The 56,331-nt window shown below is 61.7% G+C and carries 57 protein-coding genes (2 of these 57 running past the window's edge); 27 read left to right on the top strand and 30 right to left on the bottom strand.

Features of this window, described 5'->3' with window-relative positions:
* Positions 1–492, top strand: the 3' portion of a protein-coding gene (locus M0639_RS07840; protein WP_064074210.1) for a DUF2231 domain-containing protein. The gene continues 78 nt to the left of window position 1, outside the view; the window shows 492 of its 570 coding nt (coding positions 79–570); its start codon lies off the left edge, out of view; its stop codon occupies positions 490–492.
* Between the two features lie 22 nt (positions 493–514).
* Here the strand turns inward: M0639_RS07840 and M0639_RS07835 are convergent, their stop codons facing one another.
* Positions 515–928 (bottom strand): DUF6292 family protein, encoded by a 414-nt coding sequence (locus tag M0639_RS07835; protein ID WP_003941464.1) that lies wholly within the window; start codon positions 926–928, stop codon positions 515–517.
* A 120-nt stretch (positions 929–1,048) separates the two neighbouring features.
* Here M0639_RS07835 and M0639_RS07830 point away from each other — a divergent pair, with 120 nt between their 5' ends.
* Positions 1,049–2,317: a glycosyltransferase gene (locus M0639_RS07830; RefSeq protein WP_003941555.1), complete on the top strand. Its 1,269-nt coding sequence runs from the start codon at positions 1,049–1,051 to the stop codon at positions 2,315–2,317.
* A gap of 68 nt (positions 2,318–2,385) precedes the next feature.
* Here M0639_RS07830 and M0639_RS07825 read toward each other — a convergent pair whose 3' ends face one another.
* Entirely contained in the window at positions 2,386–2,829 is a 444-nt protein-coding gene (locus tag M0639_RS07825; protein ID WP_007735372.1) for an STAS domain-containing protein, read from the bottom strand.
* Between the two features lie 391 nt (positions 2,830–3,220).
* On the opposite strand from M0639_RS07825, the gene M0639_RS07820 reads away from it, so the two are divergent.
* The gene (locus tag M0639_RS07820) at positions 3,221–3,652 is read left to right on the top strand and encodes an ATP-binding protein (RefSeq protein WP_064074211.1); all 432 of its coding nucleotides are present in this window, start codon (positions 3,221–3,223) and stop codon (positions 3,650–3,652) included.
* Positions 3,649–4,443 (top strand): RNA polymerase sigma factor SigF, encoded by a 795-nt coding sequence (locus tag M0639_RS07815; RefSeq protein ID WP_003941515.1) that lies wholly within the window; start codon positions 3,649–3,651, stop codon positions 4,441–4,443. The genes M0639_RS07820 and M0639_RS07815 overlap by 4 nt, the downstream gene beginning before the upstream one ends.
* Before the next feature lie 37 nt (positions 4,444–4,480).
* On the opposite strand, the gene M0639_RS07810 is transcribed toward M0639_RS07815, so the two are convergent.
* From M0639_RS07810 to aceA, 4 genes are all read right to left on the bottom strand, one after another.
* Complete coding sequence (locus M0639_RS07810) at positions 4,481–5,521, bottom strand: NAD(P)-dependent alcohol dehydrogenase (RefSeq protein WP_003941488.1); 1,041 nt, start codon at positions 5,519–5,521, stop codon at positions 4,481–4,483.
* A 72-nt stretch (positions 5,522–5,593) separates the two neighbouring features.
* Positions 5,594–7,900 carry a 5-methyltetrahydropteroyltriglutamate--homocysteine S-methyltransferase gene (gene metE / locus M0639_RS07805; protein WP_003941510.1) on the bottom strand — a complete coding sequence of 769 codons (2,307 nt, stop codon included), beginning with the start codon at positions 7,898–7,900 and terminating at the stop codon, positions 5,594–5,596.
* 92 nt (positions 7,901–7,992) lie between these two features.
* Positions 7,993–8,889 (bottom strand): 3-hydroxybutyryl-CoA dehydrogenase, encoded by an 897-nt coding sequence (locus tag M0639_RS07800; protein WP_003941541.1) that lies wholly within the window; start codon positions 8,887–8,889, stop codon positions 7,993–7,995.
* Positions 8,890–9,073: 184 nt separating this feature from the next.
* Positions 9,074–10,363: an isocitrate lyase gene (gene aceA, locus M0639_RS07795; protein ID WP_003941533.1), complete on the bottom strand. Its 1,290-nt coding sequence runs from the start codon at positions 10,361–10,363 to the stop codon at positions 9,074–9,076.
* A gap of 504 nt (positions 10,364–10,867) precedes the next feature.
* On the opposite strand from aceA, the gene M0639_RS07790 reads away from it, so the two are divergent.
* From M0639_RS07790 to ramB, 4 genes are all read left to right on the top strand, one after another.
* Positions 10,868–11,491: a serine/threonine protein kinase gene (locus M0639_RS07790; RefSeq protein ID WP_223304378.1), complete on the top strand. Its 624-nt coding sequence runs from the start codon at positions 10,868–10,870 to the stop codon at positions 11,489–11,491.
* A 79-nt stretch (positions 11,492–11,570) separates the two neighbouring features.
* On the top strand, positions 11,571–11,858 hold the full coding sequence (locus tag M0639_RS07785) for an FmdB family zinc ribbon protein (RefSeq protein ID WP_082893160.1): 288 nt from the start codon (positions 11,571–11,573) through the stop codon (positions 11,856–11,858).
* A 94-nt stretch (positions 11,859–11,952) separates the two neighbouring features.
* Complete coding sequence (gene fmdA / locus M0639_RS07780) at positions 11,953–13,212, top strand: formamidase (RefSeq protein ID WP_064074212.1); 1,260 nt, start codon at positions 11,953–11,955, stop codon at positions 13,210–13,212.
* A gap of 121 nt (positions 13,213–13,333) precedes the next feature.
* Positions 13,334–14,746 carry an acetate metabolism transcriptional regulator RamB gene (gene ramB, locus M0639_RS07775; protein ID WP_019744436.1) on the top strand — a complete coding sequence of 471 codons (1,413 nt, stop codon included), beginning with the start codon at positions 13,334–13,336 and terminating at the stop codon, positions 14,744–14,746.
* A 5-nt stretch (positions 14,747–14,751) separates the two neighbouring features.
* Here ramB and M0639_RS07770 read toward each other — a convergent pair whose 3' ends face one another.
* The 9 genes from M0639_RS07770 to M0639_RS07730 all read right to left on the bottom strand — a co-directional run bounded on the left by M0639_RS07770 (position 14,752) and on the right by M0639_RS07730 (position 24,090).
* Positions 14,752–15,774 carry an alpha/beta hydrolase gene (locus M0639_RS07770; RefSeq protein ID WP_064074213.1) on the bottom strand — a complete coding sequence of 341 codons (1,023 nt, stop codon included), beginning with the start codon at positions 15,772–15,774 and terminating at the stop codon, positions 14,752–14,754.
* Between the two features lie 131 nt (positions 15,775–15,905).
* Entirely contained in the window at positions 15,906–16,925 is a 1,020-nt protein-coding gene (locus M0639_RS07765; RefSeq protein WP_064074214.1) for an alpha/beta hydrolase, read from the bottom strand.
* 68 nt (positions 16,926–16,993) lie between these two features.
* The gene (locus M0639_RS07760) at positions 16,994–18,634 is read right to left on the bottom strand and encodes a class I adenylate-forming enzyme family protein (protein ID WP_003941478.1); all 1,641 of its coding nucleotides are present in this window, start codon (positions 18,632–18,634) and stop codon (positions 16,994–16,996) included.
* A 9-nt stretch (positions 18,635–18,643) separates the two neighbouring features.
* The gene (locus M0639_RS07755; RefSeq protein ID WP_007735382.1) at positions 18,644–19,348 is read right to left on the bottom strand and encodes an ABC transporter ATP-binding protein; all 705 of its coding nucleotides are present in this window, start codon (positions 19,346–19,348) and stop codon (positions 18,644–18,646) included.
* Position 19,349: 1 nt separating this feature from the next.
* The gene (locus M0639_RS07750; RefSeq protein WP_007735383.1) at positions 19,350–20,123 is read right to left on the bottom strand and encodes an ABC transporter ATP-binding protein; all 774 of its coding nucleotides are present in this window, start codon (positions 20,121–20,123) and stop codon (positions 19,350–19,352) included.
* Complete coding sequence (locus M0639_RS07745) at positions 20,120–21,148, bottom strand: branched-chain amino acid ABC transporter permease (protein ID WP_064074215.1); 1,029 nt, start codon at positions 21,146–21,148, stop codon at positions 20,120–20,122. Before M0639_RS07745 ends, M0639_RS07750 begins: the two co-directional genes overlap by 4 nt.
* Complete coding sequence (locus tag M0639_RS07740) at positions 21,148–22,023, bottom strand: branched-chain amino acid ABC transporter permease (RefSeq protein ID WP_020906730.1); 876 nt, start codon at positions 22,021–22,023, stop codon at positions 21,148–21,150. Before M0639_RS07740 ends, M0639_RS07745 begins: the two co-directional genes overlap by 1 nt.
* Positions 22,024–22,038: 15 nt before the next feature.
* Entirely contained in the window at positions 22,039–23,223 is a 1,185-nt protein-coding gene (locus tag M0639_RS07735) for an ABC transporter substrate-binding protein (protein WP_064074216.1), read from the bottom strand.
* 126 nt (positions 23,224–23,349) lie between these two features.
* Positions 23,350–24,090, bottom strand: coding sequence for a TetR/AcrR family transcriptional regulator (locus M0639_RS07730; protein WP_003941474.1), 741 nt, complete (start codon positions 24,088–24,090; stop codon positions 23,350–23,352).
* Between the two features lie 267 nt (positions 24,091–24,357).
* Here M0639_RS07730 and urtA point away from each other — a divergent pair, with 267 nt between their 5' ends.
* From urtA to atzF, 12 genes are all read left to right on the top strand, one after another.
* Positions 24,358–25,614, top strand: a complete 1,257-nt coding sequence (urtA, locus tag M0639_RS07725; RefSeq protein ID WP_007735391.1) for an urea ABC transporter substrate-binding protein — start codon at positions 24,358–24,360, stop codon at positions 25,612–25,614.
* Between the two features lie 54 nt (positions 25,615–25,668).
* Positions 25,669–26,553 (top strand): urea ABC transporter permease subunit UrtB, encoded by an 885-nt coding sequence (urtB, locus tag M0639_RS07720; protein WP_003941514.1) that lies wholly within the window; start codon positions 25,669–25,671, stop codon positions 26,551–26,553.
* Complete coding sequence (gene urtC / locus M0639_RS07715) at positions 26,550–27,656, top strand: urea ABC transporter permease subunit UrtC (protein WP_007735392.1); 1,107 nt, start codon at positions 26,550–26,552, stop codon at positions 27,654–27,656. The genes urtB and urtC overlap by 4 nt, the downstream gene beginning before the upstream one ends.
* Entirely contained in the window at positions 27,653–28,489 is an 837-nt protein-coding gene (gene urtD / locus M0639_RS07710) for an urea ABC transporter ATP-binding protein UrtD (protein ID WP_003941545.1), read from the top strand. Before urtC ends, urtD begins: the two co-directional genes overlap by 4 nt.
* A 3-nt stretch (positions 28,490–28,492) precedes the next feature.
* A complete protein-coding gene (gene urtE / locus M0639_RS07705) occupies positions 28,493–29,185 on the top strand; it encodes an urea ABC transporter ATP-binding subunit UrtE (protein WP_003941544.1) in 693 nt (230 codons plus the stop codon).
* Between the two features lies 1 nt (position 29,186).
* Positions 29,187–29,876 carry a GntR family transcriptional regulator gene (locus tag M0639_RS07700; RefSeq protein WP_063314792.1) on the top strand — a complete coding sequence of 230 codons (690 nt, stop codon included), beginning with the start codon at positions 29,187–29,189 and terminating at the stop codon, positions 29,874–29,876.
* A 136-nt stretch (positions 29,877–30,012) separates the two neighbouring features.
* A complete protein-coding gene (locus M0639_RS07695; protein ID WP_039973481.1) occupies positions 30,013–31,002 on the top strand; it encodes an LLM class flavin-dependent oxidoreductase in 990 nt (329 codons plus the stop codon).
* A 9-nt stretch (positions 31,003–31,011) separates the two neighbouring features.
* Positions 31,012–32,265, top strand: a complete 1,254-nt coding sequence (locus M0639_RS07690) for an MFS transporter (RefSeq protein ID WP_208722024.1) — start codon at positions 31,012–31,014, stop codon at positions 32,263–32,265.
* Between the two features lie 96 nt (positions 32,266–32,361).
* On the top strand, positions 32,362–33,168 hold the full coding sequence (locus tag M0639_RS07685; RefSeq protein WP_042923321.1) for an SDR family NAD(P)-dependent oxidoreductase: 807 nt from the start codon (positions 32,362–32,364) through the stop codon (positions 33,166–33,168).
* Entirely contained in the window at positions 33,165–33,698 is a 534-nt protein-coding gene (locus tag M0639_RS07680; RefSeq protein ID WP_003941526.1) for a carboxymuconolactone decarboxylase family protein, read from the top strand. The genes M0639_RS07685 and M0639_RS07680 overlap by 4 nt, the downstream gene beginning before the upstream one ends.
* Before the next feature lie 76 nt (positions 33,699–33,774).
* The gene (locus M0639_RS07675) at positions 33,775–34,476 is read left to right on the top strand and encodes a GntR family transcriptional regulator (RefSeq protein WP_019744458.1); all 702 of its coding nucleotides are present in this window, start codon (positions 33,775–33,777) and stop codon (positions 34,474–34,476) included.
* 17 nt (positions 34,477–34,493) lie between these two features.
* Positions 34,494–36,203, top strand: coding sequence for an allophanate hydrolase (gene atzF, locus M0639_RS07670; RefSeq protein ID WP_064074218.1), 1,710 nt, complete (start codon positions 34,494–34,496; stop codon positions 36,201–36,203).
* Between the two features lie 3 nt (positions 36,204–36,206).
* Here atzF and M0639_RS07665 read toward each other — a convergent pair whose 3' ends face one another.
* On the bottom strand, positions 36,207–36,782 hold the full coding sequence (locus M0639_RS07665) for a TetR family transcriptional regulator (RefSeq protein WP_003941498.1): 576 nt from the start codon (positions 36,780–36,782) through the stop codon (positions 36,207–36,209).
* 68 nt (positions 36,783–36,850) lie between these two features.
* On the opposite strand from M0639_RS07665, the gene M0639_RS07660 reads away from it, so the two are divergent.
* The gene (locus tag M0639_RS07660) at positions 36,851–38,452 is read left to right on the top strand and encodes an MFS transporter (RefSeq protein WP_064074219.1); all 1,602 of its coding nucleotides are present in this window, start codon (positions 36,851–36,853) and stop codon (positions 38,450–38,452) included.
* A gap of 51 nt (positions 38,453–38,503) precedes the next feature.
* Here M0639_RS07660 and M0639_RS07655 read toward each other — a convergent pair whose 3' ends face one another.
* Complete coding sequence (locus tag M0639_RS07655) at positions 38,504–39,355, bottom strand: SDR family oxidoreductase (protein WP_064074220.1); 852 nt, start codon at positions 39,353–39,355, stop codon at positions 38,504–38,506.
* A gap of 118 nt (positions 39,356–39,473) precedes the next feature.
* Between M0639_RS07655 and M0639_RS07650 the strand changes: the two genes are divergently transcribed.
* Positions 39,474–39,923, top strand: a complete 450-nt coding sequence (locus tag M0639_RS07650; RefSeq protein ID WP_082893161.1) for a winged helix-turn-helix transcriptional regulator — start codon at positions 39,474–39,476, stop codon at positions 39,921–39,923.
* Here M0639_RS07650 and M0639_RS07645 read toward each other — a convergent pair.
* The 3 genes from M0639_RS07645 to M0639_RS07635 all read right to left on the bottom strand — a co-directional run bounded on the left by M0639_RS07645 (position 39,899) and on the right by M0639_RS07635 (position 43,514).
* On the bottom strand, positions 39,899–40,891 hold the full coding sequence (locus M0639_RS07645) for an iron-siderophore ABC transporter substrate-binding protein (RefSeq protein WP_064074221.1): 993 nt from the start codon (positions 40,889–40,891) through the stop codon (positions 39,899–39,901). The two genes, M0639_RS07650 and M0639_RS07645, sit on opposite strands and share 25 nt — an antisense overlap.
* A gap of 183 nt (positions 40,892–41,074) precedes the next feature.
* Positions 41,075–42,478 (bottom strand): dihydrolipoyl dehydrogenase, encoded by a 1,404-nt coding sequence (gene lpdA, locus M0639_RS07640; RefSeq protein WP_003941477.1) that lies wholly within the window; start codon positions 42,476–42,478, stop codon positions 41,075–41,077.
* A 49-nt stretch (positions 42,479–42,527) separates the two neighbouring features.
* Positions 42,528–43,514 carry a dipeptidase gene (locus M0639_RS07635; protein WP_058038501.1) on the bottom strand — a complete coding sequence of 329 codons (987 nt, stop codon included), beginning with the start codon at positions 43,512–43,514 and terminating at the stop codon, positions 42,528–42,530.
* Between the two features lie 233 nt (positions 43,515–43,747).
* On the opposite strand from M0639_RS07635, the gene M0639_RS07630 reads away from it, so the two are divergent.
* The 3 genes from M0639_RS07630 (at position 43,748) to M0639_RS07620 (ending at position 48,205) form a co-directional block, all read left to right on the top strand.
* Complete coding sequence (locus M0639_RS07630) at positions 43,748–44,797, top strand: alpha/beta hydrolase (protein ID WP_064074222.1); 1,050 nt, start codon at positions 43,748–43,750, stop codon at positions 44,795–44,797.
* A gap of 255 nt (positions 44,798–45,052) precedes the next feature.
* The gene (locus M0639_RS07625) at positions 45,053–46,069 is read left to right on the top strand and encodes an alpha/beta hydrolase (RefSeq protein WP_003941485.1); all 1,017 of its coding nucleotides are present in this window, start codon (positions 45,053–45,055) and stop codon (positions 46,067–46,069) included.
* An 84-nt stretch (positions 46,070–46,153) separates the two neighbouring features.
* The gene (locus M0639_RS07620; RefSeq protein WP_064074223.1) at positions 46,154–48,205 is read left to right on the top strand and encodes a prolyl oligopeptidase family serine peptidase; all 2,052 of its coding nucleotides are present in this window, start codon (positions 46,154–46,156) and stop codon (positions 48,203–48,205) included.
* A 4-nt stretch (positions 48,206–48,209) separates the two neighbouring features.
* Here the strand turns inward: M0639_RS07620 and M0639_RS07615 are convergent, their stop codons facing one another.
* The gene (locus M0639_RS07615; protein ID WP_020906717.1) at positions 48,210–49,043 is read right to left on the bottom strand and encodes an alpha/beta hydrolase family protein; all 834 of its coding nucleotides are present in this window, start codon (positions 49,041–49,043) and stop codon (positions 48,210–48,212) included.
* 51 nt (positions 49,044–49,094) lie between these two features.
* Positions 49,095–50,009, bottom strand: coding sequence for a polyphosphate kinase 2 (ppk2, locus tag M0639_RS07610; protein WP_024487730.1), 915 nt, complete (start codon positions 50,007–50,009; stop codon positions 49,095–49,097).
* Between the two features lie 145 nt (positions 50,010–50,154).
* On the opposite strand from ppk2, the gene M0639_RS07605 reads away from it, so the two are divergent.
* A complete protein-coding gene (locus M0639_RS07605) occupies positions 50,155–50,358 on the top strand; it encodes a PspC domain-containing protein (RefSeq protein WP_003941534.1) in 204 nt (67 codons plus the stop codon).
* Between the two features lie 93 nt (positions 50,359–50,451).
* Here the strand turns inward: M0639_RS07605 and M0639_RS07600 are convergent, their stop codons facing one another.
* The 8 genes from M0639_RS07600 to M0639_RS07570 form a co-directional block, all read right to left on the bottom strand.
* Positions 50,452–50,595, bottom strand: coding sequence for a hypothetical protein (locus M0639_RS07600; RefSeq protein ID WP_003941503.1), 144 nt, complete (start codon positions 50,593–50,595; stop codon positions 50,452–50,454).
* Positions 50,596–50,658: 63 nt separating this feature from the next.
* Positions 50,659–50,844, bottom strand: a complete 186-nt coding sequence (locus M0639_RS07595) for a hypothetical protein (protein WP_223304379.1) — start codon at positions 50,842–50,844, stop codon at positions 50,659–50,661.
* Positions 50,845–51,056: 212 nt separating this feature from the next.
* Positions 51,057–52,502, bottom strand: a complete 1,446-nt coding sequence (locus tag M0639_RS07590; RefSeq protein WP_054781531.1) for a wax ester/triacylglycerol synthase domain-containing protein — start codon at positions 52,500–52,502, stop codon at positions 51,057–51,059.
* Between the two features lie 136 nt (positions 52,503–52,638).
* A complete protein-coding gene (locus tag M0639_RS07585) occupies positions 52,639–52,917 on the bottom strand; it encodes a WS/DGAT domain-containing protein (protein ID WP_231915218.1) in 279 nt (92 codons plus the stop codon).
* An 18-nt stretch (positions 52,918–52,935) separates the two neighbouring features.
* Complete coding sequence (locus tag M0639_RS07580; RefSeq protein ID WP_231915217.1) at positions 52,936–54,099, bottom strand: wax ester/triacylglycerol synthase domain-containing protein; 1,164 nt, start codon at positions 54,097–54,099, stop codon at positions 52,936–52,938.
* Between the two features lie 467 nt (positions 54,100–54,566).
* Positions 54,567–54,761: a hypothetical protein gene (locus M0639_RS07575; protein ID WP_031331808.1), complete on the bottom strand. Its 195-nt coding sequence runs from the start codon at positions 54,759–54,761 to the stop codon at positions 54,567–54,569.
* Between the two features lie 55 nt (positions 54,762–54,816).
* Positions 54,817–54,948 (bottom strand): hypothetical protein, encoded by a 132-nt coding sequence (locus M0639_RS34935; RefSeq protein WP_003941467.1) that lies wholly within the window; start codon positions 54,946–54,948, stop codon positions 54,817–54,819.
* A gap of 49 nt (positions 54,949–54,997) precedes the next feature.
* Positions 54,998–55,141 carry a hypothetical protein gene (locus tag M0639_RS07570; protein WP_153212751.1) on the bottom strand — a complete coding sequence of 48 codons (144 nt, stop codon included), beginning with the start codon at positions 55,139–55,141 and terminating at the stop codon, positions 54,998–55,000.
* A 565-nt stretch (positions 55,142–55,706) separates the two neighbouring features.
* Between M0639_RS07570 and M0639_RS07565 the strand changes: the two genes are divergently transcribed.
* On the top strand, positions 55,707–56,331 hold the 5' portion of the coding sequence (locus M0639_RS07565) for a DUF559 domain-containing protein (RefSeq protein ID WP_054781533.1). It continues 212 nt past the right edge of the window; the window shows 625 of its 837 coding nt (coding positions 1–625); the start codon lies at positions 55,707–55,709; its stop codon lies beyond the right edge, outside the window.

Genomic DNA, 56,331 nt, shown 5'->3' with positions numbered 1-56,331 from the left:
ATCCTCGAGATCACGGAGCGATCCGACCGATCGCGCACTGTCGCCGCACTTCTGCGCGGCGCCGCCGTCGGGCATCCCATCCATCCTGCCCTCGTGACCATTCCCGCGGGCGCGTGGACGGCTTCGTTGGTCTTCGATGTTCTAGGCGATCCGCAGACTGCACGACGGCTGATCGGGCTCGGATTGGTTTCGACTCCGCCGGCTTTGCTGACGGGATGGCTGGACTGGTCCGAACGTGGCGACGTCGCACGCCGAGTGGGGCTGGTGCACGCGGCGTCGAATGCAGTGGGGATCTGGTCTTTTGCGGCGTCGTACAGGCTACGCGGAAAGGACTCACTCGCGCTGGCGCGAGTGCTGTCGGTGCTGGGGCTCACCGCGGTCGGTGTCGGTGGCGCGCTCGGTGGTCACATCGTTTTCAAGCTCATCGACGATCCGGCCGTGGAGGCTGCAGCGACTCCGGTTCTCGATCCCATCCTGGATGTAGTCAACTGAGCCGATCGGACCTCGATACTGTTCAGGCGTAAGCACTTCCGGAGTAGCTCCGCAGTTCTCGCGCGGTCTCGTCCGAATCCGCCAATGGTCTGTTCATCACCCAGTGTGGGCTGCGCGTGCCCAGTGTCGCGGCAAAATCGGCGACGGCGTCCGGGGTCGGCACTGCGTGTTCGCCCAGATATCCGAGAACGATGAGGTCCTCCCCTGATCTGGTCTCCACGGCCAGGGCCCAACCGCACGTCTCCTCCCACAGCAAAGCCACCTCGCGCCCGGGGAAACGCGGCACAGTTCGGTCCAATGCGATGTAAGCCTCCAGAGGGTGCTCGCGCCTGCAACACCACTGCTCGATGCCGGCCCCCACACCGACCGCCACCCGTTGTACGTACCGCTCGAACCCGAGTCCGACGGTTGCGTCGACCAGCATTTGTTCTGTCATCGAACCTCACTCCTCGCCATCGTGTTTGGAATGTGCCCAGCGCTGACCGCGTCGAAACCCGGTTCAGATCACGGACTCCGGGTATCCCCAGACGAACCGATCAAGTGGAGAGGGGACCCGATGAAGTACTCGCCCGCTATGGCTCCCGGACGAATGCTGAAGATCTCCATGGTGTCGGTGAACGCCGATCCACTCGCACCGGTGGGCTGCTCGGCAGCCGGTGCACAGAACCTGCACGTCGACGAACTGTCTGCCGCCTTGGTTCGTGCCGGACACGACGTCACCGTCTTCACCAGGCGTGCCCACGTCGGTGGGCCGGACCGCGTTCGCGCCCGCGCCGGGTACTCCGTCGACTATCTCGAGGCCGGCCCGACGCAGGCTCTTCCGGATGCCGACATCCTCCCTCACCTGGGAACCTTTGCCAGCATTCTGCGCGCTCAGTGGAGTACCGACCGACCCGATGTGGTGCACTCGCACTTCTGGATGTCCGGTGTGGCAACGGAACTCGCGACCCGATCGCTCGGCATCCCCGTACTTCAGACATTCCATTCCCTGGGATCTGCGGCGCACCGCCACCTCGGAGCAGCCGACGACAGCCCCTCGGAGCGGACTCACCTGGAACCGTTGATCGCCAGGGGCGCAACCCATGTCATCGCGACCAGTTCGGACGAAATCTTCGATCTGGTCCGGCAGGGATCACCACGATCACGGACCACGATGGTGCCCTCGGGCGTGGACACCGAAGCATTCACCCCGGAGGGACCCGCCGCGAAGAAAACCGCACCGCATCGATTGATCTGCGTCGGAAGACTGGTGGAGCAGAAGGGCTTCGATGTTGCCGTCGCCGCGCTGGCTTCGCTGCCGGATACGGAGTTGGTGGTGATCGGCGGGCCACCCGTCGCGCAACTGAGCACCGACGAAGTGGCGATCCGCTTGGTCAAGCTCGCCGAGCGCCTCGGCGTCGCAGATCGCGTCCAATTGTTGGGACGGGTTCCGCACCGCCAACTACCGAAACTGATGCGATCGGCCGACGCCCTCGTGTGCACCCCTCGATACGAACCGTTCGGAATCGCGGCGCTGGAAGCAATGGCGTGCGGAGTTCCCGTAGTCGCGACTCCTGTTGGCGGACTGCGGGATACGGTGATCGACGGACTCACCGGGCGTCGGGTCCCGGTCAACAACCCGGTGGAAACCGCGCGCGCAGTCCGCCATCTTCTCGACGACGAGGACGAAGGCGCGGCGTTTGCACGGCAGAGCCGGGCCCGAGCGTGCGAATCGTATTCGTGGGATCACGTCGCCACCGAAGTGGTCCGCACCTACGGCCGCTGCGTCACAGCACCGCCGAGAGCCCGCCAACACAAGGGCACTCACCGAAGTGAAGTGCACTGACGCTGACGGGCTCTACGAAACTGAATTCACGAAGGTGATTTCACGAAGCTTGGACTGAAACTGCGTGATCAAGCGGGGAAACGTCGGGTCTCTTCGAGTCCGATTGCATGATCGAGCGACTCGTAGCAGGCAAACATCGACTCCTGACCAGCTGCTTTGAGCAACCTTTGCACCGGGCGGGCGCAGACGAGCGCGAGTGTGCCGCCCACGTCGCGTGATCGCGTCGACAGGACCGACAGTACGGACAAGCCGCACGTCCCCATGAATTCGAGTTCGGATAGATCGACGACCAGCGTCCGGTCCGCGGCCACGTGGTACGTCAAGAAGTCACGAAAAGCATTGGCGCTCATCAGATCGATCTCACCACGAACTTTGATCACAGCGGTGTGTGCACTGATGCGGTGCGCGTGAAACGATGCGGTCGCTGTCCCGGTCGCGGGAGGTCCGTAGTCTACCGATCCCTTCGCCGCGTTCGTAAAGCCTGAAATAGATGATCCTGGAACAACAGTCATGGTTCTCCCATCCCGCAACGGTTTACACTCTGCAAAAGAGAAGGGACCTCCGAAGGAGACGCACGATGAACGGGTCTCCAGAAATACGGATAAATCCCTCATCGGCTGTGTGCTCAACCTCGGTTTGAAACAGTACGCCAGCATGACGGACGTCACAAGTGCGTTGCGACCATTCGTTTCGGTGTTCCGAACAAAAATGTGGTTTGGTCTGCGGTTCCGCGAGGTAATCCGATGTTGCGATCGCCAACGGTCGTGAGCAGAATCGTGTCGTTTACCCCGGCACCACCATCGACCAAATTTCGTGTTCGGGGGTCACTGTGAAGGTCGGGATGGGTATCGTTCTCGGCACCAGACTTCACCGCGACCCCTGGTACGACGATCCGGAGAACTTATGGCACACCTCAGCGCACTCGAGCCCGATCAGGATCAGACTCAGCCAGTTGTGGAGTTGAGGATTCAAGCGACTCTCGATCAGCTGTCGATTTTGCGTGCACTGGCCGCCACCGTTGCCATTCAGGAAAACTTCGACCTCGACGCCATCGCCGACATCAAACTGGCCATGGACGAAATCTGTACGCATCTGATCGTTCGCGCTGCGCCTGATTCGGTTCTGGTGTGTCGGTTCGTCTTCACGCCCCCGCAATTGCACGTGTCCGTGTCCACGACGACCACGGAGTACGAGGACAGCAGTCAGCGTTCGTTCGGGTGGCACATCCTCACCGAACTCACCGATTCGATTTCGCTCGACCAGGAAGAGAACCTCAGCGGCGTCGGCTACATCACCACCATGAAGTTCACCAAGGCCCTCAGCGGGCGCCTGTGACCGCTTCCGCAGACGGCCCGTCACGCCCGCGTCGGCGGTCCACCGACGAATATCGGGACGTAATACCAGTTTTCGAGGAACTGCGGACCCTCGAGCCCCACAGCCCGGAGTACGAACGAGTGCGCACTGCACTCATCACCAGATGCCTACCGTTGGCCGAGCACATCGCCAGACGATTCGACGGTCGTGGCGAGGCACACGACGATCTGGTTCAGGTGGCGCGTCTCGGTCTGGTCAACGCCGTCGACCGTTTCGATTCCACGCGCGGATCCGATTTCGTCTCCTTCGCAGTTCCCACCGTGATGGGCGAGGTTCGACGACACTTCCGCGACACCGGTTGGGCATTGCGGGTTCCCCGCCGGATGAAGGAGTTGCACTTCCAACTCGGGCAGGCCATCAGCGAGCTGTCACAACAGCTCGGGCACGCGCCGACCGTCGACGAGTTGGCCGAGACGTTGGGGATCGAACGCGAAGAAGTTGCCCAGGCCTTGATCGCCGGCAACGCGTATCAGACGGTCTCGGTCGACGGTGCCGCGTCCAATCACACCGACGATCTCCCGCTCGTGGAAACACTCGGTGACTACGACGCAGCACTCGAGAACGTCGAGAATCACGAGGCGTTGCGTCCGCTTCTCGACAAGCTTCCCGAGCGAGAGCGGACGGTGTTGATGCTCAGATTCTTCGGAAACCTGACGCAGACACAGATCGCCGAGAAAGTCGGTGTGTCCCAGATGCACGTGTCGAGGTTGCTCGCGAAGACATTGAGTAATCTTCGCGAGCAACTCGACTGAGCTCCGCGAACAATTCGACTGAGCAGGACCGGGCGGGTCAGATCGTTGCGGTGTCGATCACGAATCGGTATCGGACGTCGCTCTTGATCACGCGCTCGTAAGCGTCGTTGATGTCGCTCGCCGGAATCAGTTCGATTTCTGCGCCGATGCCGTGCTCGGCGCAGAAGTCGAGCATCTCCTGTGTCTGCGGGATACCTCCGACCATGGAACCGGCGAGGCTACGACGGTTTGCGGCGAGCGAGAATGCTCGAACTTCGATCGGCTTCTCGGGCAGGCCGAGTTCGACGAGAGTGCCGTTGATGGCAAGCAAGGACATGTAGGCGTCGATGTCGAGGTTGACCGAGACCGTGTTGAGGATCAGGTCGAACTCGCCGCGAAGAGCCTTGAACGTCTCACGGTCGTTGGTCGCGTAGTAGTGATCGGCGCCGAGGCGAAGCCCGTCGTCTTTCTTGCCGAGCGTCTGGCTCAGGACGGTGACTTCCGCTCCGAGCGCCTTGGCGATCTTCACGCCGACGTGCCCGAGGCCGCCGAAACCGATGATGGCGACCTTCTTGCCGGGGCCGGCGTTCCAGTGCCGCAGCGGTGAGTACAAGGTGATGCCCGCGCACAGGAGCGGCGCTGCAACGTCGAGTTCGATGCCCTCCGGGATCGAGAGCACGAAGTGCTCGGTGACGACGATGTGCGTCGAGTAGCCACCCTGAGTGCGCTCGCCGTCGCGGCCGGTGGCGTTGTACGTACCCGTCACACCCTTGCGGCAGTACTGCTCTTCACCGGCGGTGCAGGCGTCGCACTCCCCGCACGAGTCGACGAAGCAGCCGACGCCCACTCGGTCGCCGACCTTGTGCTTGGTGACATCGGACCCCACGGCGGCGACGACGCCGGCGATTTCGTGTCCGGGGACGATCGGGTACTTCGCTCCGCCCCACTCGTTGCGAGCGGTGTGGATGTCGGAATGGCAGATGCCGGCAAATTTGATGTCGATGAGAATGTCCAGTGGACCGAGCTCGCGGCGTTCGACAGTGGTCTTCTCGAGGGGACCGTCAGCGGACGTCGCGGCATAAGCAGCAGCAGTAACCATGCACACATGCCTACCCGTGCATGGAGGGACCTGCAACTCGCAGGCCCCTCCATGACTTGTTCTTTACGTGACTTACCCGGCGTCGCGCTCGGCTTGCTCGGCCCGACGACGCAGGCGCCTCGCGGCCGCAACCATATTGCGCAGCGAAGGCTCGAGTTGCCACGGATGGCGGGTCTTGAGGCCGCCGTCCGGATTTGCCCACAAGCGATCGAGAGAGATCGATTCGCTTGCCTCGGTGAGCAATTCGTCGAGTTCGTCGATGTCGGGAATCCGAGCTGAGCGAGATTCGTAGACACCGGGGCCGACGCCGTGCGTGAGCGCGCCTTCCTTGAGTGCTTCGAGAACCCACGTGATGGAGCGGGTCGCGACGATAGCCGTCACATCGGCGTCCAACCGTTCGATGGCGTCGACCACCGACGACCGAGCGGAGTACGTCAGATGTGTGTGGATCTGTGTTTCCGGCTTCGCTCCACCTGTTGCCAGACGGAACGCGTCGACGGCCCACTCCAGGTAGGCCTCCCGGCCGTCCTCACGCAGTGGCAGCAGTTCACGAATTGCCGGTTCGTCCACCTGGATGATGGCGATTCCGGCAGCTTCGAGATCCGCGATTTCGTCTCGAATGACAAGTGCCAGTTGCTCTGCCGTTTCGTAGAGCGGCTGATCCTGGCGAACGAACGAACGGGCGATCATGGTGACCGGACCCGTCAGCATGCCCTTGACCGGCTTGTCGGTCAGCGACTGCGCGTACGCAATCCACTCGACCGTCATCGGCTTCGGACGTGCGATGTCGCCGTAGAGAATCGGCGGACGCGTGCACCGAGATCCGTAGGCCTGAACCCAACCGTTGTGCGTGAAGGCATAGCCCTCGAGCAGTTCGGCGAAGTACTGGACCATGTCGTTGCGCTCGTGCTCGCCGTGCACGAAAACATCGAGACCGATGTCCTCTTGCAGACGGATTGTGCGCTCGATCTCTTCCTGGATGCGCTTGTAGTAGTCGTCCCATTCCAAACGCCCCTGGCCGAGTTCGTAACGAGCCTGGCGAATCGCGTCGGTCTGCGGGAACGAACCCAGTGTCTGGGCCGGCACCAACGGCAGATTCAACCGTTCCTGCTGAGCTTTACGACGCTCCTCGTACGGTGCACGCACACGATCTTCGGGCTTGATCGCGTTCACCCGAGCACGGACAGCGTGCTTGAGCTTGAAGTGCACCTTCGTCGGACGCTTACGCCACTTGTCCGAAGGACCTTCGGTGAGCGCCTTCGCCAGTGAGACGACTTCGCCGACCTTCTGCTTCGCAAAAGCCAGACGGTCTGCGACGTCTCCCGGAATGTCGTACTCGGAGAGCACGTCGTACGGCACGTGCAGCAGCGACGACGACGTGGAGACGACGAGGTCAGGCACAACGTCTTTGAGTTCGTTCAGGTACGTCAAGGTGTTGAACCGGTCGACGCGCCAGACGTTGCGACCGTCGACGACGCCCGCGTAGATGCGCTTGCGCTTGATGTTCGGCACCGCGGCCAGTTCCTCGGCCGTGATCTTGCCGTGCACCAAGTCCAGACCGAAGGCTTCGATCTTGGTGGGCGCCAAGATGTTGAGGGCTTCGCCGAACTTGCCGTACGGACCCGTCACCAACAGGCGCGGGCGCAGCGGGGCCGTCGAAAGCTTCTCGTACGCACGTCCCAGAGCGGCTAGCTCCTCGGGGGTGCGATCCTCGGTGACCGAAGGCTCGTCCAACTGAACACATGTCGCACCGGCCTTGGCGAGCTGCTCGAAGAGCTTCTCGTACTCGGGCAGGAGCGCGTCCAACAGGTCGAGCGGGGTGAAGTTCGGATCGGACTTCTCGGTGGCAGGTCCGACCTTCGAAAGCAGAAGCAGCGAGACGGGCCCCATGATGACGGGGCGCAATTCGATGCCGCGCGCCTTCGCACGTTCGAACTCGTCGAGAAGTGCATCCGAGTTGAGCGAGAACACTGTGTTCGCGTCGATCTCGGGCTGACGGTAGTAGTAGTTCGTACCGAAGAAGCGCACCAGCTCGAGAGGCGGGAAGTCCGGGCGGCCGCGGGCCATCGTGAAGTAGAAATCGAGCGGCTCGAGGGCGCCCTCGAGCGGCTTGAACCGCTCCGGCACTGCGCCGAAGAGCAGCGCATTGTCGAGCACGTGATCGTAGAAGGAGAAGGTGTTGCCGGGAACCTGGCTCAATCCCGTCGCAGCCAATTCGCTCCAGGTCGATTCCTGGAGTTCCTTGGCGACCGCGAGAAGTGCGTCCTTGTCCGAAGTGCCGTGCCAGTAGGACTCGAGGGCGCGCTTGAGCTCACGGCGCGGCCCGATGCGCGGATACCCCAGGACGCTGGAGCCGAATGCTGCAGTGCTGCTGGACATGCGGTCGACCTTTCTAACCGAGGGGGCGCGAGCGCCCTGTGCGCCTTTGTGGTAGCCGGAACTACCAGAAAGGCGCACAGGGGCTTTGGGCCTTAGCTTGCCTGCTTGGTGGAGCGACCGTTGTCGGCGTATTCGTAGAAGCCCGCGCCGGACTTCTTGCCGGTCAATCCGGCTTCGACCATACGCAGGAGCAGCGGCGGAGCGGAGTACAGCGGCTCCTTGAACTCTTCGTACATGGAGTCGGCGATGGACTTGACGGTGTCGAGTCCGACCAGGTCCGTCAGAGCCAGCGGACCCATGGGGTGCGCGAGGCCGAGAACCGTTGCCTTGTCGATGTCTTCCTTGGTCGCGAAGCCCGACTCGACCATGCGGATCGCCGAGAGCAGGTACGGCACCAGGAGTGCGTTGACGACGAAGCCGGAGCGGTCGGCACTGCGGACGACCTGCTTGCCGAGGATGTCGCTGGCAAAAGCCTCGGCGCGCTGCGAGACGGAGGCACTGGTCTTGAGCGTCGTCACCAATTCGACGAGCGGCAGAACCGGAACCGGGTTGAAGAAGTGCATGCCGATGACTCGCTCGGGACGCTTGGTCGAGATGCCGAGCTTCATGATCGGGATCGACGACGTGTTGGACGCGAGAACCGCATCCGGGTCCGTCACGACCGCGTCGAGCTCGGCGAAGATTTCGCTCTTGATCTTCTCGTCTTCGACGACGGCCTCCACGACGAGCTGGCGGTCCGCGAAATCTCCCAGATCGGAGGTGAAACGCAGGCGCCATGCGGCCTGCTCACGCTCACGTTCTGTGATCTTTCCGCTGCTCACGCCGCGGTCGAGCGAACGCAGGATGCGTGAACGCCCGGCTGCTGCAAGCTCGCGAGTCTGCTCGAAGACCAGAACATCGACATGTGCGCGGGCGCACACCTCGGCGATTCCGGCACCCATGATTCCGGCGCCGATAACGCCGACGCGCTGAATTTTTTCGCTGGTCACGTCAGCTCCTTGTTTGTCTCGTGGAGTTTGTCTGGTGAAGGTGTTGCAAAACAAGCACTTCGAACTGCGTCGACGCTGGTGGCCGACGCAATCGGAACTGCCTTGAAGACGAGAGAAAGTAGTGCGGTGATACAAGCAGGGGAGAGACCCGAAGCCGAGCCTCTCCCCCACCCGAAGTCAGTTCTTAGTGGAACTGTCCCTCTTCGGTGGAGCCCTTGAGAGCTGCCGTCGAGGTGTTGGGGTCAACGGTGGTGGCGATGGTGTCGAAGTAGCCGGCGCCAACCTCACGCTGGTGCTTGATGGCGGTGAAGCCACGCTCTTCGGCAGCCTTGAACTCGCGCTCCTGCAGGTCGACGAATGCCGTCATGCCTTCGCGGGCGTAGCCGTAGGCAAGGTCGAACATGCCGTAGTTGAGCGAGTGGAAGCCGGCCAGCGTGATGAACTGGAACTTGAAGCCCATTGCGCCGAGCTCCTTCTGGAACTTCGCGATGGTCGCGTCGTCCAGGTGCGCCTTCCAGTTGAAGGAAGGGGAGCAGTTGTAGGCCAGGAGCTGGTCCGGGAATTCGCTGCGAACGGACTCGGCGAACTTCTTTGCAACCTCGAGATCCGGCACGCCGGTCTCCATCCAGATGAGGTCTGCGTACGGTGCGTAAGCCTTGGCGCGAGCGATGCAGGGCTCGATGCCGTTCTTGACGCCGTAGAAGCCTTCAGCCGTGCGGGTTCCGTCGAGGAACGGGCGGTCACGCTCGTCTACGTCGGAGGTGATGAGGGTTGCGGCCTCAGCGTCGGTGCGGGCGATGATGACGGACGGAACGTCCGCGACGTCGGAAGCCAGGCGAGCCGAGGTCAGGGTGCGGATGTGCTGCTGCGTGGGGATGAGCACCTTGCCGCCGAGGTGGCCGCACTTCTTCTCCGAAGCGAGCTGATCCTCCCAGTGGACACCGGCAGCGCCGGCGCCGATCATGGCCTTCTGCAGCTCGTAAGCGTTGAGAGCGCCACCGAAGCCGGCTTCGGCGTCGGCAACGATCGGAGCGAGCCAGTTGCTGACGGAGGTGTCACCCTCGGTCTTGGCGATCTCGTCGGCGCGCAGCAGTGCGTTGTTGATGCGACGGACGACGGTCGGAACCGAGTTGGCCGGGTAGAGGCTCTGGTCCGGGTACGTGTGGCCCGAGAGGTTCGCATCGCCGGCAACCTGCCAACCGGAGAGGTAGATGGCCTTCAGGCCGGCGCGAACCTGCTGCACAGCCATGTTGCCGGTAAGTGCACCGAGGGAGTTGATGTAGTCCTCGTTGTTCACGAGATCCCACAGGATCTCGGATCCGCGACGAGCGAGGGTCTGCTCCTCGACGACGGTGCCCTGGAGCTTGACGACCTGATCGGCCGTGTAGTTACGAGTAACGCCCTTCCAGCGAGGGTTGGTGTCCCAATCCTGCTGGAGCTCAGCTGCGGTCTTCGGGGTGCCGGTGGTCGACATCAAGACTCCATCTCTTTGATCTGCTGGTCCGGCCTGTTATGAGCAGTACGTGCGTACTACTTCACATACTTGCCAGGCCCTTCTTGTGTACTTACCGAGAATGGCACATCGAAAAAGTGCCGTCTACCTGTTGCTAATGCCAATCTTCGCTACCTTTTCAACACACTTTGCTAAGTCTGTGAAGATTCCTACGCGGCTGGTACTACCCAATCGGACAGGTTCCGTACTGGCGAGTAGGAAAGAAACCGCAGGCTGTGAACGAAATGCACTCAACTCTGCCGCTTGCGAATTCCGGCAGTTCGCACGCCACTCGGAACAGGCCTGTCCGCTACTTCGGAGCCAACTTCACTACCCGCGAGTGACCGCAATCACTCCTCGGCAACAGCCTTCGCTCGGGCGATTCCAGGGATCTACCCGTCAGAAAGCCACAGACAACCCATTCGCCGGCCATATGCTGTCGAACCATGACTTGTCGTTCGACGCCCCCGACCGGGCGATAAAGCGGTGCCGGACAACTATCAGCGGCCACCGAACAACCAGGCATGGTCGCAATCCGGTCCACAGCCGCCGCAGTTGGGCTACCGAGCCGCGCCGCAGTCGTATCCCCCGCCCCAGGGATTCCCGCCTGCACCGCCACGTGGAAATCCGCCGCCGCGTCGGCCCGGCTGGGTGATTCCGGTATCCGTAATCGGAGTCATCACTGTGTTGGCTCTCTTCGGCGGGCTTGCCTGGGTCCTCTGGCCGAAGGACGTCCCCAACTCGGCCGCCGGTGGCGCCGCCCACACCACCATCAGCGCCGCGAACACACCCGGCACCACGACAACCGCTCCCAGCACGACATCCCCGACGACCACACGCGCCGCGAACTTCCCGGCCGGTGCGTCCGCCTGCCCCGGCGGGCAGCCGGCCGGAAGTTACAAGGAGTCCGCGACAAGTGGGGGCAAAACTTCATGTGAGTTTGCCGAGGCGGTTCGGATCGCCTACGGGAACTCCGGTGCAACCGGTGCATCCAGCACCGTGTCCGCACGTAGTCCGGTGACCGGCAAGGAGTACACGATGGCATGCAAGGTGACCTCCGGCATCGTCACCTGTACCGGCGGAGACAACGCGGTTGTGTACTTGCGCTGACGGGCGCAATTGCGGCATCGGCAACCCGGTGCGTGTCGTTCCAGTGTCGCACTTACGGATCCTCCGATAGCGTGACCGCATGCCTCTGTACGAGTTTCGCTGTACCGGCTGCGGCCCGCTCGAGCGGTCGTTCGCGATGGCCGAAGTGCCCCAGTCGATTACTTGCCCCCAGTGCAGTCTCGAGTCCAAGCGGGTGGTCTCGTCTCCCCGGTTGAGTCACGCGTCGTCGGCCGCGATGGGTCTACTGGACAGCACTGCTCGATCGGCTCACGAGCCTGCCGTGGTCAGTGGGTCGCTACCCGGCCGCGGCCGGCAATCTCCGCCGACGACATCCAATCCGTTGCACCGCAAGCTACCTCGCCCCTGAGCGTCTTCACCGCGCGTCCTCGCCGTGAGTCCCGATCCGACACGAAAGTCCTGCCGCCACGAGTTTTCCGTTTCTTCGAGAATGAGGAGTGCATATGCCTGAACTGCTGTTTCCACTCGATTCCGCCAAGAAATTCACCGACCAGGCAATCGTCGGCCACAATCGGTGGCACCCGGACATCCCAGCGGCGGTGACGGTGAAACCCGGTGATGCGTTTCGTGTCCATTGCCGCGAATGGTTCGACGGCGCAATACACAACGACGACTCGGCCGACGACATTCTCAATGCGCCACTGACCACGGTCCACACGCTGTCCGGCCCCTTTGCCGTCGAAGGCGCGAAGCCCGGCGACCTCTTGATCGTCGACATCTTGGATATCGGGCCTATCCCCCAAGAAGATTCGGGTCCGTTGGCCGGCCAAGGCTGGGGGTACACCGGCATCTTCCCTCGGAACAACGGCGGTGGCTTCCTCACCGATCAGTTCCCCGACGCGTACAAAGCCGTCTGGGATTTCTCCGGCCAAACGGCGACGTCGCGTCACATTCCGCACGTCTCGTTCACGGGCATCGTCCACCCGGGACTCATGGGCACGGCTCCGTCGGCAGCCCTGCTCGCCAAGTGGAATGCCCGCGAGGGTGCCCTCATTGCCACCGATCCCAATCGGGTTCCCCCGCTTGCGCTTCCGCCCGAGCCCCGCGATGCAGTACTGGGAACCTTGACCGGTGACGAGTACACACGCGTGGCCGGCGAGGCGGCTCGCACCGCTCCCCCGCGTGAGAACGGCGGAAACCAGGACATCAAGAACCTCACCAAGGGCAGCCGAATCTTCTATCCGGTGTTCGTGGACGGTGCGAATCTGTCGGTCGGCGATCTCCACTTCTCCCAGGGCGACGGTGAGATCACTTTCTGCGGTGCCATCGAGATGGGCGGCTTCATCGATCTTCGTGTGGACATCATCAAGGGCGGAATGGATACCTACGGTGTTTCCGAGAACGCCATCTTCATGCCGGGCAACACGGATCCGCAGTATTCCGAGTGGCTTGCGTTCTCGGGCACTTCCGTCACGTTGGACGGCGAACAGAAGTACCTGGATTCACATCTGTCCTACCAGCGTGCGTGCTTGCATGCGATCGAGTATCTGACCAAGTTCGGGTACGCGCCAGAGCAGGCGTACCTGCTACTCGGTGCGGCGCCGATCGAGGGTCGCCTGTCGGGTGTCGTGGATATCCCCAACTCGTGTTCGACGGTCTATCTCCCGACTGCGATCTTCGACTTCCCCCTTGCACCCTCGTCGAGCGGGCCGTTCCAGATCGATCCCGGAATCGGAGCTCCGCGTTCGGAGAACAGGGTCTAGGCCTCCGGCCCCGTGAGTGGTTGAGGAGTGTGAGGACTCCTTAACCACTCACAGGGGGTACCGGTGCGAATTCTGCGAACCCACCTTTGCGAAGCCGGACTGTCACTCGTATCCTGGGAAAATGTCGAAAACCTTTGTCGGTGTCCGGCTCCGCCAACTGCGGACCGAGCGCGGGTTGAGTCAGGCTTCGCTGGCCAAGACGCTGGAGATCTCGGCAAGCTATCTCAATCAGATCGAGCACGACGTCCGGCCACTCACCGTGCCGGTCCTCCTGCGAATCAGTGAAGTCTTCGGCGTCGACACCACCTTCTTCTCCCCGCAGGACGACACGCGCCTGATCGCGGAAATGCGTGAAGTTGCCCTCGATCAGGAGATGGGCATCGACGCCGACGCCCACGAAATCGCGGAGATGGTCTCCACGCACCCGGGCCTGGCCAAGGCGATGGTCAACATGCATCGCCGCTTCCGCAACACGACGGCGCAGCTCGCCGCAGCCACGGAAGACCGTTTCTCGGACGGCAGCGGCAGCGGTTCGATCACCATGCCGCACGAGGAAGTGCGCGACTACTTCTATCAGCGGCAGAACTACATTCACGATCTCGACACCGCGGCCGAAGAACTCACTGCCCGGATGCGCTTTCATCGCGGCGACGTCGCCGGCGAGATCGCCAGACGCCTCGAAACCGTCCACGGCGTGCAGATCGTTCGACGAGTCGACCTGGGCGAGAACATACTTCATCGTTACGACCCGGATACCAGGGTCCTGGAAATCTCCGCACGGCTCTCCGGCGGGCAACAGGTCTTCAAGTTCGCGACAGAACTCGCGTACCTCGAGCACGGCGATCTGCTCGACTCGTTGGTGGCCGAAGGCAACTTCACCAGCGAAGCTTCGGTCTCTTTGGCGCGACTTGGATTGGCCAACTACTTCGCGGCGGCCACCGTGCTCCCATACAGCCAGTTCCACGACGTCGCCGAGGACTTCCGGTACGACATCGAGCGCATGTCCGCCTTCTATTCCGCGAGCTACGAGACGATCTGCCACCGCCTCTCGACTCTGCAGCGCCCCAAACTTCGCGGGGTTCCGTTCATGTTCGTGCGTGTCGACCGTGCCGGAAACATGTCGAAGCGTCAGTCCGCCACCGGATTCCACTTCTCCACCAGCGGCGGTACGTGCCCGCTGTGGAACGTCTACGAGACGTTCTCGTATCCGGGCAAGATCATGCCCCAGATCGCACAGATGCCCGACGGCCGCCGATACCTCTGGGTTGCTCGCACGGTCGAACGTCGAGCGGCTCGATACGGACAGCCCGCAAAGATCTTCGCCATCGGATTGGGATGCGAGATTCGACACGCCCACCGACTCGTCTACAGCGACGGTCTGGATCTGGACGAGTCGAATCCGGGAACGCCGATCGGCTCGGGCTGCCGCGTCTGCGAACGCCTCAACTGTCCGCAACGTGCCTTCCCGCCCTTGGGTAAAGACCTCGACATCAGCGAGCACCGAAGTTCGATTTCGCCTTACGTGATTCGCTGACCGCGCTAACGCACGTAGTTGCGCAGGAACGCGACTGTGCGATCGAACGCGACCATCCCGTCCACGGTATCGAGGTCGAACTGATATTCGTGGTCTAGCGCAGGCTCGTGATCTTCGGGGTAGAACAGTGCGTCTACTTCGACGCCCAGATCGGCGAGCCGTTCTGCCAAGGGTTTCGACTGGCTGGCGGTCAGTGGGTCGATGTTTCCGCCGGTGATGAACGTCGCTGGAAAGTCCGAGGTCACATGGCCCAGTGTCGACATCTGACCCACTGCAGTCGACCCGTCGAAGTCCCTCGTTCCGAGATACCCCCACAGCGACTGCTTGTCGACGCCCCAACCGAAGTACTTCCCCTGCGACAGCAGGGGTTTCAGATCGAAGACCCCACAGTCGAGGACAACTCCGCGTATCTGCTCGGGACGTAATGCCGGCTCCACACCCATTTCCGACGCGTAGTCAGGGCTGGTCATGACGGTCGCCAACTGACTGGACAACTGCGCGCCTGCCGAATCTCCCGCAAGAAAGAGATTGGTCGAATCGACATGCAACCTGTCCGCATTGCTCACGATAAATCGATACGCGTCGTTCAGCTGATTCACTGCGGTGGGGTAATACGCATCTGGTCCCAGTGAGTAGTCCACCGAAATCACAGTGAAGCCTTGATTTGCCAACAGTTTGTAGTAACCGTCGGCATCAGTTCTCGATCCTGATATCCAGCCACCGCCGTGCACCCAGACCACCGTGGGTAGCGCCGAAGTGGACTCCGACGGGTAGTACGCGTCGAGTTGTGCATCGTCGTCGCCGTCGCGGTACGACTGATCGAGAATCGAGACGATTCCTGACGGTGCATGCCTGTCGAGTTGTGCGTGAGTCGATTCGGAGCCACCCGCCGACATCCACCGTACGAGGAGAACTCCTGGCCACGGACTGACGAGTGCCGCGGTTACCCCGGACAGCAGAATGACGACGAATACCGCCGCGGTTCCGACAATGCGCCTTCGCCGTCTGTCGGGGGAAGGCGCGCGCACAACAACTCCTGGGGTCGGATCGGATTCACCCAGGCTAGACCAAAAGGACTAGTTGAGAATTCCCTGGCAACGCACCCGCGGAGCTTTGTCCAAAATGACCATTTTCGCAGTGGTTCACCACAATCCGACATTTAGCCGGTATGAGCCTCAAGAAACTGAACCGTGCGATCGAGCGCAGTGAGACCGTCGGCATTGTCCAGATCGAACTGATACTCGTGACCGAGCGCCGGAACGTGATCGGCCGGATAGAACAGTGTGTCGACCGCAACTCCCAACCCGGTCAATTTGTCAGCCATCGGTTTCGACTGAGAATCCGTCAACGGATCGGCGTTGCCGCCGCTGATGTAGGCAGGCGGAAATCGATCGGTGACGTAGTTCAAGGTCGACATCTGATCCGCTGCGTCGGTACTCATGAAGTCACGCACGCCGGTATACGCCCAGAGGGACCGATCAACTCCCCAACCGATGATGCCGGGTCCGCCGACCATGTTCCCGACGTCGTAGATTCCACAGTTCAGTATTACTCCACGTAACTGATCCGGCCGCAGCGACGGGACCACGCCCACACGGTTCGCATAGGCGGGATCAGTGATGAGAGTGGCGAGCTGACTCGAGAGTTGCGCTCCCGCAGAATCACCGGCCAGAACGACCGTCGTCGGATCAACATGCAGCCGTTCCGCATTCGCGACGACGTACGCGTGAGCGTCGTTGAGCTGCCGCACTGCCGTCGGATAGTGGTGCTCAGGTCCGAGTGAGTAGTCCAGGGACACAACGGTGTAGCCACGAGAGGCCAGCAACTCGTAGTACGGCGCGTAGTTGGACTTGCTTCCCGAGATCCAGGCACCGCCATGAGTCCAGATCACCGTAGGCAATGCGGTCGTCGTCGCTGCGGGAAAGTAGACATCCAGGTATGCGTCGTCGTCATCGGCGCGGTACTGCTGGTCCTTGATCGAGTCGACGCCTTCGGGCGCGTGCTTCTCGAGCGCCTCGGTGACTTTCACCGCATCACGATCGAAGACCCATCGCACGGTGAGTGCGCCAGGTCTCGGGCTCAGAACGAAGGCCAGAACCACGGCTCCGACCAGAACGAACACAATTGCCAGAGCCCACAGCAAGCGCCTGCGCCACCGATGCGGTGAAGGGTTCGTCATCGGGTTTCCTTCACTCTCGGCACAATGTCCGGATCAGCGTAACGCGAAGCCGGTACCGCCAAGTGCGATCAGCCGAGTTCAGCGATCCGCCTCTGCGCGAGTGCCTTGACTTCACCCTTGGCTACTTTGCCGCCTGCCGCCATCGGCAATTCGGCGACCGTCATCACGTACTCGGGTATGTACTCGCGGGTCACTCCTCGGCTCTGCAGCCAGGCGGTCAGATCCTCCGAACTCAGATCGTCATCGGCGGACACGACGACCGCACAGACCTTCTCACCGAACAGCGGATCGTCGACCCCGACCACGGCGACCAACTCCACCGAAGGGTGCGCGCGCACGTACTCCTCGACTTCGACCGCGGAGATGTTCTTGCCGCCACGAATGATGATGTCGGCTTTGCGCCCGACCACACGCACCCGTCCTGTCTCGTCGATCTCGACGATGTCGCCGAGAAGCATCCAACCGTCGTCGGTGTACAACTCGTCGTTCGCATCGGTGTCCCCCCAATAGCCCTGACACATCAGCGGTCCGTTCACCCCAGGCTGACCGCGGCGGACGGAGCCGGTCATTTCCTTTGCCGCATCGTCGAATACACGAACTTGCATGCGATCGATGACGTGGCCGCACGTCTTCAGTCGGGTATCGGAACCGTCCGAAACCGTCGTCACCGAGACGGCGCCGGTTTCGTTCGATCCGTAGAACTGCAGGACAGCCGCTCCGGTACGTTGTTCGAATGCCAGCGCCTCCGAATAGGGCACGGCTTCACCACCGGTGAACATGAAACGAAGTGACGAGAGATCGGCCGATTCCGCGGCCTCCGAACGCAACAGCATCTTGAATTGTGTACTCACACAATTCAAAGCAGTCACCCGTTCGCGCTCGATCAACTCGATCATCACCGAAACGTCGAAGCGTTCCATGACGACATTGCGAGCACCGAGTAGTGCCGGCAGGAAATGCGAAGTCCAGAGGCCGAATCCGAAAGGTGCTGGAACCGCGCCGAGGAACACCTCATCCGAACCGATCGCCGCCGCCTCGGCGGCAATCTCGGAGAAACCAACCCAACGATCCTCGGTTTGTGTGACCAGTTTGGGTAGGCCCGTTGTGCCGGAGGTCGAGTTCAGCATCGAAACGGCTGACGTGACAAAACACGGACTGGTTGCGGGGAACTGCTTTAGCTCGACCGGCAACGAGGTGAGTTCGCCGTTTGCGCTCACGCGTTCGAAACTCACGTCGGCGCGTTCGTCGGCGAAGACGACGTCCAGTCCGGGATGCTCTGCCCGCAGACTCGCCACGAGTTCGGCGGTATCGACGCCGCGCAGCGTGCGAGTGGTGACGAGTACGGAGGCTTCCGAGCGGGCGATCAGATGAGAGATCTCGCGAATGCCCGAGCGCGAACCGATTCCGACGGCGACGCGGCCGGTACGAAATGCTGCGCAGAGAGCCGCATGGAATACAGCGGTGTCGGGGAGCAACACGGCTACATGTCCGTATCCCTCACCAGCTAGATCCAGCGCCGACGCGATCGCATCGGCAGCCGCGTCGTACTGTTTCCACGACACCCTCGATTCCGGAGTGACAAAGGCGGTTTCGTCCGGGATGGTCTCAGACCAATGCCTGACCATTTCGCTGATGCTGACGCCGGCGAACCGGTCCGGATTCGTGGCGAATTCACCGACGGTGAAGTCGAGTGTCTTCGTTTCCAGCATGATCGTCGATCATCTCCCGTCGGCGCTGAGTACGCCCATCGATTGTTTGTACGCGTTGTCCAGTGTCGCTGCGGAATCGCATTCGCGGACGAGTTCGCCGCGCTGCATGACATATCCGCGGTCGACAACCGATTTCAGTGCAGTAAGTGCCGGTTCCGTCACGATGACGGTCACACCCTCGGCGGCCAGACCCCCGACCAATGCTCGCAGCTCCGCGACGATTTTCGGTGCCAGTCCTGTCATCATCTCGTCGAGGAGCAACACCTTCGGGGTTTCCAGAAGGGCCCGCCCCAGAACCAACATCTGCTGCTCACCACCGCTGAGGACCCCGGCATAACTCTCCGAGCGTTCACGCAGGATCGGGAACCTCTCGAAAGCTGTTTCCACGGCTTCGGCTTTCAATCCCAGCAGGTCTGCGCCGACGCGTAGGTTCTCGCGAACGGACATTCGCATGAACAGTTGCCTGCCTTGGGGAACGTAGGCAAATCCGCTGCGGACACGATCCAGTGCCGATAATTTCTGGATCTCTCGACCATCGAATTTGATTGTCCCGGTGGCGGGAACCGAGCCGTAGATGGATCCCGCCAAGCTGGTCTTGCCCGCACCGTTCGGCCCGACGATGGCTGTCACTTCACCGGCGGGAGCGGCAAGGGAGACTTCCCGGACGGCGACAGCGGATCCGTATCGAACTGTGACTCTGTCGAGTTCGAGCATGTCAGGCGCCTTCCTCGTATTCGGAACCGAAATAGACTTCTCGCATCGCGTCGCTGGCCAAGCACTCCTGCGGTGGTCCGTAGAACGCCACTGATCCGAAATTGAGCAGCACGATCTTGGTTGCGAGCGCCGCGATGAGATCGACGTTGTGATCAACCAGGACTACTCCTTTGCCCTGCGCGGCAATCGATCGCACGGCACCGGAGATGGCAGCGATGCCGTCGTGATCCGCGCCGGCAAACGGTTCGTCCAACAGGAGGACTTCGGGTTCGGTCGCCATCGCCCGCGCCACCTCGACCAGACGCTGCGCCCCCAAACTGAGATCCCCGCAAGCACTCTCGACGTCGGTGACCGAGTATCGCGCAGCAATCTCCCGGGCCCGCTGTGCTGTCCGGTCCCAGTTCTCGAAAGGTCCTTTGATCGCCCACCACAGCGAGTGCAGAGGTGAGGTGATCTTGTGCCCGTACAGTCCCGGGATGATGTTGTCGACGGCGTCGAGTTCCGCCGCGAGCTGCGGATGTTGAAACGTGCGCGAGAGCCCTTGCCGTGCACGGCGCTCCGACGGCCCGGTCAAGGGAGCACCCGCGAGCGCGACGGTTCCGGAGTCTGCTTGCTGAGTGCCGAAGATGCAGTCCACCAGTGTGGTCTTGCCTGCCCCGTTCGGGCCGACCAGTCCGATCACCTCTCCCGGTCCGACGCTGAACGAGACATCGTCGACAGCGCGGACGCCTCCGTAGGACTTGTGGAGCCCGCTCACTTCGAGTAGCCGAGTCATCGATTGCCACGCTCCTTGTACAGACGGTTCATTCGACCCAGAACGTTCTGACTCCACCCGATCACCCCACCAGGCGCGACGATGAGGATCACCAGGACGGCTCCGGCAAGCAGGAGTTCGCCACTTCCCTGGTACCCGGGCATATTCAGCGTCACGATCACCACGATCAATGCACCGAGCGGAGCACCCCACGCCGAACCGCGACCGCCGATGATCGGCATGAAGATTGCGAGGAAAACAATACTGAGAGTGAAGGTTTCAGGAGTGACAGCCTGCACCGACACGGTGAACAGCGATCCGCCGGTCGACGCGATCGCAGCACCGATCGCCAGCGCCACGACGGTCAGGTGCGCAGGATTGACGCCGGAAGACCGTGCGACATTACGATTGTCGCGGGCAGCTTGCAACATCAGCCCCCACACCGATTTCCGGAGTCGATCCACAGCGACCGCGATCAGACACACGAACAAGATCGCGAACACGACCAACAAATAGCGCGGTGGCTCCCAGCCGAACATCGTCACAGTCTCGACACCCGAGATCCCGGCCGACCCGCCGGTGAAACTCGGCCCGTCGATCAACCAGTGCTCGAAAGCGATACCGAACAACAAGGTCACCGCGGCAAGGTAGAAGCCGGAGAGTTTCTGTGTTGCCAAGCTGAGGAGTACTGCAACCGCTGCAGCGGCGAGGGCGCCGAGAATCCATCCCCACCACATCGACAACCCGGTCCGAACCGAGATCAGCGCAACGGCATACGCGCCGATCGCCGCATACGCGCTGTACGCCATCGACAGTGATCCCGCGAGCACGAATGGCACGTACATGCCGAGTGCGATCAGCGAATACGTCGCAGCGAGGAACACCAGATCCTGCCGGTACAGACTCGGCCCCATCCACAGCAGCACGGCAGCAACCACGACCACGGTGATCAGCGCTTCTCGTGACAGGGCGAGCATCCTCGTCCGGGAACGGCCGGATGTAGTGGGCGGATTTGACGTCAGCGGACTGGTAGAAAGCGAGGCCATCAGACGCGAACCTTCCTCGAGAGCAAGCCTTCCGGACGGAAAGCGAAGAACACCAGGGCAATCAACAGAATCGCGGTTTGCGCAGCACTCGCACCGAAGTAGTACGGGGCGAATACCTGGACGACGCCCAACACCATTCCGCCGATCAGCGGAGCCCAACTTCGGCCGGTACCACCGATGACGAGTGCGATGAATGCCGTCAGCGTCCATGACAGACCGCTCGTGAACTGAACACCGGCCTTGGGAGCGAACAGAAGTCCGGCGACGGCGGCGATCACACCCGCGAGGGTGAACGCGATGAGGCGTACCCGATCCACCGGCAAGCCCAGGACGCGGGCGGCATCCGGACTGTCGCCGACGGCGCGTAGCAGACGGCCCGAGGTGGACCGGTTCAGCCACAGTCCGATACCGACGAAGATCACGGCAGTTCCGACGACGAGTACAACGGTCGAACTGTCGACGGTGGCACCGAGCACCGATATCGGATCGAAGTCGAAGATCTTCTGTCCGGGAAGTGGTGTTCGGCCGAAGACCGTGCCGGCGAGCTGCTGGATCCCGAACAGTACTGCGGTCACCGCCACCAACGCCGGTAGTTCCCCACGACCCGAACGCTTCTGAACCTGTTTGACCACAAGCTTTTCCGTCAGGATCGACAGCGCCACCGCTACCGCGATCCCCAGCGGCATGGCAATCCAGAGAGCGAGCCCGTAATTGATCGCGACCCAACTCGACGCCATGGCCGCAGCCATCGCGTACGGGCCCATCGCAAAGTTGAAGAAATCGGCGCCGACCACCACGAGATACATTCCGAGGGCTATCAGCGAGAAGAAGGCACCGATCTCGATGGCTGCGAGCCACAGTTGTGCGTCTGTCATGTCAATGCTCCTCGGTTATCCGCACGGGGGCTGGTAGGAATCCCACGGACGGGCAGGCTTGTTGTCCTCACCGAATTCGACGAGTACCAGGCCGCAGAGGCTGTCCGGAGCCAGGTGATCCTGCGAGGAGAACGACAGTGTCAATCCGTCCTGGCCGAAGCTGGCGGGAAGTGCCGAAACCTGTTGAAGAGCATCACGAACGGCCGTCCGATCTCGGTGGTCGCCGGCAATTTCGATTGCCTCGGCCAACATCATGACGGCGTCGTACGCCTGTGCGTCGTAGGCGGTCAGTTGATAATCAGGCCCCTTCACCGCCTGCACCTTGCGACGCAGTTCGGCGGTTCTCGGGTTGTTCTCACTGAGCGAGCCCATGTACACCATGCCGCTCAACGCCTTCGGGTCCGCCAAAGCCCAAGATGCGGGCTGGTTTCCGATGGAAGCGAGTGAGAAGCGTTGCGTCTGCGGGGTGACCTTCGACAAGGTGTTGTGCGCGAGGATTTCGAAGTGCCCGCCGATACTGGCGACCAGAATCGCGTCCGGTTCGGTTTCCGCGAGACGTGAGACCTGTGCGGTGATGTCCGCGGCATCGACCGGCGCCTTTTCGACGCCCGTCACTCTCGCGCACTTCTCGAGCGCCGGCCGCAGGGTCTTGATGATTCCGTCGATGGACGCACTCGCGTCACCGAGAATTCCCAGGGACTTGTACCCCATCTTCTCGAAAGCCCCGCAGTACACCTGGGCGTACTGCTTCAACGAGTTCGGAATCATGAACGAGAAGTCGTTGTCGGGCGCCGAGGCAAAGGCGTCGCTGAGAACGACCGGAGCTATCGCAGGAATCTTCGACTGCTGGAGAATCGACTTGGCCTGCAGCACCGACCCGCTGCCCGTGGCGAGGATGACCGCACTGGACCCGTGATCGACCAACTTCCGAATGATCGACGGGGTTTTGGTGGGACTGCTCTCGTCGTTCTCGACAACCAATTCGACTTGCTTACCGTTGATTCCGCCCGCCTGGTTGATCAGGTCGACGGTCATCCGCACCGTCTTGCCGGCGATCGTGCTGTACGACGCACCGGGCCCGGTGGAGTCCTCGTCCAAACCGATGACGATGGTGTCTTCGGGAATGACACCGGCAGATGCGCACGCGCTCGCCCCGAGGACCACTGCCGCGCAGACGGCGATCGCCTTTCCGAGTCTCACATCGAACTCCCGTCCAAACTGTGCTTGGTAAATCAAACAAGCGCTTGATTTACGAGTGTGGACAGAAGTATGCACTGGGTCACACTGATAGTCAAAATCCGAACTACACGCGCAGGAACTGCGGTGTTACGGCTTCTGCAGCTGCCGGATCGACGAGCTGAGTTCGCGAATGACGGACTTCAATTCGTCGACATCAGAGCGGAGTTCGGCAAGGTCCGAGTCGGGAGATTCGGTCTGCGCTTCCTTCTTCGCCGTGCGCCGCGCAATGCGTGCCACCGGCTCACCGTCGACGGAACGTGCGGCAAAGCCGTCCAGGAAAACCGAAATCAGATTGCGCTGCAGATCTTCGGCCAATTCGGAAAGCTGTGGGCGATACTGCGCGACGGTGGACCAGACGGATTCACGCAGGAGACGGTGAAACTGTTCGGGATCGATGTCTTCCCGAAACTCCGCGTCGGCAATTCCGCGAGCGATAGCCGATCGCCAGTAGCTGTGTGCCTTCTGAACCAGGATGGTGATGGGCGCGTCCGCCGGTTGCGACGAAAGTATGGCTTCTCCCTGATAGACCTCCGTGGCATACGGGTGATCCACCGCCGAGGCAAAGGAGACCGACACCATCGTGGCCAGGCGATTTCGAGCCGAACCTTCCGGTTCGATCGAGTCCTCGTACCGGACGTTGAGATCTTCGAGGAACCGGACGACGATCTCGTTGGCTATCGCATCCTTGGAGTCGAAGTAGTGATAGAGGCTGCCGGAGAGGATCCCGACTTCGTCGGCGATGTCGCGCACCGTCGTCGCGGCGATTCCCCGCTCACTGAACAGCTTGGCCGCATGAGCGAGTATTTCGTCCCGTCGGGTCGAGCGCACGAGAAGATCCTTCCGACGTTCCGATCGTCAAGCGAGTGCTTGATCAATTTCTCGTCGATGCTAACACCGCACCCTCGCTGACCTGCGGTGTGAGGTCCTGGATACCCAATCGAAACACCGGACACACACTTGTCACCGACAGTCATTCCACCGCAACAACTTCCACCTACTCTGTGCACTCGACGAATACAGCGTTGTATACGCACTCCGGATACAGATCTGTCAGAGCCATTGTCTGCCAGAGCCATCGACACGAAAGGCCCGTACATGCGAACCTTCTCGAAGCGCACCCTTGCCGCGCCGGCCGCTCTCGCCGCGCTGGGCTTGGTTCTCACCGGCTGCGGAAGCAAGGCAACAGACACCGCATCGGGAGATTCGACGGCTACGTCGTGCGTCGACACCTCGGGGGACACGATCAAGGTCGGTTCCCTGAATTCACTCTCGGGCACCATGGCCATCAGTGAAGTGACGGTCCGCGACTCCATCTCGTTGGCGGTGCAGGAGATCAACGATTCCGGCGGTGTACTGGGTAAGAAGATTCAGATCGTGGCAGAGGACGGTGCGTCGGAGCCGACAGTGTTCGCCGAGAAGGCCGAGAAACTGATCAGCAGCGATTGCGTCGCAGCAGTTTTCGGTGGCTGGACCTCCTCGAGCCGCAAGGCCATGCTGCCCGTGTTCGAGGACAACAACTCTTTGCTCTACTACCCGGTCCAGTACGAGGGACTGGAAGATTCGAAGAACATCTTCTACACGGGCGCAACGACCAACCAGCAGATCATCCCGGCGCTGGATTACCTGAAGGAGAAGGGCGTCAAGTCGCTGTATCTGGTCGGCAGCGACTACGTGTTCCCGCAGACCGCCAACCGCATCATCAAGGCGTACGCGGCAGCGAACGGCATCGAGATCAAGGGCGAGGATTACACGCCTCTGGGTTCGACCGACTTCTCCACCATCGTGAACAAGGTCCGCACAGCCGACGCCGATGCCGTGTTCAACACACTCAACGGCGATTCCAACGTTGCGTTCTTCCGTGAATACTCGAATGTCGGCCTGAAACCCGCCGACATGCCCGTCGTCTCCGTCTCCATTGCGGAGGAAGAGGTCGGTGGTATCGGAGTCCAGAACGTCGAAGGCCAGCTGACGGCGTGGAACTACTACCAGACCATCGACTCCCCCGAGAACAAGAAGTTCGTCGCGGCGTACAAGGCGAAGTTCGGGCAGGACAAGCCCACGTCCGATCCGATGGAAGCGGCATATACCTCCGTCTACCTCTGGAAGAACACCGTCGAGAAGGCCAACTCGTTTGCGGTCAAGGATATTCAGGACAACGCCGACGGTGTGACCTTCCAGGCGCCCGAAGGACTCGTCACCATCGACGGCGACAACCACCACATCACCAAGACTGCCCGGATCGGCGAAATCCGTTCCGACGGACTGATCTACACGGTCTGGGATTCGGGACAGCCGATCGAGCCGGATCCGTACCTGAAGAACTACCCCTGGGCTGAGGGCCTCGGTAGCTGATCGACAAAAGGCGGAATTGACGGAATCGACGAGTAGAGAGGTGGAGCGTCTGTCATGGATGTTGTGATCGGGCAGTTGTTCACGGGTTTGAGTATCGGATCGATTCTCCTGTTGGCAGCGTTGGGGTTGTCTCTCACGTTCGGGCAGATGGGTGTCATCAACATGGCACACGGCGAGTTCATCATGGCCGGCTCGTACACCGCATACGTAGTGCAGCAGGTGATCTCGAATGCAACGGGATCGTTGATCATTTCTCTGCTCGTCGGTTTCGTCGTCGGCGGACTGATGGGTGTTGTGCTCGAAGTGGTCCTGGTATCGCGGATGTACCACCGACCCCTCGACACCCTGTTGGTGACATTCGGCGTCGGATTGATCCTTCAGCAGTTGGCGCGCGACATCTTCGGCGCGCCGGCAGTCAATGTTTCGGCGCCGAGCTGGCTTTCGGGCGGGGTCGATATTTTCGGCGCCGTGGTGCCGAAAACCCGCATCTTCATTCTGGTGTTGGCGATCGCAGCGGTGATCGCACTTTCGGTCGCACTGAAGCAGTCGTCGATGGGTAGACGCATCCGGGCCGTCGTCCAAAATCGCGATCTGGCCGAGACGAGCGGAATCTCCTCTCGTCGTACGGACATCACGACCTTCTTCCTCGGTTCCGGGCTCGCCGGCGTCGCGGGTGTCGCGTTGACGCTCATCGGTTCCACCAGCCCGACCATCGGCCAGTCCTATCTGATCGACGCCTTCCTGGTTGTTGTCGTCGGCGGTCTCGGTCAGATGAAGGGAGCCGTGATCGCAGCCTTCGCCCTCGGCATCTTGAACTCGTTCATCGAGTACTCGACGACAGCGTCGATCGCGAAGGTGATCGTGTTCGTCATCATCGTCGTCTTCCTTCAAGTTCGGCCGCAGGGCCTGTTCGCAGTCAAGACGAGGAGCCTCGTATGAGCATCCTGAACAATTCCCGAATTCGGGTGTGGGGCGGTTTTGCACTTGCCGCGATCGTGCTGTTCGCCGTCGCTCCGGCTGTGCTCTCGGACTTCAGGCTGTCACTGTTGGCAAAATTCCTGTGCTTCGCCATAGTCGCTGTCGGTATCGGTTTGGCTTGGGGCAGAGGCGGAATGCTCACGCTCGGCCAGGGCGTCTTCTTCGGAATCGGCGCATACGTGATGGCGATGCACCTCAAGATCGCCGATGCCGAACTCAAGGGCGACGCGGTCCCGGACTTCATGTCCATCGCCGGCAAGACCGAACTGCCGGGATACTGGCAACCGTTCGCCTCGCCATTCGTGGCGATCTTCGCCATCCTTTTCCTGCCGGCCGCTGTTGCCTTTCTCCTCGGACTCGGTGTGTTCAAGCGGAGAGTCAAGGGCGCGTACTTCGCGATCCTCTCGCAGGCACTCGCCGCGGCTTTCGCGATCCTCTTGATCGGCCAGCAGTCGATCGGTGGCAGCAACGGCCTCAACCGCTTTCGCACGTTCTTCGGTTTCAATCTCAACGATCCGGCGAACAAGCAGATGTTGTTCTTCATCGCCGCCGGAGTTCTTCTCGCATCGGTCGCTCTGATTCGCCAGCTGATGAACTCCCGATACGGCGAACTCCTCGTCGCCGTCCGTGATCAAGAGGAGCGAGTACGTTTCCTCGGATACGATCCGGCGAACATCAAACTGGTCGCCTACGTGACCGCGGCGTTCCTCGCCGGTATCGCCGGCGCGCTGTTCGTTCCGATCGTGGGCATCATCTCCCCCGCCGACGTCGGGATCGTCCCGTCCATCGCTTTCCTCATCGGGGTCGCGATCGGCGGCCGCGCAACGCTTCTCGGTCCGGTACTCGGTGCGATCGGCGTCGCGTGGGCGCAGTCGACATTCTCGGAGAAACTCCCTTCGGGATGGATCTACGCACAAGGGTTGATGTTCATCGTCGTGGTCGGGTTCTTCCCGGCAGGTGTGGCCGGATTGTTCGCCCTGATGCGCCACCGCAAGAAGCGTGAGACCCCGGCCGACCCGCCGGTCAAGGTCTCCCAACCCGAACCAGTGGAGGTGTCGTCATGACCAACACAACCGCCACCAGCGAACCCACACCGGCACTGGGTGGCAACGCCGGAATGTCGTCCGAGTACCTCGAAGTACGAAATCTTTCGGTCAGCTTCGACGGTTTCAAGGCCGTCGACGGCGTCGACTTGACCCTCATGCAGGGCGACCTGAGGTTTCTCATCGGCCCGAACGGGGCTGGAAAGACAACGTTGGTCGACGCCATCACCGGACTCGTTCCCGCGACGGGTTCCATCACGAAGTCCGGCGAGCAACTGCTCGGCAAGAAGGTTCACAAGATCGCCCGCCTCGGCGTCGGGCGAACCTTCCAGACGGCAAGCGTCTTCGAAGAGCTCTCGGTGCTGCAGAATCTCGACATCGCGGCCGGAGCCGGCCGATCACCGTGGAACCTGCTCAGAAAACGCAAAGGTGTGCTTCCCGAGATCGAAGAGGCGCTGGAGACAACCGGGTTGGAGCACCTCAGGGACACCGCCGCAGGCATTCTGGCGCACGGACAGAAGCAGTGGCTCGAAATCGGAATGTTGTTGGTACAGAACTGTTCCGTGCTCCTGCTCGACGAGCCCGTCGCAGGCATGAGCCTCGAGGAGCGCGAGGAGACCGGGAACCTTCTGCGGCGCATCGGCGGTGCGCGAACCGTCGTCGTAGTCGAGCACGACATGGACTTCATGCGATCCTTCGCCACGTCCGTCACAGTGCTCGCCGCTGGGAAAGTGCTTGCCGAAGGAACTGTGGCGGAGGTCCAAGCCGACCCCAAGGTGCAAGAGGTCTACCTCGGCACAGCCGCTGCCGGAACCGATCTCGGCGCCGACACCGAACCGACCCCGGAGGACTGAATCATGCTCGAGCTCGTCGACATCCGCGCCGGCTACGGACGCACCGAAGTGATCCACGGCGTATCCCTGCTGGTTCCCAGCGACGGAGTTGCGGCAGTCATGGGTCACAACGGTGCGGGTAAAACCACCTTGCTGCGCGCCGCCGTCGGTCTGATCAAACCTACACGGGGAAAGGTACTTCTGAACGGTGAGGACATCACCGGTCTACGGCCGAGCGCCCGCGTCGCTCGCGGACTTGCCTACGTACCCCAGGGTCAGCAGTCGTTCGGACAACTGACAACTGCCGAGAATCTTCGGGTGGTCGCCGACGGGCGCAAACGCGGAAAGGCACTCATCGCAGAGGCATTGGATCTGTTTCCCGCACTCACCACGCTCCTCGACCGTCGCGCGGGACTTCTCTCCGGTGGGCAGCGACAACAGCTTGCCATCGCTCGCGCCCTGATCACCGAGCCCAAGATCCTCATTCTGGACGAACCAACCGAGGGCATTCAGCCCAACGTGGTCGCCGAAATCGAAAGAACCGTCATGGAACTCACCGAGCGCGGCGATCTCGGTGTCCTCCTCGTAGAGCAGCACATCGGTTTCGCGCTCCAATCTGCGCAGCATTACAGCATTCTCGCGGCGGGACACGTGACCTCGACCGGTGAGGGCGGCACCACGTCCACCGAGGCGGTTCGTCGAGCGATGGCAATCTGACATGAGTGTGCGCCCGCCGCTGCGCGAGCAGGTCTATCGGTCGATCCGGAACGATCTGATGTCGGGTCAGATCGCGCCATCCGAACGACTCGGCGAAGAACGGTTGGCTCATCTCTACGGTGTCTCGCGAACACCGGTGCGCGAAGCGCTCGCGAAGTTGGAATCCGACGGGCTGGTCGAGCGCGACGAACATGGACTCTTTCCGTACCGACCGCACCTCGACGAGTTGGGTGGCCTCTACGAGCTGCGCATACTCCTCGAAGTGCACGGGCTTCGGCGGGTACTAGACGGTGAGGCCCCCGCTCATGATCGAGACGCGCTCGGTTCCGAACTCGACAAGTGGTACACATTTCTCAAACAGATGCCGGTACCGGACGCCGGCTTCGTGACGCTCGACGAGGAGTTCCACATCGCGCTCCTCGCCTCATCCGGAAACCACGCGTTGGTCGACGCCTTGCAGGCCGTCAACTCGAAGCTGCGCCCCGTGCGGATGTTCGACTACCTGACTCCCGACCGTATGAAGGCCACCGTGGAGGAACATATCTCCGTCGTCGAACTGGTGCTGGACGGCAAGATTCCGCAAGCACACGAGGCACTGGTGTCGCACATCGACATCTCTCGTGCGGTTGTCCTCGACCGCGCTCGGCAGGCCCTCTCGTTGGCCGCCATGGCCAACGCTGTGCGGAACTGATCGAGCGGGAGTCACCGCCCCTCCGAAAATCGCACTTGCTCAGCGTGGGAAGGCTCTCGGAAATAGGAATGGACTCACAGCGGTTGCACCTCACAACGACGCTTGCGTTCTATTCGCTGAGAAAGGCACCACATTCATGGCCGTCCCACTTTCCATCCTCGATCTCGCCCACATCGGCGACAACGAAACCGCCAAAGACAGCTTCGACGCCAGCGTGACCTTGGCGCAGCGCGCCGAGGAGTGGGGTTACAAGCGAATCTGGTATGCCGAGCACCACAACATGGGTTCCATCGCGTCTTCGGCCACCAGCGTTCTGATCAGCCACGTCGCCGCGCACACCAGCAAAATCCGCCTCGGCGCCGGTGGAATCATGCTGCCCAACCACGCGCCGCTGACGATCGCCGAGCAGTTCGGCACCCTCGAGACTCTGCACCCGGGTCGCATCGATCTCGGTCTCGGTCGCGCGCCCGGTAGTGATCAGAAGACCATGCAGGCTTTGCGACGCGACCCGAGTTCTTCGGACAGCTTCCCGCAGGACGTACTCGAGCTTCAGGGCTACCTCGGCGACACTTCGCGCGTCCCCGGAATCAATGCCGTTCCCGGTAAGGGCACTCACGTTCCGCTCTACATTCTCGGATCGTCACTGTTCGGAGCCAAGCTCGCCGCGATGCTCGGCCTGCCGTATGCATTTGCCTCGCACTTCGCCCCCAACGCCCTGCGCGACGCCGTCGCGATCTATCGACGCGAGTTCAAGCCGTCGGAGCAGTTGGCGGAGCCGTACGTCATCGCGGGCGTCAACGTCATCGCCGCCGACACCCATGAGCAGGCTCAGCAGGACTTCCTCGCGGCCAAGCGTTCGCGCGTCAGCCTTCTTCTCGGACGCGGACGCAAGTTCACGGACGACGAAGCGGACATGCTGCTCGACTCCCCCGCGGGTCAGCAGGTTCTGCAGATGACCAAGTACAGCGCCATCGGCACGCCCACGGAGGTCCGCGCCTACCTCGACGAGTTCACCGAGCATGCACAGGCCGACGAGCTGATCACGGTGTCGACCGGCACCAACCGCGAGGCTTGGTTGCGCACGTTCGAACTCCTCGCCGACGTGAGCGATCTGGTACCCGCCTAAGCTGCCGGTATGGGCGATCCATCCCGTCGCGGGTTCATCTCGGTACTGGCAGTTCTACTTTCGACGGGTTGGGCCGCCAACCACTTTGCTTCGCTCATCCCGGTTCTCCGGGTGGACGAGGGCCTTTCGCATACCGTGCTCGACGGTGTTTTCGGTATCTACGCGCTCGGACTCCTACCCGGCCTGTTGACCGGTGGAGCACTGTCGGATCGCGTCGGCCGAGCTGTAGTCGTCCTGCCCGGAGCGCTCATAGCCTCGCTCGGAACCTTGATTCTTCTTCTCTGGCACGACGCGCCCGGGCTCATGGTCGGGCGCCTCGTTGTCGGTATCGGTGCCGGTCTGGCAATCGGCGCCGGCACCGCGTGGGCGGCTGACCTTCGCGGCAAGTCCGGAACCGTGATGGCGGGCGTAGTACTCACCTCGGGTTTTGCACTGGGACCACTGTTTTCGGGTCTGTTGGCACAATTTGCCGCCTTCCCACTCGCTACGCCCTTTGTCGTCTCGGCCTTCTTGTCGGTGGGTTCGGTTACCGCGGCAGCTGTGTGGAGTCGTACACCTGTTTCCGTAGAAGCCGCGACCATCACACCCGTCCCAGACGGCGCGGAGCGCTCCGTCGCAAATGCGCCAGACGGCGCGGAGCGCTCCGTCGCAAATGCGCCAGACGGCGCGGAGCGCTCCGTCGCAAATGCGCTGCTCTGGGCACTTCCGTTGGCGCCGTGGGTGTTCGCCAGCGCAACAGTCTCTTTCGTGACCATGACGGCCAGGCTCGGGGACCGCTACTCAGGTCCTCTCCTTCCGGGTTTCGCGGCGGCGCTGACTCTGGGTGCTGGAATCCTGGTTCAAACCGCTGCGCGCCATCGCAATTGGGGTCCTCAGGCCGGCACGACAGGCGCCGCACTGGCGGCACTCGGATACTGCCTGGTCGCAGTCGGCGGCGCGCACCCCGCGCTCGGGTTGTTCATCGTCTGCGCGCTCGTCCTCGGTACGGCCTACGGACTGTGTCTGCGTGAGGGACTGCTCGACCTCGAGTCGCTGGCTCCCCCGGCCTCGCGGGGCGCCCTGACCGGGATCTTCTACGTCGGCACCTATCTCGGATTCGGACTGCCGGTGCTACTGGTTGTCATCGAACCCACGATGGGTCCGTCGCTGCCGTTGGTGATCCTCGCCGCTGTTGCCGCCGTCGTTGCCGTGGTCCGATTCCGTCGATTGCGGTCGACCCAGGCTTCCGCGTCACATCCGCGTCTCGAGGTCGCATCGGTCTGAGCGTCCATTCGGACGGAGTTGGCGGTACTTGCAGTCGCAGCTACCCGGCGGTGTTAGCGTCGGAGGACCAGAAGGTCACTGCGTAGGGACACAGCAATGGGCAAGAGCGAGGCGGGCAAGGCCGAATCGGCCAAGAGTAGTGCGGACGACCTGACGGGTCGGCGCATCCTGATCACCGGCGCTGCCCGCAATATCGGTTCTTCGCTGGCCAGACGCCTGTACGACCGTGGTGCGTCCGTGGGACTGCTCGGCCTCGAGCCTGAACTTCTCGAACAAGTCGCCACTTCCTGCGGCCGCGCGCCGTGGCAGTTGTGCGACGTCGCCGACCTCGAGCAGGTATCTCGCGGCGTCGACTACATCGCTGAGAAGCTGGGAGGCATCGACGTCGTCGTCGCCAATGCCGGGGTCGAGGCGAACTCGTCGATCCTCGGCGGCGACCCTGCGGACATGCGCCGCGCCGTCGAAGTCAACCTCATGGGCACGTACTACACCCTGCGCGCAGCAGGTCCGCACATCAGTCACGAAAACGGTTACGCCCTGGTGGTCGCCTCGGCCCACGGCGCCGCCAAGCATCCGTTTCGCGGACCGTTCGGTGCTTCGCGCGCCGGCGTCGAAGCGTTGGGTGACGCGTTGCGCTTGGAAATGAAACACCTCGGCACCAAGGTGGGCGTCGCGTACATCGGCGACATCGACACCGATACCACCGCACTCTCTTTCGACGGCGCTCGCGGAACCCTCGCCAGCGCCGGCACCACGACCGTCGCTGACGCCGTCGACGCGTTCGAGCGCGGTATCGTCGGCCGGAAGTCACGCGTACACGCGCCCCGCCGCAGCGCCGCGGTTCGCCACATCGCGCAACGAGCTATCGACCTCCGTCCCTCTCACATCCGTGGAGTCGCATGAACCCCCGCATCCCGCCCGGCCGATTCAAGGACCTCGGTCCGATCAACTGGGGAATCTGGCGTGTCCTGTCGAAGGCTGCCGGAGCACCCGATGCGCATCTGTTCAGCACCTTGGGGCGCACGGGCGGACTCTTCCGCGGTTGGCTGCACTACTCCGGCTCACTCATGCCCGGCGGCAAGATCTCTCGCCACGACACCGAACTGATCATCCTGCGGGTCGCGCACCTGCGGGACTGCGGTTACGAGATGGATCACCACATCAGGCTCGGCCGCAAAGCCGGAATCGACGCAGAAGAACTGGCCCGAATCATCGAGGGCCCTGGCGCTTCCGAGTTGAGTCCGCGTCACCGTGCGATCTTGACTGCGGTCGACGAGTTGGTCACCACCAAGGACGTCACCGACGACACGTGGGGAACGCTCTCGCAGCATCTCGACGATCGTCGGTTGATCGAATTCACCTTGTTGGTCACTCAGTACGACGGCCTGGCCACCACGATCGGAACCTTGCGGGTTCAGCGCGACTTCTCCTGAAGTTCCGCGGCGGCCGTAACTCAGCTCTAACCCGAAGACATCTGGACGAAACACCTGATCAATAGCGTATACAGGTATGTCGACAGGGATGAATACGGCGCCGGAGCCACTGCGTGAGGTGGTCTACCGGGAACTACGCACCGAACTGGTCAACGGGACTATCGGGTTCGATCAGCGCCTGACGGAACCGAAACTCTCCACGCGTTTCGGCATTTCTCGCACACCAGTACGGGAAGCGTTGACGATGCTGTGCGCCGATGGACTCCTGCGCCGGGAAGAGTACGGGTTCTCCGCCGTGCGCCCGAGTATCCCGCGGATCCGAGATCTGTATGAACTCCGAATCACGCTGGAACTACAAGGAATTACCCGGGCGATCGCAGATCCGACGATCCGGCACGACCGAACAATCCTCGACGACGAATTGGTGCGGTGGCGTGCCCTGGCTCTCGATCCGCCCGCTCAGGAACCGGGGTTCGTCGAACTGGACGAGGAATTCCACGTCGCCGTACTGAGGGCGTCGGGAAACAATGAACTGGTCGCGTCGCTGCTGTCGGTGAATTCCCGTATCCGGCACGTTCGGATGTACGACTTCATGGTCAACGGCCGCATCGACACCTCGATCGCGGAGCACATTCGAATCCTCGAAGAACTACGTGCCGGCAATCTGCCCGAGGCCCGCACGCTTTTGCACCAGCACATCGGCGAGTCTCTCGACGTCGTCCTCGACCGGGTGACCCGCGCGATCACCGCGCTCTCACTCGCCAACATCACGGACTGATCGGAGCAGTACACACCATGACCATCGCAGCAGAAGTTTTCACCCCGACAGCCCGGGTCGAGCAGGCATTCCAGCGGATCGAGGAAGTAGATCGCCCCGAAGTCTGGATCACGTTGCGCCGCAAGGAAGATGTGCTTGCCGATGCCGCTTCGGTCGAAGCCAGAATCGCCGCGGGCGAGCATCTTCCTCTGGCTGGGCGTCTGGTCGCCGTCAAGGACAACGTCGACGTCGCCGGTCTGCCGACCACAGCGGCGTGCCCCGAATTCGCGTATTCGCCGGACGAAACCGCCAGTGCCGTTGCGCGGTTGATCGAGCACGGGGCTGTTGTTCTGGGGAAGACCAATCTGGACCAGTTCGCCACCGGACTGGTCGGAACGCGCAGTCCGTACGGAGCCGTTCGCTGCGCCTGGGACGAAGAGTTGATCTCGGGCGGTAGTAGCTCCGGATCCGCCGTCGCTGTCGCGCTGGGAATTGCAGACATCGGAATCGGCACCGACACTGCCGGTTCGGGCCGGGTGCCGGCAGCGTTCCACGGGATCTACGGACTCAAGCTCTCGCTCGGCGTCATCCCCGCCCACGGAGTAGTGCCCGCCTGCGTCGACTACGACGCTCTGACGGTATTTGCCGACGACCTCGAATCGGCAACCGCGGCAGCGGCAATCATGATCGGCCACGAACCTCGGGATCCCCGCAGCCGCGTCTGGCCTTCCGACGTTCGTCTCGCGGCGGCGCCGAATCCCCGCGTCGGCGTCCCCCGAATCGAGGATCTCGCTCAACTGAGCCCGTCGTATACAGCAGCATTTCAGGACACTGTGACAGCTCTGGTAGCCGGCGGCGCCGAGACCGAGACCGTCGACATATCCGGACTGCTCGGCGCGGCCCGATTGCTCTACGACGGCGCCGTGGTGGCGCAGCGGTACGCCGCTGCCGGCGAGTTCCTCGAAACTCGTCCTGCCGGAGCAGATCCCGCGGTGTCCGACATCGTGCTCGGTGCGAAGCACCCCACCGGATACCAGCTAGTCGACGATCTCGATGCTCTCACCCGCGCCAAGGCTGCCGCCCGGGAACTCCTCGCCGGGTTCGACGCCCTACTGCTTCCCACCACCACCGAACACCCGACGATTGCCGCCGTGACCGAGGATCCGTTCGGAATCAACCGCCGGATGGGAACTTTCACCAACTTCTGCAACCTGCTCGACATGGCGGCCGTCGCGGCGCCCGGACACCGCACTGCCGAAGATCACCCGTTCGGCGTCATGTTCGTCGTACCCGCTTTCGACGACCAGATCGCCATCGACCTCGCTGCGCGACTCGGCGGTGCGCCTTCACCCACCCTCGTCGATACCGGAATCGACCTCGCAGTATTCGGCGCTCACCTGCGCGGGCAACCCCTCAACACACAGTTGGTCGACCTCGGCGCGCGGTACGTCGAAACCGTCACGACCTCGGATGCCTACCGGCTCTTCGCTCTCGACACGACGCCACCGAAGCCCGGCCTGGTACGCCGTGGCCCTGGACTCGGCGCACCGGTCGTCGGCGAGATCTTCCGAATCTCACCGGCCGGGCTGGGAACGTTCCTCGCCGCCTTGCCTGCACCGATGGCGCTCACGAGCGTCGAGTTATCCGACGGCAGAACGACAGTCGGTTTCAGCTGCACTCATGACGCCGTAAACGGCGCAGCTGACATCACCGACTACGGCGGTTGGGCCGCGTACCTCTCTCGCTGACAGTCACGGCTTGCAGATTCGAGTGACGGCCTCGCGCACCACTTCACGGCGGCGCGCGATCTCGTCGGCGTCGACGTTCTGGTTGTCGGCCACACCGGGGGCCACCACCCAGCCGAACACGAGGCCGAACAGCATCGTGATCAGGTCCTGGGGGTCCCAGTGCTTCGAGATGAGGCCGTCTTCTTGAGCCTTGCGGATCGTGGCCATTCGCGGAACCCAGCTGGAATGTTCCTCGGCCAGCTTCTTCATCCGTGGTGCCTCACCCTGCAATTGACCCCAGATCATCATCCGTTGAATCTGTGGTTTGCCGAGCATTGCGTCGAACAGTTCGACGGCATGCGCGGGCATGTCTTCACCGGTGAACTCGACGGATTCCATCGCCTGCTCGAAGTCGACGTCGAGCACCGCGTGGAACAACGCGACCTTGTCACCGAAATAGGCGTAGAGGCGCTCCTTACTGGCGTTTCCGTTCTTCGCAATCCGATCGATGCGCGCACCGGCAAGCCCGTAGGTGCCGAATTCTTCTTGCGCAGCGTCGAGGATTCGCTGTTTCGTCGCGGTCACGTCAGTGGGAGCCATAGTGATGATGGTAACCGAACGAACTATTTCGTTTGACTCACCCGAGAAGGCTGGAATACCTTTTTCCAATGACCACCACGTCCCACGTCGACGGCGGCACTCTGCCACCGATCCCGGCTGTCTCCGAGAATCCGAATCATCAACGTCGCTGGCTGGTGCTCTGCATCGTCGCGTTCGCTCAACTCATGGTGGTGCTCGACGGCACCATCGTCTCCATCGCCCTACCGGCAGCCCAGGAGGAACTGGGCATAAGCGACCTTGACCGCGCGTGGGTGGTCACGTCGTACGCCTTGGCGTTCGGTGCGCTGCTGCTCCTCGGCGGACGTATCGCGGACTACTGGGGCCGAAAGCGATCCTTCATCGTCGGCATGGCGGGCTTCGCGGTTGCCTCCGGCATCGGCGGCATCGCGCAGAGCGGTATCGAACTGTTCATCGCTCGCGCCGGCCAGGGCGTCTTCGCAGCACTGCTCGCGCCCGCTGCGCTGTCGATGCTCACCACCACCTTCATCGGAGAGAAGGAGCGCGCCAAGGCTTTTGCCGTCTACGGCGCGATCTCCGGCGGTGGCGCTGCCATCGGCCTGCTCCTCGGTGGAGTGCTGACGCAGTACGTCGACTGGCGTTGGTGCCTGCTCGTCAACATCCCGATCGCGCTGATAGCCATCGCTGCAGCCGTCCCGATCGTCAAGGAAACCAAAGCGCACGGCGACACGAGCTACGACCTTCCCGGCGCTGTCCTCATCGCCCTGGGGCTCGGCTCACTGGTCTACGGATTCACACGCGCCGAGCACGGCTGGGGTCAGGCGGACACTTTGCTGTTCATCGCACTGGGCCTGGTCTTCCTCGCCATCTTCGTGGTCGTCGAGAGCCGCAGCAAGAATCCGCTTCTACCGCTGAGCGTTCCGTGGCATCGTGATCGCGGCGCTGCTCTGATCGGCTCCATGCTGGTGGGCGCCGCCCTGCTCGGCGGCACGTTGTACCTGACGTTCTACCTGCAGATCGTGCTCGGATTCAGCCCGGTCATGGCCGGCGTCGGATCGCTGCCGATGGCGTTCTTCATCGTCTTGGCGTCGACCATCGCAGCGCAGTTGTCCACCAAGATCGGCCCCAAGCCGCTCATGGTCGCCGGCCCGCTGGTGGCAGCAGTAGGACTGCTCATGCTGACCCAGATCGAGGTACACAGCTCCTACTGGACGCACGTGTTCCCCGGCCTCGCGATCTTCGGCTTCGGACTGGGTCTGCTGATGGTGCCGATGCAGAACCTCGCACTGATCGGTGTCCCCGACCACGACGCCGGCGCTGCCAGTGCCCTGGTCAACGCCACCCTGCAGATCGGCGGCGCACTCGGAACCGCACTGTTCACCACGATCTACGCTTCGGCCAAGTCGGCCTTCACCGCCGACAACGCGGCGCCGATCCCGCCGGAAGGCATTCCTGTCGACATGTCGAACGCGACCATCCCGACTGGTGACCAATTGGCGCTACTCCCCCAGCCGGTGCAGGACTTCGTCGCCTCGATGACGGACTACTTCTTCGGCGCCGAGGTATCCGGATACTCGGCCGCATTCGGTTGGGCGGCAGTCCTGTTGGCGATCATCGCACCGGTAGTGCTGGTTCTGGTCCGCGCCAAGAAGGGTGATCTGCCCGCCGAGGGTGCAGTCCACATGGGGTAACCCCTGTGCGCCTTTATTAACCGCCCGCGGTTAATAAAGGCGCACAGCAGGTCAGGCCTTCCTCAACACCTCAGCCACCGGAGTGCTGCTGCGGCCGATCAACTTCTGCAGGTCACCCGACTCGGTGTCCAACGCCCCCTTGGCAATTGCAGCATCGGAATCGGCGAGGATCTGCGCAACCGGTGCAGGCAGTCCGACGCTCTCGAGAATGCCTTCGTATGCCTGCTCGTCCACGAACTGGTACGCGACGGGCTTGCCCGCGAATTCGCTGATCTTTGCGGCCAATTCGGCGTAGGTGAGCCTCTCGTCACCGCCCAACTCGTACACTGCGCCTTCGTGGCCATCGGTGGTCGCGACTACTGCTGCGGCGTCGGCGTAATCCGCACGCGCCGCAGCCGCGATCTTGCCTTCCGCTCCCGCACCGACCAGTGCGCCGCGTTCGATCACACCGGCCAGGTCGTTGGTGAAGTTCTCCCAGTACCAACCGTTGCGCAACAGCGCGAACGGAATACCGCTCCGAGTGAGCACGTCCTCGGTCGCCTTGTGCTCGGCAGCAAGCTTCATCGGCGTGTCCTGAGCATTCAAGATGCTCGTGTAGGCGATGAATCCGACGCCGGCAGCCTTCGCCGCGTCGATGATGTTGGTGTGTTGCGCGAGCCGTGACCCCACTTCACTTCCCGAGATCAGAACCAGCTTGTCGACGCCCGCCAGTGCGGTTTCCAACGCCGAGGCATCGGCGTAGTCCGCTTGGCGTACAACTACTCCGCGGGCGGCGAGGCTTTCCGCCTTCTGTGGATTGCGGACCACTGCGACGATGTCGGACGCGGCGGTTCCCCGCTCGATCAACGACTCGACTACCAGTTGTCCGAGGTTTCCGGTTGCGCCGGTGACTGCAATGCTCATGCGAACTCCCGATCCAGGTTGAAGCGTAAATGCGTTCTGCAACCATCATGCACTTATTTTTCGTAAGTGCAACACGTCGAGTTAGCGCTATGGGATCGTGCAGTAGTAGCCTGGGTTCATGACCAGCACCGACTCACCTTCACGTGCTGCCCAGACCCCTGATCCGAATGCCGACGTCGTGGACCCAACGCTCGAGGCTGACGTCTTCGCTCGCGGGTGCAACTCTCGGGCGGCATTGCAGAATGCAACCGGACGCTGGGGAGCACTCGCGCTGGCGGCATTGAACGAGGGCCCGTACCGGTTCAGTGCCCTTCGCCGACGCGTCGACGGAGTCAGCGAGCGCATGCTCTCGCAGACCCTGCAAACACTCGAGCGGGATGGCCTCGTGCACCGTGAGGTACTCGAAACCATCCCGCCCAAAGTGGAATACAGCCTGACCGAACTCGGCGCCGACGTCGCCGCAAAGATCACGGCCCTGATCGAACTACTCGAGTCGCAGGTTCCGAAAATCGTTGCGTCACAAGCGTCGTACGACGCTCGGAATCAGCTCAACTTGTCCAAAAGCTGAGCGATGAACTCGTCGAATGCGTAGGGAACGCTCAGCACCGTCGGAGCGGACGTAGCCATCGCGTAGTCCATTCCGACCAGACGAACCAGACGGCCGTTCGACACCGAGGTCATGTTCGCGAACGGACCGAAGGACATCAGCTTGTCCAGGTTGGTGCCGTCGGCGTCGACGAGAATGAAGACGTCGGCGTCGAGTGTGTCGATGGATTCCATGCCCACGGACACCGAACTGTCGCCGGAAGTGCACACTGCGTCGACACCGGGCGAGGTCTTCACCCCGAGCTGGCCGAGAAGACGGATCCGCGGGTCGGTGCCGCAGAAGACGATCAGGCCCTCGTCGGTGCGCATTGCATACGTTGCGGTTTTGCCCTGGAACTGTGGGTGATCAGCGGCCTGCTTCTCGAAGTACGCCCCGGTCTCGTCGATCAGCGTCTGGGCCTGCTCCGGCTGTCCGAGCGCTGCACCGATCATGCTCATCTGCTTGTCCCACGCCGTATCCCACGGCTGGTCGGGGAACGCGACGGTCGGCGCGATGTCACTGAGACGCTTGTACTCGCCCTCGTCGATGCCGGAGTAGACGGCGAGGATCACGTCGGGATCGAGCCCGAGGATCTGCTCGAACGGGATATCGGGATTGGTCGTCATGAGAACAGGCTTGGCACCGTTCAGACGCGAAGCGTCCCAGGGCAGGATGTTGTTCTCGATGCCGGCGCCGGAGAAGCTCTCCATGGCGACCGGAACCTTGTTCAGTGCGATCACCGCATCCTGGCCACTCCATCCGATGGTCACGATGCGCATAGGCTCCGCGTCGATCGTCGTCGAACCATAGGCGTGGTCGACGGTCACGGGGAACGCCCCCGCCTCGGCGGCACCCGAAGCTTCGGCGTCCGATCCGGAGTCACCTGAGGTTCCACAGGCGGAGAGCGTCAGCGCGACGCAAGCCGCGAGCAGTACGGAACGAGTTTTCATGAGTGGTCCTTCGAAAGCCGAATGGTCGACTCGGGACGCTAATGCGTTGCGCGCCTACACCCCGACTCGAAGGCCTCAGATGGCGGTTTCGCAACACAACTCGACACAAAAGACGAAAAACCCCGTGTGCCTTTCCGGTAGTGCGAACTACCGAAAAGGCGCACGGGGCCGAAGGCCCTGCCGTCAGAAGTTGATCATGTGGCCGGCGAGGCCGTGGATCGCTTCCTGCAGTGCCTCACTGAGCGTGGGGTGGGTGTGGACGTTGCGTGCCAACTCGTTGACCGTGAGGTCCCACTTCTGGGCCAAGGTCAGCTCGGGCAGCAGTTCCGAAACGTCCGGTCCGATGAGGTGCCCGCCGAGCAGTTCGCCGTACTTCTTGTCGGCGATCAGCTTGACGAAACCGGTCGGGTCACCGAGACCGTGTGCCTTGCCGTTGGCAGCGAACGGGAAGTTCGCGACCTTGACGTCGTAGCCCTCGGCCTTGGCCTGCTCCTCGGTCAAACCGAACGAGGCGACCTGCGGCTGGCAGAACGTCGCACGCGGCATCATCCGGTAGTCACCGAGTGTCTGCGTCTCCGCGCCGCCGATGGTCTCGGCAGCGACGACAGCCTGAGCTTCTGCGACGTGCGCGAGCTGCAGCTTGGCGGTGACGTCACCGATGGCGAAGATGTGCGGGACGTTGGTGCGCATGTAGTCGTCGATCGCGATGGCGCCGCGATCGGTCAACGCGACACCGGTGTTCTCGAGACCGAAGCCCTCCACACGCGGTGCGAAGCCGACGGACTGCAGAACCTTGTCGACGACCACGGTCTCGATCTCGCCGGACTTGTTGTCCTTGATCGAGACGGTGACCTTGCTGCCGTCGTCGCTGATGGACTGCACAGCGGCACCGGTCTTGATGGTGACGCCGAGCTTCTTGTACTGCTTGGCGATTTCCTTCGAGACGTCGGCGTCCTCGTTGGGCAGTGCCCGATCGAGGAACTCGACGATCGTGACGTCGACGCCGTAGTTCTTGAGGACGTAACCGAACTCCATGCCGATCGCGCCGGCACCGACGATCAGGATCGAACCCGGAAGGTCACGGGTGAGGATCTGCTCTTCGTAGGTCACGACGTTCTCGCTCAGCGAGGTGCCGGGCAGCAGCTTGGTGTACGAACCCGTCGCGATGATCGCGTTGTCGAACGTGATCGTCTCGGTGCCACCCTTGCTCAGCTCCACGCTGATGGTGTTGGCGTCGACGAACGTGCCCTTGCCGTCGTACTCCGGGATCTTGTTCTTCTTCATCAAGAAGTGAATGCCCTTGACTCGCCCGTCCGCGACCTTGCGGCTGCGATCGAAAGCGGAGCCGAAATCGAAGGACACGTCTCCGGACATGCCGAACGTCTTCGCTTCTTTCGTGAAGATGTGCGCGAGTTCGGCGTTACGGAGAAGCGCCTTGGACGGAATGCAGCCGACATTCAGGCATACACCGCCCCAGTACTTCTGCTCGATGATGGCGGTGCTCAGGCCCAGTTGTGCCGCGCGGATAGCAGCGACGTACCCACCGGGGCCGGCTCCGAGGACAACGACGTCATAGTGTGAGGTCACGATTCACCAGGGTAGTCCTGCATCGTTTCGCTGTCCCCAGATGGTCGTATTACCCGTCGGTAGCCCACACTTCTCGGGCAACTCGGGCGAAATTTCCGCCGTACACGGCCTCGATCGACGGCTCGTCGAAGCCCCGCTCACGCAATACCTGATCAAGTGTCAGCACCTCCTCCGGAGGAGTCCACTGCAGTGGCCCCCACGCGGTGTACGCCTCGGAGAACGACGACGGGTTCTGCTCGATCTCTTCGCGGAAGTCGTCGGCGTCGAATGAGAAGTCGGAGCCGATCCCGACATGATCGATGCCGACGAGTCCCACAGCCTCTTCGATGTGGTCGGCCATCGCGGACAGCCGAGCCTGGTCGTCATCCGGTCCGTTGACGCCGAGGAATATGCCCACGCCGTTGATCCCGACGACGCCGCCGGTCTCCGCACACGCTCTGGCCTGATCGTCGGTGATGTTGCGCGGATGCTCCCACAACCTTCGGAGGTTCGAGTGGCTGTAGATCATTGCTCGCTGGGTGATAGCTGAGATGTCCAACCCCGTCTGTACAGAACAATGTGAGCCGTCGACCGTCATTCCGACGCGATTCATCTCGGCAACCAGGTCACGGCCGTATCCACTCAACCCCGTGTCCGCCAGGTCCAAGCAGCCGCAGCCGGCAGCGTTCATGTAGTTATACGTCGGCAACATCGAGCGGACTCCGAGGTCGTAGAAGTACGAGACGTTGGCCAGGTCTCCCTCCAGCGGATTCGAGTCCTCCAGGTCGAAGGCCAGGGCGATTCCGCCGGACTCCTGAATCTCGACGACGCCGTCGACGGTGAAGACAGGGGTGATCTCCGGGAACTCGACCCGCGCCTGCCACGCGAAACTCTTGGCGATTGCCGTCGAGTCCGCGCGAGTCTGCGGCGAGTAACCGACGTTCACCGAAACGTAACTCCCCGCTGGGCGCTGATATCGGAGAAGATCTTCGACAGACGCGTTCGACTGCAGAGGTAGGCAACAATGTTGTTCCCATAGTGGATATGTCCGGTTCACTCACTAATCCCGTCGATGATCAGGGAAATTCACCTGAAACTGGTCGTACGTTCAGCAAATCTCTGGTTCACTGGCGGATAACGCACCGATGCGGTAGAACTTACAAGACTCACACGCCCTGTACCTATCGACAGAGCATGTACCCAGCATGAATTCCCGTACGGGAACAGCAACAAAGGACCGTTCACTCCTGGGCGGATTCGAAGGAATTTTAGGTGGAGGTTTCTGAACGTATGCGTGCTCGCACTTTCAAGCGTGGCCGTCTGGTCGCCGCTGTAGCCGCAGTATCCGTGCTGCCGATGCTGATCAGCCCTGCAGTGTCGTCCGCAGGCGGAGATCCGTCGACCACCACGGCAACTGTTGCCAAGGCAAACACAACGGGTTCCAAGCTCTCGAGCCGCACGGACAACGGGCGCATCGCCACCATCAAGGTGTACTCCCCTTCCATGGAACGCGATATTCCGCTCGAGGTCATCCTCCCGGCAGACGGCAGCGAACCCCGCCCGACCCTCTACCTGCTCAACGGTGCAGGCGGCGGCGAAGACCGGGCGACGTGGCAGCGTCAGACCGACGTCAACGAGTTCTTCGCTGACAAGAACGTCAACGTCGTCACCCCGCTCGAAGGTGCATTCAGCTACTACACCGACTGGGTGAACGACGACCCGTCCCTCGGCCGTCAGAAGTGGCAGACGTTCCTGACCCAGGAACTCCCGCCCGTCATCGACGCCGAGTTCAACACCAACGGCGTCCAGTCGATCTCCGCGATCTCGATGACCGCGACCTCGGTCCTCAACCTCGCCATCGCAGCTCCGGGCCTCTACAAGGGCGTCGGTGCATACAGCGGATGCGCCGAAACCAGCACACCGGTCGGCCAGTCCTCCATCGAACTGGTTGTGGGCATGCGCGGCGACGCTGACGTGACCAACATGTGGGGCCCCCTCGACGGCCAGGGCTGGATCGACAACGACCCCGTCGTCAACGCCGAGAAGCTCCGCGGCACCGAGCTCTTCATCTCCACCGGCTCCGGACTCCCCGGCCCGCACGACACCCTGAACAACGAGGCGATCAACGGACAGGTCGGCACACTCGCCAACCAGGTGATCGTCGGCGGCGTCATCGAGGCAGCAGTCAACTACTGCACCCACAACCTCGCCTACCGCCTGAGCGATCTGAAGATCCCGGCCACCTTCGACTTCAAGCCGACCGGCACCCACTCGTGGGGCTACTGGCAGGACGATCTCCACAACTCCTGGCCGATGCTCGCTCGTTCGATGGGCATCTGACCGAAATCGTTCCGACTCGACCCCGCTCCCTGCACTTCCGGGAGCGGGGTCGAGTGCTTGTCTGGGCCGATTCGGGGGTTAATTCGGGGGTTAATTCCGGGGCCAATTCAATTGTCAGGCAATCGAATCGCGTCACTTTCTGCGCCCGCTCTGCTTTACTGACACATAACAAAAAGTGAACCTGTTCCAGTAAGGGCTCACAGGCACTTCGATCCGTTCCGGATCCGAAGACATTCAGGTGGAGGATCCGAACGTATGCGTGCTCGAATTTTCAAGCGTGGCAGTGTGATCGCAGCTCTCGCAGTGGCCACGGTGCTGCCGATGCTGATCAGTCCGGCGACAGCTTCTGCGGGCGGTGACACGTCCGGATCGCACGTCGTGAGCAACACCAAGACCGGCGACCGCAAGGTCACCATCTCGGTCTTCTCCCCGGCGATGGATCGCAACATCCCGCTCGAGGTCATCCTCCCCGCAGATGGCAGCGAACCCCGCCCGACGCTCTACCTGCTCAACGGTGCAGGCGGCGGCGAAGACTCGGCGACCTGGCAACGCAAGACCGACGTCATGAACTTCTTCCAGGACAAGAACGTCAACGTCGTCACTCCACTCGAAGGCGCGTTCAGCTATTACACCGACTGGGTGAACGACGATCCGGTTCTCGGTCGCCAGAAGTGGCAGACGTTCCTCACCAAGGAACTCCCGCCCGTCATCGACGCCGAGTTCAACACCAACAAGGTCCAGTCGATCTCCGCGATCTCCATGACCGCGACCTCGGTCCTCAACCTCGCCATCGCGGCTCCCGGCCTCTACAAGGGCGTCGGGGCGTACAGCGGATGCGCTGAGACCAGCACCCCCGTCGGTCAGAGTGCGATCGAACTTGTCACAGGTACCCGCGGCGGAGCTGACATCACCAACATGTGGGGCCCGCTCGACGGTCAGGGCTGGAAGGACAACGATCCGGTCCTCAACGCCGAGAAGCTCCGCGGCACCGAACTCTACGTCTCCACCGGCTCCGGACTCCCCGGCCCACACGACACTCTCGCCAATCCCGCGATCAACGGTCAGGTCGGTGCGCTCGCCAACCAGGCGATCGTCGGCGGCGTCATCGAGGCAGCGGTCAACTACTGCACCCACAACCTCGCCTACCGCCTGAGCGATCTGAAGATCCCGGCCACCTTCGACTTCAAGCCGACCGGCACCCACTCGTGGGGCTACTGGCAGGACGATCTCCACAACTCCTGGCCGATGCTCGCTCACTCCCTGGGCGTCTGACCCGATTCGTTCTCACTCGACCCCGCTCCAGTGTTTCGGGAGCGGGGTCGAGTGCTGTCGGGAGCGAGCAGTAAGAATGGACGTATGACTTCCGATCAGCAGCCCACCACCGGCGACGACCCCTACCTCTGGCTCGAAGACGTGACCGGTGAGTCTGCACTCGATTGGGTCCGTCAGCACAATGCCGTGACCGAGGGGCAGCTCACCGACAACGAGCGCTTCGATCGACTGCAGAGCGACGTGCGCGAGATCCTCGATACCGACGCGCGAATTCCCTACGTCCGCCGTCGAGGTGAGTTCCTCTACAACTTCTGGCGCGACAGCACCCACGTTCGCGGATTGTGGCGACGCACGACGTTCGATCAGTACGTCACCGACGACCCGGAATGGGACGTCCTGGTCGACCTCGACGCCCTGGCCGAGGCCGAGGGCGAGAACTGGGTCTGGAAGGGCACGCAACTTCTACGGCCACACCGCAACCGTGCATTGATCAGCCTCTCCCGCGGTGGGGCAGACGCGGCGGTCGTTCGCGAGTTCGACATCGACAAGCGCGAGTTCCTCGCTCCCGAGGGCGAGAATCCCGGCTTCTACCTTCCCGAGGCCAAGACCGACATCGACTGGATCGACATCGATACCGTCTACGTCGGAACGGATATCGGACCGGGGTCGCTCACCGATTCCGGATATCCCCGTCTGGCCCAGCGGTGGAAGCGCGGCACTCCCCTCTCCAGCGCCGAGACCGTCTACGAGGGCCAGGCCACGGACGTGGCCATCTCGGCTTCGCACGATCCGACGCCCGGGTTCGAACGGGACTTCGTCACTCGCTCGGTCGATTTCTACAACTCTCAGCATTTCGAAGTTCGCCCCGACGGTGAACTGGTGCTCGTGGACGTCCCCGAGGACGCCGGGATCTCGATTCACCACGAGTGGTTGTTGATCCGCACCAAGTCCGTGTGGGCCGTCGAGGACACCGAATATCCGACCGGCGCACTGCTTGCCATCCGTTACGACGATTTCCTTGCCGGCTCACGAGCACTGACATCGATCTTCGAACCCGACGCACATTCCTCGCTCGAGCACTACACCTGGACACGCGATCATCTGATTCTGGTGGTCCTGACCGACGTGCGCACGACGCTGCGAATCCTGACGCCGGGCGAAAACGGCTGGGAGGATCGACCTTTCGAAGGGCTTCCAGAACTGACCAGTATCGAAATTCTCGACACCGACCCTGATGTCAGCAACGAGTACTTCGTCAATTCGAGTGGATACACCTCCCCTGCAACTCTTTTGCACGGCGTGATCGGCGAAACCGAACCCACTGCCCTCAAGCAGGCTCCCGCGTTCTTCGACGCCGAGGGCATCACCACGGAGCAGTTCTTCGCCACCTCTGCCGACGGCACCCAAGTTCCGTACTTCGTGGTGCGCAGTCCGCGTAGCGAGCCCGGCCCTACCCTGCTCTACGGGTACGGCGGATTCGAGATCTCGCTGACACCGTCGTACAGCGGTTCTCTGGGCCGTGCCTGGCTGACGCAGGGCGGAACCTATGTGGTTGCGAACATTCGTGGTGGCGGCGAGTACGGACCCGGTTGGCACACACAGGTTCTCAAGGCCGGGCGCCACAAGGTGCACGAAGACTTCGCTGCCGTCGCGAGAGACCTCGTCGATCGCGGAATCACGACCCCGGATCTTCTGGCAGCTCAGGGCGGTAGCAACGGCGGCCTGCTGATGGGCATCATGCTGACCAAGTACCCCGAGCTCTTCGGCGCCATCGTCTGTCAGGTCCCGCTGCTGGACATGCGCCGATTCCATCTCCTGCTGGCCGGCGCTTCGTGGATGGCCGAATACGGTGACCCCGATGTCCCGGAGGAGTGGGCATTCATCTCGGAGTACTCGCCGTATCAGAACATCGACGCCGCCGCGTCGTACCCACCGATCCTGATCGCGACGTCCACCCGCGACGACCGCGTCCACCCCGCGCATGCCCGCAAGATGGCCGCACGGCTGGAAGAGCTGGGCAAGCCGGTGCTGTATTTCGAGAACATCGAGGGTGGCCACGGCGGCGCCGCGGACAATGCTCAGCTGGCCTTCAAGACTGCGCTGACCTACGAGTTCCTCTGGCAGAAACTCGCCTGATCTTTCAGCGGTCGCGCAACCACGCGACGACGCGCTCGCTCACAGCGGTGGGATTGCGTATCCAACCGTTGTGACCGAGTGGTTCGTCGATGTGCGTCATCGTCACTTGGGCCCCGGAGAGCTTGTCCACCAGGTTCTTTGCCGACCGGCGTGGAGCGAGATCGTCCCCTTCGATCGTGATCGACAGAACCGGCAAGGTCAGGCGAGCGATCCGCTCCTCGTAGTCGATATCCGCACCGACGGGTTCCATGCGACCGGTCCTGGCGAACCGGGCCCAATCGGTGATCAGTACTTTCGACTGTCGACCGAAGCCGCCGACGTTGACCCGGTCTCCAGGCCAGAAGCCGGCGATGTTGGCTGTCACCGACATCGCGGACGAACCCAGATAGAGTCCGGGCGCACGGATTCCGGGGAATCCGCGGTGATACGGCGATCCGGAGGCAACCAGGATCAGTCCGCCGAGCCGGCCCCGAATCCTCGACGCGTACATGACCCCGATCTGGCCGCCCATGCTGTGCCCCATCAGAAATGGTGTGCTGGCCGGAAACCGCTCACGCACCACCTCGAACGTCGCCGGACAATCGATCGAGACCAGTTCCTGATATCCGAAAACACTCGACGCGCTCGGGCGCGGTTTGCTGTCACCTTGGCCACGCAGTTCACCGATGGCCGCATTGAAGCCGGCTTCGACCAGGGCCTGCGCCACCGGATCGTAGAACCCGGCGGGAACTCCGAGCCCGGGCAACATCACCACCACGGGTGCGTCGTCGTTCGGTCCGGGAAACAGACGGATCGGGGTCACGGTGCCGTCGGGGAGTTGGATCGGTACGGTCTCCATTCAACTCACACTAACCACCCACGCCGCGGATGGGCAGAGCCCACGCGCCGACTATTCGAGGCTTCCCACGATCAGCGGATCCGGAGTACCCACGATCTCGTAATCCTTGTTGTCGTAATCGAACTGACTGAGCACGTGACGCATCGCGTTTATCCGTGCGCGTTTCTTGTCATTGCTCTTGATGACGGTCCACGGAGCGGTGTCGGTATCGGTGAACCGGATCATCTCTTCCTTCGCCGCCGTGTACGCATCCCACTTGTCCAGAGAAGCGATGTCCATCGGCGAAAGCTTCCACTGCCGCACGGGATCGACCTGTCTGATCGCGAACCGCGTGCGCTGCTCCAGCGGGGAAACCGAGAACCAGAACTTGATCAAGCTGATGCCGTCGTCGACGAGCATCTGCTCGAACAACGGCACCTGGCGCAGAAATCGCTCATGCTCCTCGTCGGTGCAGAAACCCATGACCCGCTCGACCCCGGCCCGGTTGTACCAAGACCGATCGAACATCACCAGTTCCCCGGCAGCCGGAAGGTGCTGCACGTAGCGCTGGAAGTACCACTGCGTCGACTCGCGGGCCGACGGCTTCTCCAATGCGACGACCCGTGCGCCGCGAGGATTGAGGTGCTCCATGAATCGTTTGATCGTTCCGCCCTTGCCGGCAGCGTCGCGTCCTTCGAACACGATGGCGTGCCGTGCGCCGGTTTCCTTCGACCAGTTCTGCAGCTTGAGGAGTTCGATCTGCAGCAGACGCTTGGACATTTCGTACTCGTCCCGAGGCATCCGTGCGTCGTACGGGTAGCCCTCCCGCCAGGTGTCGACCTCGAAACCGTCCGGCGACGTCAGCAGCACCGGATCGTCGTCGTCATTGTCGTCGACGGTGAAGGCGGCGGTGTCGGCCAGATCGACGGCGGTCGAGAGATCCGCGAAGGCGCTGAGGAACGGTCGGCGTTCTGCTAAATCGGTCACCGCCGACAAGGTAGTCTCCCGCAGCAACCGTTCGGTGAAGCTGGGATGAACTACCGGGGTATGACACGACGGGCTCAAAAGATCAGGGTGCAGATGGGGGTCGTCCCCGATGGTGCCTGATGCGATCTCGCTTCAGAATTGAAGCATGACATTCGAAAGCAACACACCTCGCCCCTTCACCCGTTCCAACGACAAGAAAATGTTCGCCGGAGTGTGCGGCGGAATTGCAGATTACTTCGGCGCCGACGTCAATCTTGTCCGTCTACTCGCCGTTATCGCCGCTATTTGCACGGGCGGAACCGCGGCTTTGGTATATCTCGCCGCCTGGATGCTCATGCCGTTAGGTTGAGGATTCCGGCACCTGACATGGCGAGAATTACGCGCCGACAAAAGGTATTTCGGGGCCTACGCGCCAACACGAGCAGGCCCCGAAATCAACAATCTACTTGGCGGCCTTCAACTCTCCACCGCTGAGCGCAGCGAGGGCCTCGAGACCCTTGACGGCCAGGCCACTGACGCTGCCCAACCCCTGACCGATGATCGCACCGACTGAGCCGGCAGCGTCCATGACAGATCCTTCAAGCATGACGTTCTCCTTTAGGTGTTCAGTGGTTCACTTGGGACGAGCAAATGACGCCGATCAGAAAACTCAGGGAACGACAGGCGGCGTAAAGCTGAGGGTGTCGAGAGATCCGAAGATTCCACCGGCGGTGTCAGCCAGTGAACCGAAGAGGTTTGCACCGACATTGTCCAATCCCAGCAGCATTGTCAGCAAAGCCTGCATCGGTGCACCGTCCCCATTCGGACCACCGAGAATATCCATCAACGAACCCATGTTCAGCTCCTCGCGTAGGTGATTCTTTTTACCGTCGGTGACGATTATCGAACCAGTCCGGCGGTAGACACTCGACGTGTCGACAGTCACATTAATCCGCGAGATAACGACTCGACACCACTACGGACAATTACCTTAATTAGGATGAATTCGACAGAAATTTCCCGAACACAAATCGTCGATTCACCACAAGTTCCGACGCAAGTTGCACTTTATCGTTCGACTACCTCACGATTTTGGTCAGAAACTGCCTGCAAAAGCGTCGTGAACCCCACCCGCAACAATTCGACGTAGTGCTCGATATCCGGCATCGTCTCTTGCGAGACGATGACATTGAGCGTCAGAGAACCTCCACGCGCGGCAATGAGGAAGTGGCGCAGAATATCTCCGTCGACCGGCGCCTGCCCGCCGAGAACTGCCACCGCCGGCGCACCTTCGAAAACATTGCCGTCGACCGATACCGGGACATTGCTGATCGTCGTGTTCTGAATGACCTTGTGCGAAGGGTCCAGCTTGTTGAGCCGACGCGAGAGACCGGTGAGTCTGAGCAGAGCCGCAGGCGAGGTTTCGATGCGTGTGCCGTAACGACGGACGGCTGGGTGCGAACTCCGCCCCTTTGCCATCAGCGCCGAATCCCTGATCAGTGTCAGCCGCTCGACCGGATCTTCGACGTCCGTGTGCAGATCGACCGTCAACAGCGCCAGTTGGTTGGCCGATTCCCATTCGGCTATCTGCCGCATCGATCGGGGAACCATCGCCGCCAACCCACTGGCCGACTTCTCGCCCTTTTCCGACAGGTATGCGTCGAGAGCACCGGCGACCACGGTCAGGAAGATGTCGTTGACCGTCACGTCCGGAACGGCCGCTCGGATCGCTTTGATGTCTGCGCCGTCCAGCGTCAGGAAATCGATCGTGATGTCTCCGCCCAGCACGCCGTTGAATCGGGTCGGTAGGCGGTCGGCCGAGTACGTAGGCAGCTCTCCGGCCTCTTCCGCCTCCCGAACCGTCTCGGCCGCAACCTTTGTCACGGACAGACCCCGGCCGAAACGGATCGCCTGGCCGGGCAAACCGACGACCGTGCGCCCGATCAAATCCAGCGACGAAAGCCCCGAACCGGCACGCTTCGTCTCCGGCTTCGGCGGACCGGAGAACAGAAGGTTGGTCAGATCGCGGATCGCCAGACCGTCACCAGCCCCGTGGTGGGTCTTGAGCATGATCAGCGTCAGATTGCCCGGCAGCTCGTCGATCCCGTGCACGCCGGTCATGACGTGCAACTCCCAGGGCGGCCGGGACAGGTCCATCGGCTCCCCGAGCGAGCGCCCGAGCAATTCACGAACCGGGGCCCACCCGGCAACAGGGGCACGATGGACGTGCACGTGATCATCGACGTCGAAATCGGCCGGGACCCAATAGGGATAGTCCAGATCCAGCGGAACTCGCTGGAGTCGACTCGTGAACAGTGGCCAGTACCCGAATCTTTCGGTGATCCACCGAACCGCGTCGTCGTGCGTCATCTCTGCGAGCGGATGGCCCGTCGTGTCGAAGAAGTAGGCGCAGACCATGTGGCTCAGATGTCCGCCGGACTCGTTGTAGACGAACTCCGCGTCTCGCGGTCCCATCTGAGATACCGCGGCTGGCAACGAGTTCCGAAAGATCATGCATGCCCCTCAATTCCGACGCTGAACGAATGTCCGAATTGTAGCGAGCTGACATGCAGATCCTCTGGGTTCTGCTCGGAATCGTTGGGTGTCACCAAATCCAGCAATCGGAGAAGGTGCCTGCGATTCCGATCGATCAGGAGGCAACCTCTTGGTTAGGTGAATCCGCAGTCTGCATCGCGGCTGCCGCTGCCAAGTCATCGAAACTTGCTCGCAGTAGTTCGATGTAATGGTGGAGATCGGGCATGGTCGCGGTATCCGCGATGACGTTGAGGGTCAGTCCCCCACCTGCTGCGGCGACCATGAAATGCCGTAGCCCATCCCCGTCGATGGGCGCTTGCACTGCAAGCACAGCCGCGCCCGGGGCGCCGGCAAGCGTCAACCCTTCGACCGAGAGTGGAATGTTACTCACCATCGTGTGCTGGTAACGCGGTCAATCGAGGCTGTGATCGTTCTGCTTGCGCGCATACGCCATCAATCTCATCAAAGGCGCGGGCGTGGTCTCGACTGCGGCCCCGGCACGCCTGACCGCGGGATGGGACGTGCGCGCCTTCTCCGACCGTGCCGAACTCGAAATGAGCGCCAACCTCTCCAATGGGGACTCGACCTGGGTGTGCATATCCACCAGCAGAGCCACCAACTGATTCGCCGACTCCCACGCTTCGACCTTACGCACCGAGCGAGGAACCATCGCGATCAAGGAATCGCTTGGCCTTTCATCCTTTTCCGTGAGGTAGCGCGTCAGAGCGCCTCCGACAACGGCGAGTAGAACGTCGTTGACAGTGGCACCGGGCACCGAATCCTTGATCTCACGGACCTGCTCCCCGGACATTGTCATCGGTTCGAGTGAGGCAGCTCCACTCACCTTGCCGTTGAATCGAATTGCAGGCCTCTCGTTGAGGCTCTCCACCCATTCTCCTGCCTTCTTCGCAGCGTCAGCATCTCTCTGAGCGCGTCGGTTGCCTGGTACCTGCCTTGCGAAGCGATATATTCGGCCGGGAAACCCCAGTAGCGACTTGGTGAATATCCTCGCTCGCACAAACGGCACAGACGGTTCGGACCCAGCCTGCTGCACCTTGCCCGAAAAGATAGCCTCGCCCAACGTCCTGATGGCGATACCGTCAGCTGCACTGTGGTGAGACTTGAGCACCACCGCCGTCAGTCGGCCCGGCAATTCTTCAAGTCCCTCCAAACCTACGAAGAAGTGCAGTTCCCACGGCGGACGGCGCAGGTCCATCTTCGTGGTCAACAACGCGCTCAACGGCTTTTGCAGCGCTGCCCATCCTGTGTCGTTGATCTTGTTGACGTACACGTGCTTTCGGACGTCGAAGTCAGGGTCTGTCACCCAGTAGGGATGGTCCAGTCCCAACGGAGTCCGTTGGACTCGTTGAGTGAACATGCGATCACATCCGAGGCGTGCGGTAACCCAGTCCACTGCCTGTTCTGCCGTGAATTCCGCGCTTGGGTGCAACGATGTCTCGAAGAAGTACACAGCGATCAGATGGTTCAGGTGACCAGCGCCCTCGTGATAGATGAATTCGGCATCGCGTGGGTTCAGCTGCGCCATCCTTGCGCCTGACGTGTTGGACGCGCCCATTGAACTCCTTGTATCGCGGCTGGTTGCCCGCACATTCGCCTGAGTGCAAAGCTTGTGACTATAAGGCCAGTGATTGCAAAACCGATGGTCCCCGAAGCCAGAGGGCTACGGGGACCAAAGTTTCAAGCAAGTGCAGGTTGTGCAGGTTCGCCTGACTGCTCCGCTACGATGCTGTCCTCGACAACCGAACAATATGATGCAGTCGCTGGAGTGATCACGGCTTTTGTGGAGGATCCTTGATGATCTTGCTTCCAGTGGAAGTGAGACCAAGCATGTTCGATACCCACGTGATCATTCCGGTTAAATAAGTTTGCAGCATGACCGATTCCGTTCTTTCTATGGCGTGGGGGAAGACGACAGCGCGTTCAAATACTTCACAAACGTGCCCACGAGATCGACCGATCCGAAATCGACGATCTTGGACAGGTAGTCCAGGAAGAGATCGAACATCTTTTCTCCTTCTCCTTTTACAGGCCGGCTACGGAGCCGAGGACCGATTGGACGCTGCCCGCCGCAGCCTCACCGAGCGCACCGCCCATGTTGAGGCTTCCGGTGATCGACACGAAGATTCCGTCAACGACCTTGACCAAGTAGAACAGTGGATCCACGAGGGATCCGACGTCAACGCTTGCGAGCGCACCTATCAAACTAGCTGTGTCCACCGTATTTCACACTCCTTGAGATTGATTTCGTTCACTGGCTAAAGCAATTCACTTCTCAGTCGACGTTCGGGAACCAGCCGAAGTCAACCGAGGCGATAAACGGGGTAAACAAAGCCATCCCGAGAATGTTTTTGATCAACCCCCCGGCCTCGCCCTCGAGAACGTCCGCAATCGATCCCAGATCCATCATTCGCTCCTGTCATCAAAAACATTGGAAGAAGAACTTGCAGGTGCCGTCAACTGAGGTCGATTGCCGAAACCAACGATCCGGTGACCCCGTCGATTCCCGGCATGAGCGAACCGGACCAGACGTTACCCAGCAGGTCGGTGAACAATGCCGCCGTTGTCTGCAGGAACATGACGATCATATTGAATCCCACGCTTTCGATTGGCCGCGAATACTCACGGAACATTTACATTGGAATGCTTGATGCAGCCCACAAAGAACCGGTCCGAGCAGCAATTAAAGAATCCCAGTCGAACGATGAAGCCGAGATCCTCCGGGGCTGGTGCCCACTTTCCGCGGCTGTGACTGACATCAAGGTAGTGCAATAGGATCCGGTTTGGGTGCTTTTTGCCCAAGAATTTCAGATGGATCTGAAACCTGTTCCATATTCGCAGGTCTAGCGTCCAAGACGCCTGAAAATCGAGCAAAATGGAATAGCAACCGGAATTTACGTCGTCCGAAAGGCTTAGTACTTGAGGGTATTCAGGACAGAATTATCCACCAAAAGAACTAGACGTATCCGCACTTCACAGGTTAGCGGAGGCGAACAATCGGGACGGAAAATATCAAACATCCTTCAACATTCGGATAGATGAAGCTTCTCGTTCCCCACCTTCTCGATACACCTGTTACGCCATGAGGTTGTCCACACACACGCGGCCATCCACAAAGTGGCTTCTGAATCCGCGTCGTCAGGCTCTTGCCGCCACAGTGCATACGTGGAAGTTGTCACAAGAAACCAGTTGCTCGAGCAGGGCACTTCGCGCAGTTCGATCTCCCGATCCACGCGGTCAGGGCGACTCCATCGAATCCTGCCGTCGGTGTACTCCACCGAAGAACCTGGATACTTCGAGCGTTGCGTCGCGGTCACACTGTGGAAGCCTGAGGCCGTCCTCAGCCATACCAGCGCAGCCTGGCTGTGGGATCTCCTGCCGGAGGAACCACTCTTCGTCGAGGCCACCGTGGCTCCCAGCGTCCGAGCAGCCAGTCCGCAGTGGGTACGGCTTCACCGACGAACAGGAGTCTCGTCGGATGAGTGGATGGGTTTACCGATCGTGCCGATCGAGCAGTGCTTCATCGACGTCGCGACCACGTTGCCACGGCCCGCACTCGAGGCCTTCTTCGACGCGGCGGTATCGACCCGAGTGCCGTGGAAGTCGATAGCCCAACTGTGTGATGCGAGCCGCGGCAGGCACGGGATCCCCGCCGTACGCGAACAACTCCGCACCTGTTGCCCGCTCACTCGTTCGGAACCGGAGCGAGCAGTCGCCCGTGCACTGACTGCGCGCAACGTTCACCTGGAGATCAACGCTCGGGTCGGACCCTACTTCGGCGATCTGGTCG

Origin of the sequence: Rhodococcus qingshengii JCM 15477, assembly GCF_023221595.1 — a bacterium.
Lineage (GTDB): Bacteria > Actinomycetota > Actinomycetes > Mycobacteriales > Mycobacteriaceae > Rhodococcus_F > Rhodococcus_F qingshengii.
Note: the sequence above shows the minus strand (reverse complement) of the source record. Positions and strands in the feature narration are given on the sequence as shown.

Excerpts from the sequence above, each read along its gene's own strand:
- M0639_RS07625 (WP_003941485.1), top strand. The coding sequence starts at position 45,053 with ATGCGTGCTCGAATTTTCAAGCGTGGCAGTGTGATCGCAGCTCTCGCA.
- M0639_RS07680 (WP_003941526.1), top strand. The coding sequence starts at position 33,165 with ATGAACCCCCGCATCCCGCCCGGCCGATTCAAGGACCTCGGTCCGATC.
- M0639_RS07620 (WP_064074223.1), top strand. The coding sequence starts at position 46,154 with ATGACTTCCGATCAGCAGCCCACCACCGGCGACGACCCCTACCTCTGG.
- M0639_RS07750 (WP_007735383.1), bottom strand. The coding sequence starts at position 20,123 with ATGACTCGGCTACTCGAAGTGAGCGGGCTCCACAAGTCCTACGGAGGC.
- M0639_RS07585 (WP_231915218.1), bottom strand. The coding sequence starts at position 52,917 with ATGGTGAGTAACATTCCACTCTCGGTCGAAGGGTTGACGCTTGCCGGC.
- M0639_RS07660 (WP_064074219.1), top strand. The coding sequence starts at position 36,851 with ATGACCACCACGTCCCACGTCGACGGCGGCACTCTGCCACCGATCCCG.
- M0639_RS07690 (WP_208722024.1), top strand. The coding sequence starts at position 31,012 with ATGGGCGATCCATCCCGTCGCGGGTTCATCTCGGTACTGGCAGTTCTA.
- metE (WP_003941510.1), bottom strand. The coding sequence starts at position 7,900 with ATGTCCAGCAGCACTGCAGCATTCGGCTCCAGCGTCCTGGGGTATCCG.
- M0639_RS07760 (WP_003941478.1), bottom strand. The coding sequence starts at position 18,634 with ATGCTGGAAACGAAGACACTCGACTTCACCGTCGGTGAATTCGCCACG.
- M0639_RS07600 (WP_003941503.1), bottom strand. The coding sequence starts at position 50,595 with ATGCTTGAAGGATCTGTCATGGACGCTGCCGGCTCAGTCGGTGCGATC.
- M0639_RS07595 (WP_223304379.1), bottom strand. The coding sequence starts at position 50,844 with ATGGGTTCGTTGATGGATATTCTCGGTGGTCCGAATGGGGACGGTGCA.
- M0639_RS07835 (WP_003941464.1), bottom strand. The coding sequence starts at position 928 with ATGACAGAACAAATGCTGGTCGACGCAACCGTCGGACTCGGGTTCGAG.
- M0639_RS07645 (WP_064074221.1), bottom strand. The coding sequence starts at position 40,891 with ATGAAAACTCGTTCCGTACTGCTCGCGGCTTGCGTCGCGCTGACGCTC.
- M0639_RS07755 (WP_007735382.1), bottom strand. The coding sequence starts at position 19,348 with ATGCTCGAACTCGACAGAGTCACAGTTCGATACGGATCCGCTGTCGCC.
- M0639_RS34935 (WP_003941467.1), bottom strand. The coding sequence starts at position 54,948 with ATGGATCTGGGATCGATTGCGGACGTTCTCGAGGGCGAGGCCGGGGGG.
- M0639_RS07700 (WP_063314792.1), top strand. The coding sequence starts at position 29,187 with ATGAGTGTGCGCCCGCCGCTGCGCGAGCAGGTCTATCGGTCGATCCGG.
- M0639_RS07810 (WP_003941488.1), bottom strand. The coding sequence starts at position 5,521 with ATGGTTACTGCTGCTGCTTATGCCGCGACGTCCGCTGACGGTCCCCTC.
- urtB (WP_003941514.1), top strand. The coding sequence starts at position 25,669 with ATGGATGTTGTGATCGGGCAGTTGTTCACGGGTTTGAGTATCGGATCG.
- ramB (WP_019744436.1), top strand. The coding sequence starts at position 13,334 with ATGTCGAAAACCTTTGTCGGTGTCCGGCTCCGCCAACTGCGGACCGAG.
- M0639_RS07655 (WP_064074220.1), bottom strand. The coding sequence starts at position 39,355 with ATGAGCATTGCAGTCACCGGCGCAACCGGAAACCTCGGACAACTGGTA.
- M0639_RS07825 (WP_007735372.1), bottom strand. The coding sequence starts at position 2,829 with ATGACTGTTGTTCCAGGATCATCTATTTCAGGCTTTACGAACGCGGCG.
- M0639_RS07590 (WP_054781531.1), bottom strand. The coding sequence starts at position 52,502 with ATGATCTTTCGGAACTCGTTGCCAGCCGCGGTATCTCAGATGGGACCG.
- urtD (WP_003941545.1), top strand. The coding sequence starts at position 27,653 with ATGACCAACACAACCGCCACCAGCGAACCCACACCGGCACTGGGTGGC.
- aceA (WP_003941533.1), bottom strand. The coding sequence starts at position 10,363 with ATGTCGACCACCGGCACCCCGAAGACCGCAGCTGAGCTCCAGCAGGAT.
- M0639_RS07650 (WP_082893161.1), top strand. The coding sequence starts at position 39,474 with ATGACCAGCACCGACTCACCTTCACGTGCTGCCCAGACCCCTGATCCG.
- urtC (WP_007735392.1), top strand. The coding sequence starts at position 26,550 with ATGAGCATCCTGAACAATTCCCGAATTCGGGTGTGGGGCGGTTTTGCA.
- M0639_RS07740 (WP_020906730.1), bottom strand. The coding sequence starts at position 22,023 with ATGACAGACGCACAACTGTGGCTCGCAGCCATCGAGATCGGTGCCTTC.
- M0639_RS07685 (WP_042923321.1), top strand. The coding sequence starts at position 32,362 with ATGGGCAAGAGCGAGGCGGGCAAGGCCGAATCGGCCAAGAGTAGTGCG.
- M0639_RS07745 (WP_064074215.1), bottom strand. The coding sequence starts at position 21,148 with ATGGCCTCGCTTTCTACCAGTCCGCTGACGTCAAATCCGCCCACTACA.
- M0639_RS07675 (WP_019744458.1), top strand. The coding sequence starts at position 33,775 with ATGTCGACAGGGATGAATACGGCGCCGGAGCCACTGCGTGAGGTGGTC.
- M0639_RS07820 (WP_064074211.1), top strand. The coding sequence starts at position 3,221 with ATGGCACACCTCAGCGCACTCGAGCCCGATCAGGATCAGACTCAGCCA.
- M0639_RS07580 (WP_231915217.1), bottom strand. The coding sequence starts at position 54,099 with ATGGGCGCGTCCAACACGTCAGGCGCAAGGATGGCGCAGCTGAACCCA.
- M0639_RS07615 (WP_020906717.1), bottom strand. The coding sequence starts at position 49,043 with ATGGAGACCGTACCGATCCAACTCCCCGACGGCACCGTGACCCCGATC.
- M0639_RS07695 (WP_039973481.1), top strand. The coding sequence starts at position 30,013 with ATGGCCGTCCCACTTTCCATCCTCGATCTCGCCCACATCGGCGACAAC.
- urtE (WP_003941544.1), top strand. The coding sequence starts at position 28,493 with ATGCTCGAGCTCGTCGACATCCGCGCCGGCTACGGACGCACCGAAGTG.
- M0639_RS07630 (WP_064074222.1), top strand. The coding sequence starts at position 43,748 with ATGCGTGCTCGCACTTTCAAGCGTGGCCGTCTGGTCGCCGCTGTAGCC.
- M0639_RS07785 (WP_082893160.1), top strand. The coding sequence starts at position 11,571 with ATGCCTCTGTACGAGTTTCGCTGTACCGGCTGCGGCCCGCTCGAGCGG.
- M0639_RS07765 (WP_064074214.1), bottom strand. The coding sequence starts at position 16,925 with ATGACGAACCCTTCACCGCATCGGTGGCGCAGGCGCTTGCTGTGGGCT.
- fmdA (WP_064074212.1), top strand. The coding sequence starts at position 11,953 with ATGCCTGAACTGCTGTTTCCACTCGATTCCGCCAAGAAATTCACCGAC.
- urtA (WP_007735391.1), top strand. The coding sequence starts at position 24,358 with ATGCGAACCTTCTCGAAGCGCACCCTTGCCGCGCCGGCCGCTCTCGCC.
- M0639_RS07830 (WP_003941555.1), top strand. The coding sequence starts at position 1,049 with ATGAAGTACTCGCCCGCTATGGCTCCCGGACGAATGCTGAAGATCTCC.
- M0639_RS07665 (WP_003941498.1), bottom strand. The coding sequence starts at position 36,782 with ATGGCTCCCACTGACGTGACCGCGACGAAACAGCGAATCCTCGACGCT.
- atzF (WP_064074218.1), top strand. The coding sequence starts at position 34,494 with ATGACCATCGCAGCAGAAGTTTTCACCCCGACAGCCCGGGTCGAGCAG.
- M0639_RS07605 (WP_003941534.1), top strand. The coding sequence starts at position 50,155 with ATGACATTCGAAAGCAACACACCTCGCCCCTTCACCCGTTCCAACGAC.